Raw genomic sequence first — 57,671 nt, forward strand, 5'->3', positions numbered from 1 at the left:
GCTCCCGGCCCCTGGGACCAGGTCACATCATAGCCCAATCCTTGCAGCTTTTTCCGAAATTGTTCGTTCGGCGGGAACAATGCGTCTTCTGTCCCGCAGGCAAGGAAAAACCTCGGTTTTTCCGTGTTTCCCGCCACGTTTTCCGCCAATGCATCGTAGTCGTTCTCCGAACCGGAAAACGAGCGGATATCCTCCAGACCAAACATCGCCTGATATTCCGTCCTGCTGAATTTTCCGTCAGACGAAGGATTTGTTGAGGAAAGCACCCGCTGTTTGATCAGCGCCGAGGAGAGCCCGATCACCCCACCGAAGGTTTCGGGATGGCGCAGTCCGTTGGTAATGGCTCCGAAGCCTCCCATGGATAGTCCCCCGATGAAGGTATCCTCACGCCGCATCGAGAGAGGAAACGTCTTTCGGGTGAACGATACCAGTTCCTGGCTGACGAAGGTACCGTACCGGTTCCCGGTGATGGCACTGTCCGCATAGAACATGTTCTCCCCATTGGGAAGAAACAGGCAGATCCCTTTCTCCCGGGCATAGAACGCGACCCGGGAGTTGACCAGCCAGCTGGTCATGTCCCCGTGGAGTCCGTGGAGCAGATACAGGCTGCGCAGCGGCCCTTCCTTTCCCATATCCGTCGGCAGATACGCCACAAATCCGACATTCCGTTTCAGCGTCTCAGACGCGAAATCAACCAGCATGCAGGCCATAGGAACTCCTCGCTGGAATGGTAGCCGCTCTTTCCCCGTTGTGCAACGGCGGGAAATGACATACCCTTTGGTGGTGATGTCACTGAATTGGAAAGAATTTGGATTGCTGCTCTCCGAGTTGCCGCTGGAAGGATCCTCCATCCAGGCGGTGGTGCAGCATGATTTCCACTGCCTGAGCTGGCAGATGTACCGACCGGATGTCGGACGGTGGATCCTGTACACCGAAGTCGGGACCCCCAACGCACGCATGCACCTGCTCTCCAGTCCCATCGCCGCCACCCAAGGAATGAAAACGCTCAAGCTGCAACGGTTCGTCCAGTTCTGCCGGCGCCACGTGGAAGGCTCGCTGGTGAAGAGCGCCCATCAGGTGCCGTTCGACCGGATGATCATCCTGGATCTGGACAACCATGGGGTTCTGATGCACCTGTATTTCCGGTTTTACAGCGGCAGCCAGGCGAACATCATCGTCACCGACCAGGACAACATCATCTTGGACCTGCTGTTCCGTCGTCCGGGGCGGGATGAGATCAGCGGAAAGCCGTTGGTCCTTCCTCCGGTGAAGGAGGCTCCGGAAAAGGAGTTCACCATCCGTCCACGGACAGAGGGCTCGTTCAACCGCCAGATCGAACAGGAATATGGGGAAAAGAGCAACGAGGAATCCCTGGATAGCCTGACGCAACGGGTCATCCAACGACGGGACAGGGAACTGAAACGGCTCGAGACCACCGTCCAGAACCTTGCCGCAAAAGCCAGGGAAAACGCCCGCTACGGCACGTACAAACTGTATGGCGATCTCCTGTCCTGCAATAGTTCCATGATCACTCCCGGCTCCTCTTCCGTCACGGTGGATGACTACACCACCGGAAAACCCTGCACCATCGCGCTGGATCCCCGCCTCTCTTTCAACGGGAACATCCAGGCGTACTACGAACGGTACCAGAAAGCGAAAGGGACCTGGGAGAACAGCAAGGCCGAATATGAGAACGCCCAGGCAAAACTCCAGGCGGAGACGGAACGGTACAAGAAACTGCTGGAACCAACGGAGGACCCCAAGGTGATGATCCGCCGCCTGCAGAAGGAACTCTCCGAACTGACGGCGGACAAGCCGACGGAAAAGGAAATTCCCTGGCCTGCAGTTCAAAAGCGGTTCATTCTCCCTGATCGTCGGCCGGAGCGCCAAAGAAAATGATGAACTCCTCCGCCACTTTGTCAAAGGATACGATTGGTGGATGCATACCCGGGACTACCCCGGAGGCTACGTGTTCATCAAAGGAATGAAGGGAAAGAGCGTCCCCCTGGATGTCCTGCTGGACGCGGCGAACCTCGCCGTGGTGTTCAGCAAGGCGAAGGGACAGAAGCATGTCGACCTGTACTACACCCAGGTGAAGTACCTCCGCAGGGCCAAAGACGGCCCGTTGGGGCTGGTGCTTCCCACCCAGGAAAAAAACTTTCCCGTAACCGTGGACGATACCCGTCTGAAACGAGTACTTTCTACAGGAGAGGATGCGCATGCATGAGGGCAATTTTTCATTGATCTTCTATCCACAGACGTTGGAGGGACCTCGTCCTGATGACGGGAAACCGAGCTTCCCGATGGCGTTGCTCCTTCCCCATGCAGCCTATCAATGGGTCGGGAAGGAACTGGAAGAGGCGTACCACCGGGTTGGTGGCTCAAACCCCGACCGCGTCGTCATTTTGGCGCCCCTGCATCAGGACAGACGCCCGTCGATGCAGGACCATTGGCTGTTTGCCCCTTCCGATGTTGGCATCCGCATGGGGAGCATGACGGCTTCCTACGAAACTTCATTGATCCAATCGGTAATCTTCCCGCTTTCCCCAGACCATCCAGACGGATGATTCCGTCTTTCTGGAAGAACCGGGTTGGGAGCTGCACGCAGCACTCTCGGCATCCCACTTCCCTTCCGTCCCCTTGGTGCCGCTCCTTTGCGAAGGATCATTGGACTCCGCCCGAGTGCGGATATTGACCACGATCCTGGGAAATCTTGTCGGGCCACGGACCCTGTTGATCGTCACCAGCAACGCCTCGTCGCTCCTTGCGGCGAAACCGGCATGGGAACAGGCATCGGCGTTCGCCACCGCCCTGATCCAGGGCGAACCACTGTTGGACAAAGGGCACAAAGGCATCATCGGAGCGTGCGGCTACGCGTTGGTTGAGGCGGTCGGACGCCTGCCCTGGTTCACCGGACGATGGACCATCACCGGCGCATCGGTCAATGATGCGCGTTTTTCCGCGGTACCCCCCAGCGTGGTACCGTTTGAAGGGGATGGCGTATGGCATCTGTGCGCCGAAGCCCAGAGGATGCAAACATGAACCGTTTGGAGATTTTTTCCACCATCATCGAGGGAAAGCCCTCCACCTGCCTGGTGTTGGGCGGGAAGGATACGGAACTTCCCGGCTACCTGCTCCAGGGGGAGAAGGCGTATGGGTACGTCTACCGGGACGGACAGCTCCGTTCCTGGTTGTGGAGCGGGTTGACCATCGCGGAAGGAAAACGGTGCATTTATTTCGATCCGTTGCCGATCTTCTCCCTGTGGGATCTCGCAGGAAAACAGCGGAACGCGGCAAAACAGGTCATTCTGGATCTCTGCCGGGCGTTGCCGTTGGTGGATGACGCGTTCCTCGACCTGTCCAGCGGCATCATCCCGCTGTGGCGGATCTACGGCATCCAGGGAGGCGGCGTGTTGCTGCTTCCCCAGAGCCTTGGTGATTTGATCGCATCCTGCGCCGATGAAGAAGAACGGACACAGAACATCGCCACATGGGTGCACCATGACATCCATCCGGCGTTCAGCCTGTGTGACCAGATGGCACAGCTGTTGTACCTCGCCGTGGCGGGATTCCCGCCCTATCAGGATCCCGACACCAGGGAGGACGCATTCCGCGCCGTCCCGCTTTCCGGGATGCAAAGCTCTGTCCCGATGGAGACGTTGCGGTTCATCGACCAGACGCTTTCCCTGTCGTTGACCAAACAGCGGGACATCGCCGGAAACGGGCCTGCCCAGAAAATCGTGGGGACGTGGATGGCATCACGGGTCTCGCAGCTCGCATGGCCGGATGTGGTGACCACAAAGGTTGAGACTCCGGAGACAACAACGTTCCGCCAAGGGCAGAAAAAGCGGGCAGACCGGAAGGTGTTCTGGCGTAAGAAAGGGTGGATCGTCCTGTCCGTTGTCGCGGCCGTCGCCATCATCGGAGGCATCGTGGGAAGCCGGGTGAAACAGGCGCTCACCCCACCGTATACCTTTGGTATGAATGATGTGCAAATCCTCCAGGAGTACTTTGCCGGGCAATCCGAACTGAACATCGAGAAGATGGACGCGTCCTTGGCCAAACATGTGAAGAGCCCGGCGGAACTGGAAGTAACCAACCTGTACGTCAACCGGCAGACCCGCAAGGCGTATGAAGCCATTGACGCCATCATCGACGCGAGAGCGTGGATCGCGGACGGCAAGCCTGCCATCATGGAAGGAACCAACGTCTACGGAGTGACCAACATCGCCATCACCCAGACAGACACGGACGCCTACCGGGTGACCAGCGAGATATGGACCCCCTATCCGTACGCCGACGAGGACCAGACGGAAGCGCAAGCAAACCATGCCGTCGTCTACCATTACCAGCAGACGCAGGATTTCACCTTCACGACGAACAAGCGCGATTGGCGCTTGATCACCTCCATCACCAACGTGTCCTATACGTTCCTGGAAGCGGAACAGATCCCACTTACGCCAAATACGCGTTCAACAGCCGGACAAACCGTTCCCGCTCAGTAGGGGATATCCAGGAGACTTCGGCGAAACTTCGGAAGAAGGTCATCTGCCGCTTGGCGTACAACCGGCTGTCCCGGATGATCTTTCCTTTCAATGAAGAAAGTGAATCTTCCCCGGAGCGCATCGCGTCGAAGAATTCCCGGTATCCGATGCCCTGCATGCCAGGCCACTCGGCATTGGCTCCGTTTGCGGCCAGGGAGCGAACCTCTTCCAGCAATCCCTGGCGAAACATCTCATCCACTCGTTCGGTGATCCGCTGGTACAGCTCCTCATTGTCACGGCACAGTCCGATGCACAGGGGATGCATTCCGTACCGTGGGGTGCTGGACGGCTCGAAGGAAGAAAGCGGTTTCCCACTGACCTCCCACACTTCCAGGGCGCGGGTGATGCGATAGGAGTCATGTTCCTTGATCCGTGCCGCGCTCTTCGGGTCCACCTCGGAGAGGCGCCGATAGGCCCACTCCAGCCCTTTTTCCTCCACCTGACGGAACACACGCTCCCGCACCACCGGATCACTTGCCGGCGCCTGGGAGAGCCCATACAGGAAATGCTTGAAATAGAATGCCGTTCCGCCACAGATGACGGGGATTTTGCCTTGGGACGCGATGTCACGGCATGCCGCGTCGGCCAGCTGGATGAAACGGGCAACGGTGAACTGGTTCCACGGGTCCTCTACATCCACCAGATAATGGGGGATCCGCTGTCGTTCCTCCTCCGTTGCCTTTGCCGAGCCGATGTCCAATCCACGATACACTTGGATGGAATCGGCGTTCACCACGGAAAAACGGGAAGGATCCAGCGACAAAAGAAGACTCGTCTTCCCGACCCCGGTGGGGCCGAACAGAAAGACGAGTTTGGAAAACGGATTACTGCTGGTTGGATGGGGTGAAGGAGATTTCACCATTCATCGCTTTGGTAAGGACGACGGAGACGATCTTTTCATTCTTCTCTTCGATCTCCTTGCCGCCACATCCCGGTTCGGAAAGGATTTCGGCTTCCTTGATCGCCGCGCACGTAATCTGGTAAATGTTCCCTTGGTAATCCTCCAAGGCCTTCAATGGAATGCTCACGCTGCTCTCCTTGTACCCGAAGAGGTACCGTTGTGTAAGTATAGTGAAATCGAAAAAAGATGTACAGCCTATGCAGACATTGACGTGGCTTTTTCGATGATGATCTTGGCGACGTCCTCTGCGCTCTTGTCCGTCGTGTCGATCACCAGGTCGGCCACGGAGGTGTCATTGTTGTCAATGCCATACAACCGCTCGTAGCGGGCGCTGTCATGGGCGTCCCGCTGGGTGGTCTCGCGAAGCCGTTGCTCGAACGTCCCCCCTTCCCGTTTCTGCACCCGCCGGGCGCGCTCTTCGGTGGTCGCCGTAAGGTAGACCTTCAGGTCGGCTTCCTTCAGCATCCAGATGGCCAGACGGGAACCAAGAACGCAATCTTTCTGGCTGAGGGCCATGCGCACCTGCCGGCTGTCCACCTCACGGTCCGGTTCATCACTCTGTTCGGCCAGACGGCAGAAATCCCAGAACTCAATGCCCCGTTCCTTGCTGAGATTGCGGAAGGTAAAGTTGATCATCGGATAGCCCAACGCCTTGCTGACCAGCGTGGTCACCGTGGTGTTGCCGCATCCGCTCTTTCCACTGATGGCGATCCTCATTCGATGTTCCTTATCTGCTCACGGATGTTTTCCAATCCGTCCTTCATCCGCACCACCTGCAGGTTCATGTCGGCGATCTGGCTCTTGCTGCCGATCGTGTTGATCTCCCGGTTCATCTCCTGGCAGAGGAAATCCAACCGTTTGCCCACCGGCTCATCCAGTTCCAACAGATGGTCGTACGCCTTCAGATGGGTCTCAAGGCGCTTGACCTCCTCATTGACCGAGAAGCGGACCAGCATGACGGCCACTTCGGTGAGGATGCGGTTTTCGTCGTAGTTCTGATCCCCCAGCATCTCATGAATCCGCTGGATCAGATTCTGCTTGATCAACGCTTCCAGTTCGGCGGCATGCTGCTGGATGACGGCAAGGCCTTCCTTCACCTGGCCTCCCAGGCGGACCAAGTCCTTCTTGGTGCTCTCCCCTTCGCGGATCTTTGACGCGGAGAATTGCTCCAGCGCCGTCTGCAACGCCTGGAACAGGGGTTTGCGGTACCGTTCGCTGTCGTCCTCCCGAAGGTTGGTCACCACCCCTTCGGCGGAAAGATAATCGGCCAACGTCGGTTTCAACGCTTTTCCGCTGAACGTGGAGATCTGGCCGAACGCGTCGGTGTATCGCTGTACGGCGTCCTTGTCCACCATGATCTGCAAGTCGCTGCGGAGGTTCTTCACCCGGACGGTCACCTCGACATGACCCCGGGACGATACCTGTTCGATCGCCTTGTCCAGATCGATCTCAAACGGTGCCAGATAAAACGGCATGGTGTGTTCGATATCCAGATATCGGTTATTGTACGATTTCACTTCAACGGCCAACTGGAAGGATTCGGTGCTCACCGTCGCCTGTCCATAGCCTGTCATGCTTTTCATCCCTTTCTCCTTTGCTCCCGGATCCGCTCTGAGAGGAACCGGTTGTTTCCCGCCCCCATGGTAACGCACAGGTCGCCGTCAAGCAACCAGCCACTGGCCACATCCACCGCCTGGTCGTCGTTTTCCACGAAGATCACCGCCTGCAGGGGAATATGGTAGTGGGTCAGCATCCGTTCCTGCAGTGCCTTGGCCAGATCCTTTGCGCTGTCTCCTCCCCTGTCATCGGCATCGTTCCGCGCCGAGGCGTAGGTGTTCTGGACGATCACCTTGTCGGCAAGCGACAGGGACGCGACGAACGGGGAAAACAGCGCCTTGGTCCGGCTTGCCGTATGCGGCCGGAACACCACCAACACATGCCGTTTCGGATAGGTTTCCCTGAGGCTTTCCAGCACCATCCGGATCTGGGTGGGATGGTGGGCGTAGTCATCCAGGTACGTCACCCCGCCTTCCTCTCCGGTCACCTCCATTCTGCCAATCGTCCCGGGAAACGCGGAAAGATCGGAAAGCATGGAAGAAAATACCGAAGGGAACACCTCGTCGGTCAGCAAGGCATCGTCCGGCAGATACAACCGCACATCCTTCGCATCCAGCAGCATCGCGGTGGCAAGCAACGCGGCTCCGACCAGGTCATCCGCCCATGCGGGACCGGAGAGCGGCAGGTGAAACGGCGTGGGGATCAGATCAAGGGTGTACGTCCCTGGCTCCACCCCATTGCGGATACGGAACATCCCACGTTCGGAAAAACCGTATGGGATGACCCGTACGTCCGGCCGTTGTTCGGCAAGCAGCCCCGCCAGACGTCGGGTGTGTTTCCCATCCATGCAGAGGATGCAGAACCCTCCCGGCTGGATGGAAAGGACAAACTTCTGAAAACTCTCCTCCACCGCTTTTTCGTCCGGGAAATAATCCGGATGATCCCATTCCACCGTGGTGACCAACGCACCACGGGTACGATAGGTCAGGAAATGATCCCGGTACTCGCATCCTTCCAGCAGGAACGCGTCCGTTCCCTGGCACACCATTGTCTCCCGTCCGACCAGATTGGAACCGTACACGCTGAAGAAGGGATACGCCGTACGCCTTCCCCGAGAGAGCAGAAAACTCGTCGCGGCGGTCGTCGTGGTCTTGCCATGGGTGCCGGCGACCACGTAGCTGTCCCGCTCTCGAGTGAGATGAGCCAGAAATTCATTGTACGAGGCAACATACCTCCCCCGCCGCTGAGCTTCTGCAAGCACCGGGGTGCTCAGGGGATAGGCGCTGCTGTAGATGACACGCTGACAGTCGAGGGGAAGCAGGGATGCGTCAAAACCGACATCCACCGGGATGTGGTTTTTGGCAAGCAACGCATCGGTGGAAAACACCTCGGCGGTATCACACCCCCGTACCGCATCCCCCATTTCCGAGAGAAGAACGGCCAGGCTGGCCATGCCGGTGCCTTTGATGCCCACCAGATAATACGATGTCATGCCTCCCCCTTGGTACAAAAAGACCCTCTGTCGCCAGAGGGTTCTCGCCATTCGGAAATCAGCTTACTCGGCTGCAGGCGCAGGGGCGGCTGCCGGAGCAGCGGCTTTGGCTGCCTTGTTGGCTTTCGCCGCGACGTTCTTCATGTGGGCGTTGCAGACTTTGCAGATCTTCACCTTGTTGCCGTCGATGGTCTGTTCATACATCAGTTTGACCTCGGTGCGTTTGCAAACCGGGCAGGTGCCCCGTCCATGATTCGCTTCCTTGACGATTCCAGCCCCTCTATGTGCTTTGGACATACTTATCTCCTTACGTTTTCAAAATCCAACAAAACAGACTATACCGGATTGCTGTTTTGACTGTCAAGGTTCGCCCGCTCATTTCACATAGCCAAAGACCAGGGAGAATGGTATGGAAGAGACCTCCTCACCAAGGTACAAGGTGATGGGAATGTCCGTACTGAGGTTCAACCGGAAATCGCCCAACCGGACCCCCACTCCGAAACTGTTGTACGCTGTCTGGAGATTCAGGTTCTGGACCCCGTTTCCATCCTTGGTGTCATGATACCCGGTACGCAGGGATACCTGGTACTCGGGAAGCAACTGGAACGTGAGATCCAATCCTGCACGGGTTTGCGCCTCGTCGGGATCCCCCGCATTGAGCAGCTCCGCGGAGAAGGTCGCTTTGATCAAATGCAACTGGCTGTCCGGCGCATAGGTCGGGGTGGAGAGCGCGAAGCCCAGCCCCGAACGAGCGGTACAGATCCATGAAACTGAAGCTGATCGTCCCGTCGGTGGTAGCCAAGGCGAACTGGTTGCTGACGATTCCGATGGTCAGCCAGTCATTGTCGTAATACAGACCGAAGCCTGCCGTAAGGCTGGTCGCCCCGTACACCTGCTCATACCGTTCGAAGAACGCCTGGACGATATAGTCTGAGATCCGCTGTCCGTTGTTGATCGTCGCCGGCGACAGCTGCATCGATGTGGTGGTCTTGAATGACAGGCCGACGGAGAAACGGGAGAACGAATATCCCCAATCCAACTGGAGCCGGGTATACGCCGTCGCCTTGTACTGGTCTCCGTCACTGACCGTCTGCCGCTCATCCATCACATTGTGCATTTCCATGGTGAAGGCGAGGTTGTTGCCGCGGAACGACGCCAAGACGCTGGACGACGGTGTGTTGATCACCGTCCGCCCCGCTTCATAGCTGTCGTTGAATCGGCTCATCAGGGAAAAAGTACCGGCTCCTCCCGTTAATGTTGCGGGATTGGCGAACATGCCGCCATAGCCACCGCCCAGGGCGATGCCGCTGACCCCCATTCCCTGCAACTGGTCGTCCGTTCCATCGTACGCCGTGGCGTACAACAAGACGGGGAGAAGCAGGATGGAGAGCAGCAGGCGGCGTTTCACGAAAGGTGCCTCAACGCTTTTGAAAGTTGGTCAGGACAACTGGTGGGACGTCTGCCGCAGGTCGTTCCGTCCAGCAGGGTGGCCACTTCGTCCACCTTCCGGCCTTTGACCAGCCGTTCAATGCCGGCATGGTTGCCTTCGCAACCACCGTCAAAATGGACGTCGGCGATGGTGTCTCCGTCGACCGTTATGGTAATTTTCCTGGCACACACGCCATGGGGGGTATACGTTATGGTCTTCATGCCGCAAAGCATAGCAAAAAACGGCGGCAAATGGTAGCATAGCAGGCGTGAAACATCTTGTGGAACTGGTACAAGCGGCAGGACTTGCCACCTCTGGAATGGAAGATCGCTCCATCACCCAGCTGGACTATGATTCCCGCAGTTGCGTTGCGGGTTCGTTGTTCTTCGCCTTCCCCGGCCTGCACAGCCAGGGGGCTGACCACGCCCAGGACGCCATGGCGCACGGCGCGGTGGCCGTCGTCGCCGATCATCCGCTTGCCTGCATCCCGACGGTGGTATCCGGTGAGGTGCACAAAACGTACGCCTTGATGTGCGCTGCCTTTTTTGACCATCCAGAGAAACACCTCTCCTTGATCGGCGTGACCGGAACGGATGGAAAAAGCACCACCTGTGACGATGTGAAACAACTGTTGGAAGCCAAGGGAATCCGCTGTGGCATTCTGGGAACGGTATACATGGATGACGGCAGTGGCAAGAAGGACAGCCCGTACCGCCAAAGCACCCCGGAGGCATGGTATCTGTACCAGTTCCTGTCCCGATGTGTCCAAAACGGATGTTCGGTGGTGGCGTTGGAATGCACCAGCCATGCGCTCAGTGACCAGACGGCCAGGCTTCAGGGCATCCGGTACGCCATGGCCATCGTGACCAACGTTACCAGCGAACATTTGGAATTTCACAAGACCATCGCTTCCTACGTGGACGCAAAATGCAATCTGGTCCGCCGTCTGGTCCCCGGCGGGACGTTCGTCAGCACAACGGACAACGGACACCTTTCGGAATTCCTCGCCGTCCTCCCCTGTGGGTGCGACGCGGTGATCCTCCACCGGGATGTGGACATCAAGATCGACGGAGGTGATGGGGCAATCTACCAAGGCACGCGGTATCCTATCGCGTCGACGGGACTGCCGGTGCTTTGCTCAAACGCGCTCCTTGCCGCCGTTGCGTGCGGAAGGTACACCCATACCCCGATCGAACAGATTCTTCCTCTTCTGTCCCGGCTTACCCCGGTGGAAGGCAGAATGGAGGTGATCCCCAACCGGCTGGGCCTGAGGATCATCATCGATTTCGCCCACACGGCTGACGCGTACCACCAGGTGATGGGGTTCCTTTCCCAAAGCAAGGGGGAAGGACGGATGCTGGCATTGTTCGGAGCGGCGGGAGAACGGGACACCTCCAAGCGGGCGCCGATGGGTCGTGAGGCCAGCACGTACTGCGACGCGCTGTTCCTCACCGATGAGGATCCACGGATGGAGGCGAGCGCCGCCATCGACGAGGATATCGAGCGGGGCATGGTGCGTCCCATCCCGGTCTATCGCATCGACGACCGCAGGGAGGCGATCCGGGCCATGTTCTCCTACGCAGAGCGAGGGGACACCCTGCTGTTCCTTGGCAAAGGGCATGAGCACTCCCTGGAGAAGAAAGGGGTCAAATACCCATGGAACGAAAAGGAAACCGTCCTGGCCATGCTGAAGGAAGCGGAGGAAACATGAACGTCGCGTTATTGTATGGCGGTCCATCGGCTGAACACACCGTTTCCATCCACAGCGCCATGAACGTGGAGCGGATCCTGGACAAGCTGGGGCATACGCATCATCCCCATTGCCATTGACCTGAACGGGCATTGGTTGCTGCAGGATCGTCCGGTCCGGGAGGTGTTCGCTACGGATCGGGAGATCACCCTCCACCCCGGCGAAGGGGTGTTTGTCGGAGATCACAAGGCTGGAGATCGACGTTGCCTTCCCGGTGACCCACGGACACGGAGGTGAGGACGGGCAACTGCAGGGGCTCTGCGCCCTGTGCGGCATTCCGTTGGCATCCACCGACACGCTCTCCTCGGCGGTGATGATGTACAAGGCGGTTGCCCAGGATCTGTTCCGCCAGGCGGGAATCCCCACCATCCCGACGTACATCATCCAGGAAGAAACGGTGGCCGAATGCATCAGCGAGGATGACTGGCCCACCCTTCTGGACAAAGTCCGCACGGTCTGCGGGCCTTCGCTTCTGGTCAAGCCGGAGGACGGGGGCTCGTCCATCGGCGTCACCCCGCTTTCCCAGCCGGATCCTGCATCGTTCGCCGATGCCGTGCTGCTTGCCCGCCGCTATGGGGAACGGATTCTCGCCCAGCAGTTGATCACCCCGATGGAAGAGGTGGAATGCGCCCTGCTGGAAGATCCTTCTGGGGGCTTGTCGCCTCTCCTCCAGGGCTGGTCGTCGACCCGGGCAAAGACCAGGCGAAGTTCCTCACCTACCAAATCAAATACGCCAAAGCCGGCGGAGACCACCTGATCTGCCCCGCCCCGATGCCGGTTGAGGATTTGAACACCATCATGCGGTACGCCAAGACGGCGTTCGTCGCCGCCAAGTGCCACCTGTACGCACGGGCGGACTTCTTCTACCACGAAGGAACGATCTGGATCAATGAAGTGAACACGCTTCCCGGATTGACGGAGACCAGCCACTACCCGGTGTTGATCGCCCAGAACGGCTATACGATGGAGGACGTGGTCTCCATCCTTCTTGAAGACGCGCTGGATCGATACCGGAAGACGCTGGAGAAATGGTACGTACCGCCCACATGAGTCCGCTGTTCTTCCACGTTGACATGGATGCGTTCTTCGCCAATGTCGAGATCCGGGACAACCCGGAACTGAACGGGGCCTGCGTGCTGATCGGGCGCAAAGGAAAGCGGTGCGTCGTCGCCACGGCAAGCTATGAGGCAAGAAAATTCGGATGCCACTCGGCAATGCCGATGCAGGAAGCGCTGCGCAGGTGTCCCCAGGCAATTGTCATCCCGCCACGGTTCGACCGGTACAGCGAAGTGAGCAGACAAATCATGGGCATCTTCTCCCAGTATTCCGACCAGGTGACCCAGATTTCCATCGACGAAGCGTTTCTGGACATGCATGGCATGGAGCGGTTGTACCCCAGCGCCAAGGATGCCGCCATGAAACTCAAGCGGCAGGTCAAGGAGGAGACGGGACTTACCATCAGCGTCGGGATCGCCTCCAGCAGATACATCGCCAAGATGGCAAGCGACTACGACAAACCGGATGGACTGTGCCGGGTAGCTCCGGGAAATGAACTGAAGTTCGTCGATGCCGTCGGGCTGAAGAAGCTCTGGGGCGTGGGGAGCGTCACCCAAGCCCAGCTTGCACGCCATCACATCCTCACCACTTCCGATCTCCGTTGTTACACGGAAGAAAGCCTGAAGACATTGTTCGGCCGTTCGATGGGCTCGTTCCTGTACCTCGCCTGCCGTGGCATCGACCCGGGCATCTACCAAGGAGAGGCGAAAAGCCACAGCATCAGCACAGAGACGACGTTCATCGAGGATGTGACCACTTCCGATGTCCTGGAGCAGACGCTCCTTTCCATGAGCCACGAGGTGATGTTCCGCTGCCTCTCCGAGCATCAGATGGCGCGGACGGTCAGTCTGAAACTCCGCTGGCCCGATTTCTCCCTGCATGAAAGCCAAATGACCCCCACGGAAAACATCCTGAACGCCGAGCAGGTCTACGGCTACGCCCGGGAACTCCTCTCATCCCACTGGAAGGAAGGGACGCCGATCCGGTTGATCGGCCTCTGCCTGGGCAACCTGTACCAGGGGGAGAAGCCACTGCAACCGGAGCTGTTCTCCGACGGACAGGAAAAGAAGCGGAAACTGGAACTGACCATCCTGAAAATGCAGGAGAAAGGCCAGAAGGTGATCAAAGCCGCCACGTTGAAGGATGATCAAACGTGAGCGGTCGAGAGGAAAAAGGCAGTCACCACGATGGCCAGGACGATCCGGTACCAGCCAAAGACGGAAAAATCATGTGACCGCACGTAGGAGACCAGAAAGCGGAGGGCGAAGAGCGAGACGACGAACGCAGTCACCGTCCCGACGGCGACGATCCCCCACTCCTGCCCGCTCAAGCCAAAGCCCAGTTTGGTGAGTTTCAGAAGGGATGCCCCGAACATCGGAGGGATGGCCATGAAGAAGCTGAACTGGCTGGCCACGGGACGATCCATGCCAAGGACCATGCCTCCAAGGATGGTGGAGCCGCTGCGGCTGGTTCCCGGTACGATTGCCAGCGCCTGGAAACAACCGGTGAGGAACGCTGTTTTCCAGTTGATCTGTCCGATCGCCCCAATCCGGGCTTCCCTCTTCTGGTTGTACCGTTCCCAGACAATGTACAGCACGCCGTAGACGAAAAGCGCCACGACGATCACCTGCCAGCCGTGGAGATATTGGTCCACCGCTTCGTCAGCCAGGTATCCGATGACGGCCACCGGGATGGACGCTACGGCCACCTTGCCCCAGAGCAGCCAGGTTGCCTGTTTCTCCTGGTGGTTTTTCTTCGGGGAGAACGGATTGAGCGTATGCCAGTACAGGACGATCACGGCGAGGATCGAGCCCAGTTGGACGACGACGAGGAACAGGTTCCTGCAGGCGTCGGAGACCTTCATCGGAAGCAACGCGTCAACCAACAGCATATGTCCGGTGGAGCTCACCGGAAGCCATTCCGTGATCCCTTGGATCACCCCAAGGAGCAACGCTTTGAAGAATTCCATGCGGTGATCATACCACAGCGGAACACGTATACAAAGAGGGGCGAAACGACTACACTCTCCGTAAGGAGAAATCATGGGTCTGAACATCGTGCTGTTCCAACCGGAGATACCGCAGAATACGGGGAACATCGCCCGCACCTGCGCCGCCGTCGGAGCAACACTGCATCTGGTCGACCCCCTGGGTTTCTCCCTGTCCGACCGGTATCTGAAACGGGCCGGACTGGACTACTGGCCGCTGGTCGGGATCCGCGAATGGGAAAATGACGAAGCTTTCTTTGAAGAACACCAGGGAGACAACCTGTTTTTCTTCACCAAGAAGGCACATCTGTGCTACGCTTCCCTCACGTACCCTGAGGATGTGTATCTGATCTTCGGACGGGAGAGCGTCGGACTGGAGGATTCCCTTCTCCGCACCTGGAAGGATCGTTGCGTGCGTATCCCGATGCGCCGTGAAGCACGGTGCCTGAACCTGTCCAACAGCGTCGCCATCGTCACCTACGAATATATGCGCCAGCGGAATTTTCAAGGTCTTGCCGTCCAGGACGACACCTTTGATTGGGAGGAGCAGCAATGAACATCGGCATCATCGGATGCGGGAATATGGGTGGGGCCATCGCCACGGCGTTGGTCAAGGGAGGATTCTCCGTCATGGCGACGGACCATTCCCAAGAAAAAGTCACGAAAACCGGAGCTCAATTCGGGTCGGAAGACCAAGTGCTTGCTGGCTCGGATCTGATCATTCTTGCCGTCAAACCGCAAACCATGCCGACGCTCCTTCCCACATTGGAAGGTGCCAGCAAGAAGTGGATCAGCGTGGTGACCGGCTACAGCCTTGAGGTGCTCTCCCAGAAACTGGGAACCACCGAGGTGGTGCGGTACATGCCCAACATCGCCGCCAAGGCGGGAGCCAGCGTGACGGCAGTCTGTCCGCATCCCCAGTGCTCGGAGCGTCTCCGCCAGGAGGCGATGGACATCGCCGGCACGTTCGGTTCGGCGTTTCTGCTCTCTGAAGACAAGATGCCGGCGTTCATCGGACTGTCCGGCAGCGGCATCGCCTATGTGTTCCAGTTCCTCCACGCCATGGCGCTGGGTGGGACGAAGGAAGGGATTCCGTACCAGCGGTCGCTGGAGATCGCCCGGGACACGCTGCTTTCCGCGGCGGCGTTGCAGAAGGAAAGCGGGGCCAACCCGGTTGACCTGTTGACCGGCGTCTGCTCGGCGGGAGGAACGACCATCGAAGGGGTCGCGGCGCTGGCCGAACATCACTTTGACCACGCGGTGATCGAAGCAGTCGTCCAGGCGGCTGAAAAATCGAAACGTTTGTAAGGTGGGAGGAAAGATATGATTGACTTGAAGGAGCTGAAGAGCAGGCATGACGAGATCGCCGCCAACATCAAGGCGAGAAACATGCAGGTTGACTTGGATGCCATCATCGCGCTGGCGGACAAGAGGTCCGCCGTGATGAAGGAAGCGGATGACATGCGCCAGAAACGGAACGAGAACGCCCAGAAGATGAAGGGCAAACTCTCCTCTGAGGAGCGCGCTTCCCTGATCGAGGAAGGAAAGATTATCAAGGAACGGATCGCCGTCCTGGAGAAGGAAGCGGCCCAGCTGGATGCTGATTTCCAGATTCAGGCACGGACCATCCCCAACTACGCCAACCCCAAAGCCCCGATCGGCAAGGAAGACAAGGACAGCACGGCAATCAAATACGTCGGAGAGCCGCCCAAATTCACCTTCAAGCCGCTGGACCATGTGCAGATCGGCGAAAAGCTTGATCTGATCGACTTCGACACCGCCACGGCGGTGGCTGGTCCGAAGTTCTACTATCTGAAGAACCAGGCGGTGGTGCTGCAGATGGCCTTGGAGCGATATGCCATGGACATCGTGCTGAAGCATGGCTTCACCCCGTTCATCACCCCGGATGTCGCCAAGGAAGAGATTCTTGCCGGCATCGGATTCAATCCGCGGGGAGCGGAGAGCAACATCTACACGGTGGAAGGCACCGGCATGGCGTTGGTCGGCACGGCGGAGATTACGCTGGGCGGCTATTACGCCGGCAAGATTCTTGAGAAGAAGGATCTTCCCATCAAGATGACCGGGCTTTCCCACTGCTTCCGAAGGGAAGCCGGTGGCGCAGGGCAGTATTCCAAAGGTCTGTACCGTGTCCATCAGTTCTCCAAGCTGGAGATGTTCATCTACTGTCTGCCGGAAGAATCGGACAAGTGGCATGACTACCTGCTGTCGGTGGAGGAAGAGATCTACCAGGGACTGGGGCTGGCCTACCGGGTGGTGGACACCTGCACCGGGGATCTGGGAGCGCCTGCCTATCGGAAGTTCGACATCGAGGCGTGGATGCCCGGTCGCGGGGATGCCGGCGAGTACGGGGAAGTGACCTCCACCTCCAACTGCACCGACTATCAGGCACGCAGTCTGTCCATTCGCTATCGTGACGATGATGGGAAGCTGAAGTTCGTCCACATGCTCAACGGCACGGCAGTGGCCCTCTCCCGCACCATGGTGGCGGTTCTGGAGAACTACCAGCAGGAGGATGGCTCCATCGCCATCCCGAAGAACCTGGTCCCCTACGTCGGATTCGACAAGATTCCGGCGAAGGGCTGAGGGGGACGGAGGGATGCACGTCAGCGCGCTGGTCACCGATTACTATGAACTTTGCATGATGCAAGGGTATTTCGCCACCGGGCACAATCCTGACGTGGTGTTTGACATGTTCTATCGGAACAACCCGTTCAACGGAGGATACGCCGTCTTCACCGGACTGAACGAGTTGGTCGACAAGCTGGAGGATTTTTCCTTCAGCCAGGAGGACATCGGGTACCTGAGGAGTCTGGGGACGTTTACCGAACCATTCCTCTCTTATCTGTCCGACTGGCGGTTCACCGGTGATTTGTACGCCTTTCCCGAGGGATCGGTGGTCTTCCCCGGAGAACCGCTGGTGCGGGTCCACACCTCGTTGATCGAAGCGCAGTTGATCGAAGGCATTCTTCTTAACACGTTGAATTTCCAGACGTTGATCGCCACCAAGGCCGCACGGATGACGGAAGCAAGCGGCCGGGGGACGATCATGGAGTTCGGCCTCAGGCGGGCCCAGGGCGAAGACGGCGCGCTCTCCGCAAGCCGAGCGGCGTTCATCGGTGGCTGCAAGGTCACCAGCAACGTCCTTGCCGGGAAGCAGTACGACATCCCGGTCGCAGGGACGATGGCCCACAGCTGGATCATGAGTTTCGACAACGAACTGGACGCGTTCCGCTCGTTCGCCCAGCTGTATCCGGACAACGCAGTCCTGTTGATCGACACGTACGACACACTGCACTCCGGCATTGACAACGCCATCATCGTGGGGTTGGAGCAGAAAGCCAAGGGAAAGAAGATCGGCGTGCGGATCGACAGCGGAGACCTCTCCTACCTTCCCCGGGTGATCCGAGGGCGTCTGGACGACGCGGGACTTTCTGACGCGACGATCTGCGTCTCCAACGACCTGACGGAAGAGATCATCCAGACGCTGGTCACCGACCACGTGCCCATTGACACCTGGGGCATCGGAACCCACCTGGTCACCGGTGGAACGCAGAGTTCGCTGAACGGCGTATACAAACTGGCGGCGAAGAAGGAAAACGGCATCTACGTTCCGACGATGAAGATCTCCAATACGTTCGAGAAGACGACCAATCCGGGCATCAAGCAGGTGTATCGGTTCGCCGACGCTTCCGGAGGTTCCTTGGCCGATCTGATCACCCTCTCTGACGAGAAGGTGACCACCGGACGCTCCTATACGTTTTACCATCCGTTCGCTGAAGGAGACTTTTTCGTCATGAAGCCGGAGGGATATGCATCCTGCACCCCGATGCTCCATCGTTGCATGCAGGGGGGCAAACGGTGCGGGGAAAAACCGACGCTCCGGGAGCTTCAAAGCGAAGTGCAGAAAAATCTCGACCGGTTCCATCCGTCGTATCTCAGGCAGATCAACCCGCACATCTACAAAGTGAGTCTTTCCTCCCGACTGAAGAAACTGAAAATGCAACTGACGCTCCAGCAACGGAAATTGGGGATGGACGGACAAGAGGACTGAAGCGGAATGCACACATCCAAGGAAGTGTTCGAGGACCTGCCGGTCTGGCGGGCATTGCTTTCCCTATCCATCCCCACCATCATCAGCCAGCTGGTCACGTTGGTCTACAATCTTGCCGACACGTTCTTCATCGGACGGACGGGAAACCCGTACATGGTGGCTGGTTCCTCGCTGGTTCTGCCGGTGTACATGCTCTGCGTCGCCGTCTCCAACCTGGTGGGAACCGGTGGCGGCACCTTGATCTCCCGGCTTCTGGGAAGCGGCAGGGAGGATGAGGCGAAAAAGGTGGCCGCATACGGCGTGTACCTCGCCTTGGCGCTCGGCGCCTGCTACAGTCTGCTCTGCTTCCTGTTCCTCCATCCGTTGCTTACCGCGCTTGGGGCCAGCGACCACACCCGCTCCTATGCGGCTTCCTATGCGCTGTACATCATCATTCTGGGAGGGGTGCCCAACATCCTCTCGTTGACGCTGGCAAATTTTCTCCGCAGCGTCGGATGTGCCAAAGAGTCGGGATTCGGCGTCAGTATGGGAGGCGTGCTGAACATCGGGTTGGATCCGCTGTTCATGTTCGTTCTGCTTCCCGAAGGCATGGAGGTTACCGGAGCGGGAATGGCGACGCTCTTGTCCAATCTGGTCGTCCTCGCCTACTTCATCGTGGTGATCATCCGCTTTTCCGGACGTACCGTCCTTGGGTTCAGCCCCCGATTGGGCATGCCGCTCTCCACCTCACGCAAGGCGATCATCTCCGTCGGTGTTCCCGCCGCGTTGACGACGTTCCTGTACAACCTGGTCAATATTTTGATCAACCGGCTCTCCTCCCAGTACGGCGACATCGCCGTGGCTGCCATCGGCATTGTACTGAAGGCGGAACGGCTTCCGTTGAACGCCGGCCTGGGGCTCTGCCAGGGTATGATGCCCCTTGCCGCCTACGCGTTTGCCAAAGGTGATTTCGGACGGATGAGGCGTGCGCTCCGGGACACCCGGATCGCGGGATTGGCGTTCGCCGCGCTGTCCATCATCCTGTATGAGACCTTTGCGGGCCCGGTGATGCGCTTCTTTATTGATGACGCCCAGACCATTGCGCTCGGCACCCATTTCCTCCGTGCCCGCTGCATCGCGACCCCGTTCATGTTCCTCTGTTTCAGCTACGTGATGTTCTTCCAGGCCATCGGCATGGGTAACATGTCCCTTTCCCTGGCCATTCTCCGGCAAGTGGTGTGCAACATCCCCATTTTGCTGGTGCTTGACCACTTCTTCCAGATGAATGGCATTATCTGGACACAGTTCACCGCGGACGCCCTGACGGCGTTCCTCTCCTTCCTGGTGTTCCAATCATTGGTGAAAAAAGGGAAGATTCAGACAGCCAGCTGAAAGGCGATGCGGTCCGTTCCATCATCCAGCGTAATGATCCCACAAGGTGTGAAGCCAGCCTTCACCAAGAGACGGCGCATTGTCACGTTGTCCCGATGGGTGTCGGCGCGCAGGTTTGAGATTTGGGACAGGCAGAATTGGACACAGGATGCAAACACCCCGCTGACCGTCCCGTCACTCGCAAGCCGATGGATCGTCCCGTACGGAGCGTCATTCAACCATGCGCCTTCCCGAATCTCCCGGTAGGAAGGATCCAACCCGATGGAAAAAACGAAGGAAGCATGCACCACGCCATCATCCCCCAAACCGACATACAACCGGCCCAAGGAAATATCTTCCGTCAAAAGCTCCAGCGAGGGATACGTCGTTCCCCACTGGGTGGGATTGCCATGGCTTGCCATGAACGAACGCGCTTCTGCGTAGACGGCGAGCACCGCCTCCAAATCCTTTCCTACCGCTTTCCTGATGGTCATGATTCCTCCTGTGCGCACGCTTGGATGGCGGCGACGATGGCATTGGCCATCTCCTGCCGCCATGCGGGAGCGAGCAGATGCGTCGCGTCGTTCTTGTTGGAAATGAACCCTACCTCCACCAGGACGGCAGGCATTCGGGAGATGTTCAGCACCCGGACGTTCTGTTGTTTGATCCCCCGGCTTCGGGAAAGGGGCATGTGCTCGGAAATGGCCGTCTCAAACCGGGTCGCGACCTCTTTGTTCCGTTGGTTGAGCAGATCATTCAGTTCCATCTCGGTAAATGGAGCAAACAAGCTGATGTTTTCCTTTGGGGTCTGCTCATCAAGGAGGGTCACACGGAGGGACGGTATCTTGGTCAGGATCTCGAACCCTTCCGCCTCATCGTTCGTCGCGCTGTTCACATGGATGGAAACAAACAACGCGCTGGTCTTCCGGGGAATAACCGTCCGGTAGGCGATGGCTGCGCGGTCATCCAGCGCGATGAACGTGTCATCCGCACGGGTCATGACGATGTTCCATTGGGGTTGGGCCACGGCAAGCAAGTCTGCGACGCGCTTGGCGATGTCAAGAATAAAATCCTTTTCCTGGATGGTGCCTCCGGCGAAACTCCACGCAGAGGAAGCCCCCCCATCCTTTCCTCCATGACCGGCGTCCAGCACCACGGTACGAAGCGGATAGGAGAACGGATCCGTCCGGGCAAAACAGAAGGAGACGGCCACACAGAAAAGCACCGCCACAAGCAGGCAACGCTTCACTTCTTCGTCTCCCCTCCCGCCCAGCAGGTGACCAGGTGGGTGTAGTCCTGTTTGACCAGCCATACCAGGCGGGTCTTCACTTCATCGCGGAACGCGTCCTTGTCGTAATCCGTCTTTGGTTTACGGACGGTGTTTTTGCCCCGAAGGTCCTGCACCACGCCCAACGCCTTGGTGCAGCAACGCCGGTACCCCTCCATTTCGGTGATGTCTTCGATCACGGAAAGGCGGTCGGGGAACTGGATCAACAACGTCTGGGTCAGATACAAAGGATGTCCCAGCTCCCAGCAACGGATTCCCCAGTCCAACGCCTGCCAGTACTCGCTGTGGATCGCCTCGTCAAAACCCCTGAGCCGTTGGAACAGCGCCCGGTCGTACAAGCCCATCCCCATCACCGGGTACAGCGTATCCACCTTGGTGTCATCCAGCATGTTGGGGAAGTCACACCCATGGGAAAGCCGGCCATCGACAAGGGTGGGGATGCGGACCGTAGGGATGATCTCCTTCTGGGAATTGGCCAGCACCGGCACCACCATGGCGGGATGCTCTTTGGCTTCCATCATGGCGAACAGCTTTTCGCCGTCAAAACGGATCAACTCGGCGTCACTGCGGACGATCAGGAACGAGTTGGTCTTGCAGGTGGAGGCGAACGCGTTGATCTTCTCCCCGCTGAACCCACGGGAAGTGAAGACGATGAACGAGACGGAGGGGAACGTCTCCTGAAGTGTCTTGATGTCCCGCTGGTCATCCATCGTCAGCACATGGATGTCATAGTCCAGATTGGCCACGTACCAGGAAAGCGCCGATTCCAATTGCTCGGAAGAACCCACATCGAGAAGCCCGACGGCCAGGAGTGGGTTGTCATGTAACGAACGGATGCGGCTGCCCACATCCTGTTTGCTCTGGTAAATCCGATAGTCGTTCACGAGCCCCTCTCTTTGCACGCATTGTATCCCGCGGGAACCGTGTCTTCAAGCCACCGGCGTTTTTTCCTTGGGTTTGCGGACACTCTTTCGCGAGGAAGAGGCACGCGGCGTCGTCCTGCCACGGGTTCCTTTGGACGCATTCCGCTTGTCCCTGCGGTCCAGCCAACCGGCGATGTATTCCGGACTCCAGTACACCCGGTCTTTGGGAATGAGTCCCTTCTCCGGCCGGTAGCGCTCCACTCCCAGATAATCGGCAAGCGGTTTCACCCGTGCATCCATTTCGTGATACTGCTGGATGCCGAACGCCCAGTCCCGCCCCTGGGCCATGTCAATGACGGCCAACAGGTGCGACTTCCGCGCCGGTTTGCACTTGTAGTTGAAAAACGATCCATCCTGTTCCTGCACATTGCCCACCACCTCCACCGGAATGGTCAGTTCCATGTGGAATCCGTGTCCCTCCAGAAACGCGACGGCGTCCTGAAGGGAAACAAACAAGGTGTCATTGCAGGTGGTCAAAGCATGCGTGCCCATACCAAAACCTTCCCCTGTATTGTAGGGAAACGACGTCGGAGGCTCAACCCATTTATTCGACGGAAGAAAGGATTACCATGTCTTCCGGCCGGAAGATCACATCCTTGTGCCCTTTACCCAGGAATGAGTCGATCTCCGTGTTGGTATGCCCGGCCATGAACGCCACTTCGGTGCTGTTGTAGTAGGGAACAGCCTTGGCGAACGCCACGCCGGATCTATCCACCACCTGCACCACATCCCCTTCCCCGAAATCCCCTTGGACGGAGACGACCCCTTTGGGAAGCAGGCTCTTGTGGGACAGCAAGGCCGCCTTCGCGCCCTCATCCACCACGATGGCCCCTTGATGGGAGTTGTTCAGGATCCACCGCTCCTTTTGGGAGAGCCGTTTCTTCGGATGGATGAAGGAGCCTACATCCTCCCCATCCAGAATCCGGATCAACGCGTCCTTCCCATAGCCGGAAGCGATCACCGTCCCGCAACCGGCGATGGTGGCGATCTTCGCGGCAAGCAACTTGGTCTTCATCCCGCCGACGGCGAACGCGCTGCCCGCCCCTCCGGCGTAGGAGAAGGTCTGTTCATCCAGCGAGGGAATGTCGGTGAGCAACGTGGCCTCGGGATGTTTCTTGGGATCGGCGGTGTACAGACCTTCGATGTCGGAGAGGATCACCAAAAGGTCGGCGTCAATCTTCGATGCGACCATGGCGCTCATCCGGTCGTTATCCCCGAACGCAGAACCAATCTCCGCCGTACTGACCACGTCGTTCTCGTTGAACACCGGCACGACATCCAGATCCAACAACGTGAAGATGGAGTTGCGCAGGTTGACGTACGTCTTGCGGTTGTTCAAGTCACTGCGGGTCAACAGGATCTGGGAGCAGATCAAGCCATTCTCGGCGAACGCCTTGCGGTAACTGTCCATCAACATCGGTTGCCCGATGGACGCGCACGCCTGGCGCATCGTCACCTGTTTCACCGCTTCCTTCAGCTTCAGTTCCTTGGCACCCATCCCGACGGCGCCGGAGGAGACCAGGAGCATCTGCAACCCACACTTCTTCAGTGTGGATATCTGCCGGGCGATATCCTGGATACGGGAGATGTCAATGCCGTTGGGCGCGGAGAGCAGATTGGTGCCCACCTTCACCACGATGCGACGGATATGAGAAAAATCCCTCATACCAGTTCCTTGTGGGTGAACGGTTTGGCATGAGGCCCCATGTAGGTGGCAACCACCTGCCCCTGTCCGTCAAGCAACCATTTGGTCGTCATCAGGCCGGAGAGCCCCACCGGTCCCCGGGCATGGATCTTGCTGGTGGAAATACCCACTTCAGCTCCCAGTCCGTAGCGGTACCCGTCGGCAAAGCGGGTACTGCAGTTGACGAACACATCGGCGGAATCCACCCGATGCTGGAAATCCACGGCAGGGGATGCATCCTGCGTGATGATGGCGTCGGTGTGGTGGGAACCGTGGGTATTGATGAACGAAACCGCTTCCCCTTCATCGGCCACCACGTGGATGTTGATCTCCAAGGCAAGGTATTCCTTGTCCCAATCCCCTTCCTTGAACGGGACGCACCCTTGGGCAAGCGAACACACCTGGGGATCTCCATGGACAGTCACCCCAGCCGTCTGGAACGCCGCGACGATCCGCGGCACGAACGTCGGCGCGATGGCCTGGTGCACCAAGAGCGTCTCAATCGCGTTGCAGGCCGCCGGATAGTTGGTCTTGGCATCCAGGGCGCACGCTTCAGCCATCGTGAAATCGGCCGATTGGTCGATGAACATATGGCAGATCCCGCTGGCATGCCCCAGCACCGGAATGGTGGTGTGCTCCATGACGAACCGGACGAACTGGTTGGAGCCGCGGGGGATGATCAGATCAAGGTCATCTCGGCACGTCAGCATCAGGGAAACGTCCTCACGGGAGTGGAGCAACAGAAGCCAGCCATCCCCGATTTCCGTCTTCTTGGCGCTGTCAGAGATGGACTGGGCCAACGCGCGGTTGGTGTGGTCCGCTTCGCTTCCACCCTTGAGAATAATGCCGTTGCCGCTTTTGACGGCCAGAGAGACGATCTGGACCAACGCATCCGGCCGTGCCTCGAAGATCATGCCGACCACCCCCAGTGGGACGTTCACCTTCCGGAGGATCAAGTCATGGTCAAGTTCACGTTTCTCCAGCACCTTGCCGATGGGATCCGGCAATGCGGCCACTTCCTGTACGCCTTTGGTCACCGCGTCCAGCTTCTCCTTGCTCAGTGTCAGCCGTGAGATGACCGATGGAGCAAGGTCTTTGCCCAAAAGAAGATCCTCCTGGTTGGCCGCCTGGATGGCAGGCCAGTCCCGTTGGAGCCCTTCGGCGATGGCGGAAAGAAGCTCGACGCGACGGGCGTTGTCCGACGCTGCGAGCCTTGCGCTGTTCAGTTTCACCTGATGGATCTGTTCACGTGTCGTCATGCCCCATACGATATCCAGAATGGGGGCGACGGGCAAGCGGAACAGGGTGGTTTTCCGCTGGTTACTTCTCCAACGGGACCAATTGGAACGTCGTCACGTCAAACAGCCCCAGATCGGTGACCTTGTAGGCGGGAATGACGGGAAGCGCCATGAAGCAAAGCGTCATGAACGGCTCCACCGCGCGGCTCACGCCGAGTTCGGTGTAGGCGAGCTCATGCAACCTGCCCAACTGGTCATTCACTTCTGAGGCGGAAAGCGTGGTCATCAAGCCGGCGATGGGAAGCGCCAGGTGTCCGACGACCTTCCCGTCCCGGATGATCGTCATGCCGCCACCCATGGAAACCAGATCCTTCACCGCTTCTTCCATATCGGCGTCATTGTCTCCGGTGACGATGATGTTGTGGGAGTCATGGGCGATGGAAGTCGCGATGGCGCCGTGCTTCAGTCCATAGCCACGGATCAAGCCAAGACCGACATTTCCTGTCCCATGATGGCGTTCCACCACGGCGATCTTCAGGATGTCTTGGGCGGGATCGTGTTTCCACAGGCCCTGCTCCACCGTCACGTCCGCCTCCCCTTTGCCGGTAACCACGCTGCCCGGAATGATGTCGATCACCCGGACATGGGGGGAAGCGAGGTGCAGTTCCAGTTTCTTCTGGGAAAAATCCTTCACCTGCATCCGGCCACTGACGTTTTTGGCTTCCACCGGAGCGGAAGGAGCAAGAATTCTTCCGTCCTTGGCCACCAGCTTGCCCAGAACGTACACCTCTGAGGGGTTTGCCTGGCTGACATCGGGGACCAACAGGAAATCGGCACGACGGCCCGGGGCGATGGCGCCGCGGTCATCCAGACGGTAGCAGTCCGCCGCGTTGATCGTCGCGATGGCATAGGCGTCTTCCGCCGCCATGCCATGGGCGATGGCCATCCGTACGTTGTTGTTGATGTGTCCTTCTTCCAGAATGCTCTTCGGTTGCCGGTCATCCGTGCAGAACAAGCACCGGGTGATGTTGTGTTGGTTCACCCAGGGAAGCAGGTTGAGCAGATCCCTGCACGCCGAACCTTGGCGGAGCATCACGTACATGCCCCGGCGTATCCGGTCATGGAGCTCTTCCGGCGTTGCGCATTCATGATCCGTCTTGATTCCCGCCCCGGCATAGGCGTCCAGTCCGCTGCCTTTCACCGCCGGGCTGTGGCCGTCGATGGGAAGTCCCGCCAGTTTCGCCTCCCATATCTTGTCCAATACAAACGGAGTTCCGGAAACCACACCGGGGTAGTTCATCATCTCACCCAGCCCGAGAATCCGATCCTTTCCGAACATCTTCTTGATGTCCTTGGCCAGCAGGGTTGCGCCGGCGTGCTCGAAATCGGTGGCAGGCACGCAGGAGGGGACCATGAACTGGACGGACAGCGGCGTCTTCGCCGAGGAAGCCAGCATGTATCTCAGGCCATCCAGCCCGCAGACGTTGCAGATCTCATGGGGATCGGCGACGACGGTGGTCGTTCCGCAAGGTACGACCAGATTGGAAAACTCGCTGGGGGCCAGGTAGGAAGACTCGATGTGCTCATGGCCGTCGATCAGACCGGGGACCAGGTACAGGCCATGGGCGTCCACCATCTCCTTGCCCTTCCCTTTTCCCGGTTCGGCAAAGCCGGCGATATACCCTCCGCTGACCAACAGGTCACCGTCAAACCACTGTTTGTTGAATACATCCAGGATATGGGCTCCACTGACGCACAGGTCGGCGAGCTTTCTTCCATCCGCAACGGCGATGCCGTTTTCCCACGAACGACGCGATCTCATCGTTATCACCTCATTGCCAAGTGTACCATGATGCAAAATGTTTGCAACACTCCCTTCGTCATTTTGTCCGTCCGGAACACAGAATATCGCAAACGAGCAAAAAAAATTCTGAGGATTTCATCAAGCTTGCGTAATTCTTATAAATGGGTGATTGCAAACGAGTGGTGACAATCGGTGAGAAACCCGTATAATGTGATGCGAGAGTTTCCAAGGCAAGATGTAGCGAGCGTGGTGGCCCAATACGTTTTGCCAAGGAAACGCTCAATAGAGGCCACCACCTTGAAGAAGCATAATCACATGAAGTCCAGGAAGGCGACTCCCTGGGACGGGATGACGGACCTGACTCCCACAGAGGAATACATCAGGGACCATCATCAGGAACACTACCGGATTCATCACCAGACGTTGGGTGAGGACATGGAATCGTCGCTGTTGAACAGCCGGAAGCCGGAACGCTGCAGTTACTGCGGGTCCAAGGATTTCATCCGTTTCGGTCACAACGCAAGCGGTGTCCAAGTCTATCGTTGCCGTTCCTGCGGCCGCAGGTTCACGGTGCTGACGGGGACGATCTTCGACTCGCACAAGATTCCCATCAGCGAATGGATTGAGTTCCTCTACAACCTGTTCTCGTTCGTCAGCCTTACCGCCGACTCCTGGAACAACAAGAATGCTTTCACCACATCGAAATACTGGCTCGAGAAGGTGTTCCTCCTCGTCGGGGAGTACCAGAAGGGCATCAAGCTGAAGGGTGATGTGGTTCTGGACGAGACCTTCTATCCCGTAAGGTCAGAGGAAACCGTCTGGAAAGACGGGAAGAAGCTCAGGGGCCTTTCCGTCAACCAGATATGCATCGGCGTCGCCTGCGACAACGAGCATGTGTTCTGCGTCCTGGAGGGCAAAGGGAAGCCGTCACAGGGAAAGACGTGGTCGGCTTTCAAGGACCATATCGAGAATGGTTCCGTGCTCATCCACGACAAGGAAAACGCCCACAAGACGCTTGTTTCCGGCCTTGGTCTCACCAGCATGTCCTACGATGCGAGGGAGATCAAGAAACTTGACGACAGGGACAATCCTCTGGAACGGGTGAACAGGATACACTTTCTCCTGAAAAGGTTCTTCATGGCGCACTCGAGTTTCAAGAGGGAATACATCGGCGGGTTCATCGACCTGTTCCCTTTCGTGATGAATCCACCGTCGGAAAAGCTGGAAAAGGTCAAGGTTCTGCTCGATTTGGGATTGACCCACGCCCAAATACTCCGATTTCGTGATGATTTTCTTGAAATCAAGCATTCAGATTGAGTTTTTCACCACTCGTTTGCAAGTACCCATTGAATTCTTATCACAAACAGGCAAAAGAGTACCATCGATTTTTCTTGGATGTTCCCTTAATGAGTGATAGGATGTGGATAGTATTGTTCCCTAAGAGAAGGAGAGTCACGTATGGAAAAATTCTTTAAGGTCAAGGAGAAGGGAAGTTCCGTCAACACCGAGATTATGGCGGGCGTCACCACCTTCCTCACCATGGCGTACATTCTCGCCGTCACCCCGGGAATCCTTTCCGCAGCAGGAATGGATTTCTCCAAGGTGTTCGCGGCAACGGCCATTGCATCCGCCATCGCCACGCTGGTCATGGCGTTCTGTGCCAACCTGCCGTTCGCGTTGGCTCCAGGCATGGGATTGAACGCGTTCCTTACCTACACCGTTTGCATTGGCATGCAGAAGAGCTGGCAGTTCGCCCTCACCGCGGTGTTTGTGGAAGGTCTGATCTTCATCGCCCTGACGGCCTTCAACATCCGGGAAGCGATCGTCAACGCCATTCCTGCCAACCTGAAGAAGGCCATTGGAGCGGGTATCGGCCTGTTCATCGCCTTCATCGGCATGCAGAACGCCGGGATCATCTCCGGCTCTCAGGCGACACTGGTCGAGCTCTCGCCGACCTGGTACAAAGGCGCTCCGCTGCTGGCAATGATCGGCGTGCTGATCATCGCCATTCTGATGGCCCGCAAAGTCAGAGGCGCCATTCTGATCGGCATCATCGTCTGCACCATCATCGGCATCCCGATGGGACTGACCAAGTATGCCGGTGGCAGCTATGTCCCCCCCGCTCCGTACTTCTGGCCGTTTGACTTCCATGCCGTCGCCCAGGCTCCTGGTGAATTCATCTTCGTGATGTTCACCTTCCTGTTCGTCGATATGTTTGATACGGTCGGCACGTTGATCGGATGCGCCAACAAGACCAACATGATGGATAAGGATGGAAACATCGTCAATTGCAAGCAGGCGTTGTTTGCTGATGCCATCGGCACGACGGTCGGCGCGCTTCTGGGAACCTCCACCGTCACGACATTCGTCGAATCCTCTTCCGGCATCGCCGAAGGCGGACGCACCGGCATGACCAGCTTCGTGGTGGCCATCCTGTTCCTGCTCTCCCTGTTCCTCGAGCCGTTGTTCGGTTCCATCCCCAGCGCCGCCACGGCGCCTGCGTTGATCATCGTCGGCGTCTTGATGATGTCCCCGGTGAAAGACATGGATTGGGACGACATCACCGAAGCGGTCCCGGGTTTCCTCACCATGCTGTTCATGATCGTCGCCTACTCCATCGCGGACGGCATCATGATGGGTATCCTGTCCTTCGTGTTGATCAAGCTGATCAGCGGCAGACAGAAGGAAATCACCGCGATGACATGGGTATTGTTTGGATTGTTCATTTTCAAGATCGTGATGAAAGCGTTGGTGTGATCACCATACACGTCACACGGCAGGGTCGGGAAACCGGCCCTGTTTTTGTTTCCATTGCCGGCAAGCGTTTTTTGGACTATATTCGATGACGTACGGAGGTACAGCATATGGATGAAATCAACATCACCCAGAATCCCCAGCGGAGGGACAACAGCTCGCTCGTCGCGCTGGTGATGGGTATCCTTTCCATCGTCTGCAGTCTGACTGGGTTGATGCCGGTAGGCTTGGTGCTTGGCATCATTGGCATCGTCCAAGGAAACAAAAACCGGAAGATTGATTCGGAAGCCCATGCGGGATTCGTCTGCTCCATCATCGGAACAGCCCTTTCCGGAGTGTTCGTCCTGCTGGTCATCGTCTTCCTTATCGCCTTCGGCGCATTTTTCCATGCAGCGTGGATGCCGATGATGTTCTGGTAACGCTCCAGGATTGGGCAGAAAAAATGGGTCCAACTCTTGACGTAAATTGAAACTGTGATATCCTGATGAATACACCAGAAGGTAAAGACACACGGCATGAGTGCCTTTACGTTTCACGAACGATTCTCGGTACGTAATCTCCAATGGAACGAGGAATTGACTGGGGGAGGGCAGACAGTTTGTCTGCCCCCATTTTGTATCCCCTCACCCCTTCCGGATTCCCTCCAGGTAACGGGAGAGAACATCTGCGTAGATGGCGCGCTTCTCTTCCCGTGGCATCGTATTGGCGCTGCTGGGGGAAGGAAGGGCGTGGAACGCGATACCCTCGGGATAGTATCCGACCAACCGGTGGTAGAACGCCTCTGCCGTTTTCCCGGTGAAACAGACCGCCTTGAGCAACGGATGGCGGGAAATGAACGGAACCAAGTCATTGGGCTCGACCTTCCGATACCCGCTATCCAACGATCCTACCCGGTCGAACCGGGAAAGGACGTCCCACAGGGCGATATGATGGACAAGCAGCAACCGTTGCTTGTCCGCATAGGTCGAAGGCTGTTCGTTCCACAACGAAGCCATGATGGGCCAGAACCCGTTCATCCGGTTTCCGTAGTATTCCTTCCTCCGAAGCGACTCCAACGAAGGCCCCGTCCCAAGGATCAGGACACGGGCATCGACATCAGCGATCGGAGGAAACCCATCGGTCATCGCCCCAAGTATCTCCCCACGGCGTCCGCCACCGCCATGCCGTCAAGCGCGGAACTGACGATGCCGCCGGCGTATCCGGCACCTTCTCCACAGGGGAACAGGCCGTCATGGGAGACGTGCATCAGGCTTTGGGGATCACGCGGGATGCGCACCGGGGAACTGGTACGGGTCTCCGGAGCGATCAGCACCGCTTCACTGGAGAGGAACCCTTTCGCTTTGGCGCCGAACTGAGCCAGGGCCATCTGCAGGCGCTTGGAAATGAACGCGGGAAACACGGTGGAAAGATCCACACTTGCCAGCCCCGGTGCGTAACTCGTCTGGGGCAGGCTCTTGGAAAGCGTGCCGGAGAGAAAATCAGTCATCCGCTGGGCGGGGGCGACCAGGCGTCCGCCGCCAGCCTGCCAGCATCGGGATTCCAACGCCTCAAGCAGGTGCAGCATGCCCAGCTCCCCACCGAAGCGATCCTGGGGCAGATCTTCCGGATGGAGCTCCACCACCATGCCGCTGTTCGCCCACCGGCTGCTTCGCGTGGACGCGCTCATTCCGTTGACCACCAGGTGTCCGTCCTCCGTGCCTGCCGGGACGATCACTCCACCGGGACACATGCAGAACGAGTAGACGCCACGGCCCACCTGTTGGCTGACGAACGTATAGTCGGCGGGAGGAAGATACGGACCCCGCTTTCCTTTGGTATGGTACTGGATCCGGTCGATCAACTCCTGGGGATGCTCAAGGCGTACCCCGACGGCAAGCGCCTTGGCCTCCACCTCGAATCCGTTGTCAAACAGATACTGGTACATCTCCCGCGCCGAATGGCCCGTGGCAAGCACCACGGGTCCGTCATACGTATCACCCTTCTCCGTCTTCACGCCGACCACTTTGCCGGCATGGATCAGGAAGGAAGTGACCTTTTGGCCGAACTGCACGTCCCCGCCGCAGGCGATGATCGTCTTGCGCATTTCCGCCACCACCTGGGGCAACTTGTCCGAGCCGATGTGCGGCCGGGCTTCCCAAAGGATTGATTCGTCCGCTCCCATCTGACAGAACTGGGAGAGCACCTTGGAGACATCCCCCCGTTTGTCGCTGCGGGTGAACAGCTTTCCCGTCGGAGAACGCGCCGGCTCCCCCTTCCCCGAAACCATAGTTGGATTCCGGGTTGGTCCGGCCGGAACGTACCATCCGGGCGATGTCCAGCTTGCGTTGCTCGACATCATTGCCCCGTTCCAACACGATGGGACGGATGCCGATCTCCAGGAGCCGGAGGGCGCAGAACAGTCCGGCGGGACCGCTGCCGACGATGATCACCGGCTTCTTGTTCCCCACTGACTGGTAGACGGTCTTCTCCCACGCAGGAGAAGGTTCTTCGCCGGAAAACACCTGTATCTCCCGGTCAATGATGACATCCCGTCGACGCGCGTCGATGGATGAGCGGATGATCCGCATCCCTGATATATCCTGTTCGTTCACGCCCGCCGCTTTGGCGACAAGCTTTCTGAGCCGCTCATCATCCCCTGCATCCCGCGGGGAAAGACGAAGCCGTACGGTAGTATTCATGGCGACAGTGTACGCTGTGGCGTTCCTGTTGGTCAATGAAACCCCAACTACACATACTCTTCACCTAGATTCACACAACTTACAACATCAACACAGGGGAGTCTCCGTTTTGAATGTGGTATATTGGATGGCATCAGGAGCAACTATGACAAAAAGACATACAGTCATGTTATTATGTCTTGCATTGGTCCTCCCTCCCTTGTTCGGGTCAGAGCTCACCCTTGCGGATGCCATCTCAGCTGCGAAGGAAAACAACGGTACGGTCAAAGTGGCCACGTTGCAATTGCAGCAAAGCATCAGGAGTACGGAAACCAACGCGTATCTTCCTTCGTTGGAACTGGAAGCTGGCCTTTCCGCTTCCGGAAGCATCATCAACCAGAGCTTCTCATCCACCTATGCCATCGGAGGGGTCAGCTGGTCGCTGAGCACCTCTTCCCTTGCAACCTCCAAGCAAAGCAAGGAGATTACCAAACAGAAGGCCAACGTCACCTATCAGTCGACGCTGAACACCGTCACCAGCAACGTGACGACCGCCTATTGGAACGTCGTCGCGGCGAGTCTCTCCTTGGAGAGCGCGCAGAATACCCTGCAGTCAGCCCAACAGGCGCTTGAGACGGCCAAAACGAAATATGAGGCAGGAAAAGCGTCCACGCTTGCCGTCAGTCAGGCGGAAGTGACGGAAAGCGACGCGGAATACGCCGTTCTTGTCGCACAACAGACACTGGACAGCGCCCGTACGACGCTTTCCAACCTGATCGGCACCACCGGAGATTGGACGTATGAGGACATGCCGGATGCCATCACGTTGGCGACACTGGACAGTCTGCTTGCCAAACTTCCCCAGACCAACGCCATGAAAAGCTACCAGCTGGCCATTGACACTGCAAACCTGAGCAAGAAGACGACCACGGCAACCTACGTCAGCCCGAGCGTCAACGTCAGCGCCAGCACCAAGTTGGGTGGGACACTGTACAGCACCGCTTCCTCCAATCCTACCTTCGCAGACACCACCTCGGTCTCCGTCACCGTTTCCCTGCCGCTGGACCATTACCTCTCATCGTCCAGCGCCGCGGTTGCGTTGGACAATGCCGAGTATGAGGTGAAGATCGCCACACAGAACTACGCCAACGCCCTTTCGTCACTGCGCTCCTCAGTGACCAGCGCCTATGCGTCGCTCACCCAGGCGACGGCCAACCTGGACAAACTGGGAAAGCATCTGACCCTGGCCCAACAGCAGCTCGAACTGGTCAAAGCCAGTTATGAGGCGGGAAAATCAAGTTATTCGGATTATCAGAGCGCCATGCTCTCCGTGGAGAACGCCAAGCTCTCCATCCTGCAGCAGAAACTCAACTATACCATCGCTTTGTATGATCTCTCCTCGTTGCTGGAGAGTGACATCGCCGCGTTACAGGCGTAAAGGAATACGGAAATGGAAACCAAGAAATCATCTGTCGGAAGCAAAATCGTAACGATTATTCTGTTGGGCATCTGTGTCTACCTGGCAGCCATCATCGGCATGAAGTACACCAGCACCAAGAAAGATTCCCAACAAGGACAGGACATGAATGCCCAGAGTCAGGAGACCAAGACGGTCAATGTCAGTGTGGAGACGCTGCAACCAACCACATTCACCCGCACCTCCACCGTCGGAGCGGAGCTTTCCAGCAGCATGGATACGATTGACCTGTACTCCAGTGAAGTCGCCGGAAAGCTCACCGCACTGAACATCGCCGTCGGCGATGTGATCAAGGCGGGAGATGTGATCGCCACCGTCGATCCTTCCAGCCCGGGAGAACAGTACAAGCCCAGCAACGTCACCGCGCCCATCGGCGGGACGATTTACTCGGTGGACAGCTACGTCGGACAGACCATCACCACCTCCACCGTGCTGGGAACCATAGGATCGGCGGGAGACCTTCAGGTGGTCGTCAATCTCAGCGAGCGGTTCCTGTCCACCGTCAGCGTTGGAATGAAGGCGACATTCACCACCATGGCGTGGCCTGATGAGCCGTTTGACGCGACGATCACCTCGATCAGCCCGAAGATCAACGCCAGCAACCGCACATTCCAGGTGACGCTTTCCATCGACAAGCCGGATCAGCGGTTGAAGGAAGGCATGTACGTCAAACTCAAGTTGATCATCGAACAGGTGGACAACGCCATCGTCGTACCGACCAAGGCGATCAGCACGTACCTGGGCAACTCCGTCGTCTTCATCGCCGATGGCACCACAGCCAAGCGGGTCCAGGTGACACTCGGCTCGGCCAATGACTCGGAGACGGTCATCACCAGTGGCCTTGCCTCAGGCGACAGCCTGATCACCGCCGGTTCGGTGACGGACGGCAGCACCATTGCCGTCGTAGAGGGAGAGAACGAATGAAACTCAGTGAATTATCAGTACGGCGTCCCGTACTGATCACGATGGTGTACGTCATCATCATGGTCATCTGCGCCATGTTCATCTCCAACCTGCAGATATCACTCTATCCGTCGGTATCCATGCCGATCATCTCCGTGATGGTCGACTGCAACGAGGCGGGTCCGGAAGAGATCGAGCAACAGGTGGCCAAGGTGTTGGAAAACAACCTCGGTTCGTTGGAAAACCTCAATACCATATCTTCCACATCCTCGGAAGGCCAGGCGTTCGTCACGCTGGAATTCAACTACGGCACCGACCTGGATGACGCAGAGGACGATGTACAGTCGGAGATCAACACGCTGGTCGGCAGGGATTCGTTCCCCGATTGGGCGGATACGCCTACCATCTTCCGTTTTGACCGGATGAACAACTCGTCGTTCATGCGGCTGGTGATGAGCGGCTCCTCCGACCTTGACCAGTTGAAGGAAATCGCCGAAGACGACGTCTCACCGATGTTGCTTCGTGTCAGTGGGGTCTCCCAGGTGGAAGTCATGGGAACCGGAACGAAGAAGTACGAAGTGAAAGTCGATCCCATCAAGCTTGCCGCCTACGACTTGACGCTGACCAACGTCAAGACGGCGCTTGCCAACGCCAACATCAACGACACCCAAGGGACGATCACCCAGGATTCGATGAACTACACCATCAGCATGGATGAGCGGTTCATGAATCTGGATGACATCCGCCAGACGGTGGTCTCCACCATCGACGGGGCGGACATCACGGTGGATGACATCGCCACGGTGGAATCAGCCCACAGCACCGGCCAGGAACGGTACCTGGATGGGAACCAGGTGATCAACCTGTCCGTCTCCAACGACAGTGACGCCAACAGCACCACCGTCGCCAAGGCGGTCAGGGCAGCGCTCCCTGAGATCAACGCTTCCCTGCCTGACGGCGTGAAGGTGACGATCCAGCGGGATGAGACCACGTTGATCTCCTCCACGTTGAACGAGGTGTACGCCAACGCCATTCGAAGGTATTCTGCTTGCCGCCTTGTTCATCTTCCTGTTCCTTCGCAACATCAAGGCGACGCTGATCATCTCCCTTTCCATGCCGATCTCCATTCTGATCACCCTGATGGTCATGTCCATGGCGGACATCACCGTCAACAGCATGTCGATGAGCGGTTTGATCCTCGGCATCGGCATGATCGTCGACGCGTCCATCATCATTCTGGAGAACACGTACAACTACCGGGAACGGGGCAACAGCCCTGCCGCGTCGGCAATTCTCGGCTCGGAGAACATGACCACCGCCATCATGGCGTCCACGTTGACGACGATCTGTGTCTTCGTGCCGCTGATCATCTTCAAGAACAAACTGGAAATGATCGGCATCATGTTCCAGGATCTGATCTGGACGGTCATCATATCGCTGCTCGCCTCAATGTTCGTCGCCTTCACGCTGGTTCCGGCGTTAAGCGGCTCCATCCTGAAGCTGAACACCCGTGTGCAGAAACCATTGAAATTCCGCCTGCTCCGCTGGATGGATAATGTGGGCATCAAGATTGAGCAGAAGCTGGAAAACGGCTATGCCAACGTGCTGGACTACTTCCTCTCCCACCGGTTCCTGCTGATCATGCTGCTGGTGCTCCTGGTGTTGTTCAGCTTCACCTACGTCACCGGCATCGGCATGAACCTCACCCCGGCGATGAACACCGATGACTCGGTCAACATGTCGCTGACGCTACCTGCCGGCACCAACAACTCCGTCACCAAAACGGAACTGTTCGCCATGCAGACCAAGTTGACGGAAACGCTTCCGGAAGGCTCGTACACCCAGATCATGGTCAACGTTGGAACGAGCAACACGGGAAGTATCAGCATCTCGATGCCGGACATCGAGGAGCAGAAGTATACGGCCAATGATCTGAAGAAGCTGATCAGACCGCTGATGAGCGGTAACCCTGACGCTTCCTGGACGTTCAGCGGCGGTCGTGGACCGGGCAATTCCAGCCCGATCGACGTGACGGTAACCGGCAACGACCTGACCAAGATTGAGAGCGCCACCAAGGAAATCGCCGCGATCATCAACTCCTACGTGCCGGAAGCCACCGATGTGACCACCGACCTGGAGAACGGATCGCCGCGCATCACCATGACGATCGACAAGAAGGTGGCGAACGACCTGGGCGTTTCGATGAGCGCCATCAACACCACCGTCTCCTACGCGCTTACCGGTACGACGGCGACGACGATCTCCACGTTCAACAGCGACACCACCTACAGTCTGGTCGTCATGATGGATGATACCTCCATCACATCGATCAACGAACTGGGAGGCTTGCTTGTCGCCGGAACCAACGGTAACGTGCGGTTGGATACCTTGGCAAGCTTCTCCATCAGCAGCGGACCGTCCACCATCAGCCGTGAGAACAAGAAACGGGTGAACAACGTGACGGCGAAACTGGCTGACGGATATACTGCCAGTGAAGTCCAGGCCAAGGTGGAGAGCGCGCTTGCAGAGCACTTTACCGCCCCTGACGGCGTGGTGGTCGGAAACAATGGTGATATCCGGCAACTTTCCAACTACGGGCCGACGCTGGTGATGATCGTCCTTCTGGCCCTCCTTCTGGTCTTCGCCGTCATGGCAGGGTCAGTTCGAGAGCTTGGTCGATCCGTTCATCATCTTCGCCACTATTCCGCTTCTGTCCATCGGCGTCATCTTCATCCACGTGCTCATGAACCAGAGCTTCAGCCTGTTCTCCGTGGTGGGCATCGTCGCCTTGATCGGTGTGGTCGTCAACAACGGCATCGTGTTGGTCGATTCGATCAACCAGCGGGTGCGCAAGCACGAACCGGTCAGACAAGCCTGTCTGGAATCGGCACGGACTCGTCTCCGCCCGATTCTGATGACCACGCTGACCACCGTCGTCGGCATGATCCCGCTGGCGTTCTTCCCGGGCAGCGGCTCGGAGATGATGCAGCCGATCGCGCTGACGTTCGTCGGAGGATTGCTCACCGGCGCGTTCCTGACGCTGTTCCTCTCCCCGGTGCTGTATTCGATCATCAACACCCGGCGTGAGAAGAAGTACGACGATCCCAGGACACTGGCCAACCAGCTCGCCCTGTTCGACCAGCATCGCAACGATCCCCAGCCGGTCAAACCCGCTGACGAATCGCAGGATACGTGATCTCTTCCAAGCCCCCGCAGTTCGCGGGGGCTTGTTTTGTTTTCCGTTTCGCGCAAGAATCGCCGTATGTCTTCCCTTGTCATCGGCCATCTGTTCGCCCTGACCACCGCGTTCTGTTGGGCGGAGAACGCCCTGATCTGGGGATACTTGGGCAAACGGGTCGGTTCCACCGAGACGGCGCACATCCGGATGTGGATCGCCACTCCAGTGCTGTTCCTCCTCGCCAGGATGATCGACGGACCGGTCCATGCGGACATCCGCACCTGGCTGATCCTCCTTGCCAGCGGATGCTTGGGTTATTTCGTCACCGATGTGGCCGTCTTCCGGGCTTACGTACTGCTGGGAACACGGAAAACCGTCGCCATCCAGACACTCAGTCCGGTCTGCAGCGCCCTGCTCTCATTGGCGCTGTTTGGAGAGCGGCTCTCGTCCCAACAAATCATGGGACTCGCCATAGCCATCACCGGCGTCGCTCTGGTGATCATCCAACAGAAGAAAGAAACCGGGCCAGCGCAGAAATCTGGGATCCTGTTCGCCGTATTCGGTGCCGTCGTCCAAGCGCTTTCCCTGGTGCTCACCAAATACGCGCTCACCTCCTCCGGCGCTCTGACCACCAACATGATCCGTTGTCTTGGTGGGTTGATCAGCCTGTTTCTGTTTTCTCTCTTCCGGAAGAACCTGGTACACGACTTCTCCTCGTACCATTCAAGCGGTCTGTCTCTGTTCCTGCTTTTGGCGCTTGGCTCCCTGTTGGGCCCGATCATCGGCATGAGCAGTGAGATGCAGGCGTTCCGTTTCGCCCCCCTGGGACCGTCACGGCAATCTCCCAGTCAAGCCCGGTGATCCTCCTGATCCAGGAAGGTGTGCTGGGCAGAAAACGAGTGTCGTTCAAAGAAGCAATGTTCACTCTCTGGGCGGTAGGAGGAATCGCCTTGCTGTTCATCGCCGATTAGGATACAGTTGCCCGTATGAATATTCTTTCCGTCGAACGTCTTGCCAAAACCGTCAATGATGTCCCGCTGTTTCATGATGCCAGTTTCGGCTTGGACGAAGGGGAACATGTCGGTCTGGTCGGGCATAACGGAGCGGGGAAATCCACGCTGCTCTCCACGCTCGCCGGCGCCATTTCCCCGGACGAAGGGACCGTCTCCCTGAAGAAGGGAACCGATGTGGTGCTCCTCCCCCAACGGATCACATTCACGGAAGACGAAACGGTCGCTTCCTTCCTGTTCTCCGGAATGGGAAGACGGATCGAACTCCGCAAGGAATATCTCCACGCAGACACAAAAACGATGGCAACATTGGACGAAGAGATGCATGCGCTGGATGGCTGGAATCTGGAGCAGGACTACCAGGCGCTCCTCAGCCAGCTGGGGATGGAGGGCATGGATGACCGTCTTCTTTCCACGCTTTCCGGGGGACAGTTGAAAAAGGTCGCCATCGCACGGGTGCTGGCGGCAAAACCGAACCTGCTGATGCTGGATGAGCCGACCAACCATCTGGACATCGAGACGATCATCTGGTTGCAGGAGTACGTCCGTGCCTCACAGATGACCATCATCATCGTCACCCATGACCGATATTTCCTGGATGAAGTCGCAACCTCCATTTTGGAACTGGATGGGGGACGAGTATTTCTCCATCCCGGCTCATTCGCCGACTATCTGCAACGCCGTGAAGAACGGCTCTCCATGGAAGAGAAGGAGCAGGCGCGGATCAAAACGATCCTCCGCAGGGAATTGGAATGGCTGAAACATGGGCCAAAGGCCAGGACCGGCAAGGACAGCGGCAGGAAGGATCGCATCAAGGAGATGCAGGCGGAGCAACACTCCGTACGGCAGACCGGGCAGAAGGCGTTTGAAAGCATCGATCGACGGTTGGGTAAGAAAGTACTCCGTCTGGAGCACATCACCAAAGCGTACGGCGACCATCTGCTGTTCCGTGATTTCTCCTACGATTTCCTTGCCGGCGAGCGCATTGGGTTGATCGGTCCCAACGGCTGCGGGAAAAGCACGTTGCTTGACATCATCACCGGCGTGGTGAAGCCGGACAGCGGGACGGTGGACGTCGGCGTGAACACCGTGTTCGGTTACTATGACCAGCGGGGACGCAACCTCCCGGAAGCAAAAACCATTACGGAATACATCACCGACATCGCCGAGCGGATCCGGCTCTCCCAGGATGAAGTGGTCTCCCCTGCCCGCTTTCTGGAACTGTTCGGCTTCCCGGAGAAGATGCAGCGTCTTCCCATCGCGCGGCTTTCCGGAGGGGAACGCAGACGACTGTATTTGGTCTCCACGTTGATCACCAACCCCAATTTTCTGCTGTTGGACGAACCGACCAACGACCTGGACCTGGAAACGATGGAAAACCTGGAATCCTATATCCAGGATTTCTCCGGTTGTGCCCTGGTCGTCAGCCATGACCGGGCGTTCCTCGACCAGGCGTGTGACCACCAGTTCATTCTGGGAGACAAAGAGGGCAACGTAATCAACTGGCCGGGAAGCTACACTGACTGGCACGACCAGCAAACCCAATCACAACCAGAACAACCATCAACCACCCAATCGAAACAGCAGAAACGGGAACACCAGGAAAAGAAAGGCCTTTCCTACAAAGAGGCGGAGGAATACCAATCCCTCACCAAGAAGATTGACCAGTTGACCAAGGAACAGCAAACCTTGGAAGCCAGTTTCTCCACCCTCCAGCCCACCGAACTGGGCACCCTGCAGGAACGCACCAAGCGGTACGACCAGAACAAACAGCTTCTTTCCACCATGGAAGACCGTTGGTTGGAACTGGCGGAGAAAGCGGAAGAAACCTAATCTTCCCCAGAACATTTTCCCACGACATTTTCGGTACCAAATACGCGGTTACGAAAAAACCGTACCTTCCTTGCGGTTGGTACGGTTTTCGTGCAGTGAGAGATGGTTATTTGATCTCGTGGATCCACCCTTGTGGCGGTTCGATCCTTCCCATCTGAATTCCGGTGAGCGTGTCGTACAGTTTGGTGATGTACGGACCGGCATGATCCATTCCACTGGGAAGCAGAATGTCTCCGTCCTTGGTATGGACGCTGCCGATCGGGCAGATCACCGCGGCGGTACCGCAGACACCGGCTTCGGCGAAATCCTTCAGCTCGGTGAATTTGACCGGCCGTTCTTCCACCGGCATGTGCAGGTAGTGCTCTGCGACGTACTCGATGCTCCTTCGCGTTACGGACGGCAGGATCGACGGGCTCTTCGGAGTGACCAGTTTTCCATCCTTGGTGATGAACACGAAGTTTGCTCCACCGGTTTCCTCGATATAGGTCCGGGTTGCGGCATCAAGGAACATGTTTTCATTGAACCCAAGTTTGTGGGCCAACGTACCGGCGTACAGGCTCATCGCATAGTTCAATCCTGCTTTGATGTGTCCGGTGCCATGCGGCGCGGCACGATCGTAATCGGAGACCATCAGGCGGATCGGTTTCACACCGCCCTTGAAATACGGCCCGACCGGCGTGCAGAACATCCGGAATTGATACTCAGGAGCCGGAGCGACACCAATGACCGGACCGGAACCGAACATCACCGGGCGTACGTAGAGCGTCGCGCCGCTGCCATACGGAGGTACCCATGAGAGATTCGCTTTGACCACTTGGTCAAGCGCTTCCATGAAACGATCTTCCGGGAAGGTGGGGATCAACAGTCGGTTGCAGCTGTCCTGCAGCCGCTTGGCGTTGAGATCCGGACGGAACGTCACCGTTCTTCCATCCTCCGTGGTGTACGCCTTCAGCCCTTCAAAGCAGGACTGTGAGTACTGCAACACACCCGCGCATTCGTTGATCATGAAATCGGCATCCTTTGTCAGGCCGCCTTTGTCCCATGCCCCATCCTTCCAGTCAGAGACATAGCGATAGTCGGTCTTGATGTAGCTGAATCCTAAATTCGCCCAATCAATCGCTTTCTTTTCCATAGAAAAAACCTTCCTTGCAATGAACAATTCGATTGTAGCAACATGGGCATATTATTGCTAGTACATATGCAATCTTTTGTGTTTTTATGCAATTCTTATGAGGCGGAATCGACCAGGCGACGATAGTAGCCGGCCAACGCGGTTTCGTAGTACGGGAACACATAGATTCCGGCGATACCACAGGTGACCGCCACCAGCAACCACCAGGGCAGGAAGGAAAGCTGGAAGACGAAATACTCCCACTTGTGCCCCTGCATCAGGCGCCGGCTCTCCGTGATGGCGGCGCTTCCCCGCAGTTCCGGACGCTCGGCCATCAAGAAATAGGATTGGCTGTATGAGATGGCTTTGATGATCCCCGGCACCACACACAGGAGCGACCAGAGGATCAAATAGACGGACAGAAGCAGATTGAACCACACCACCCTTCCAAAATCCGAGAACCCATCGAACAAGGTACGCACTTTGATGGGTTGCCCCTGGTGGGTGTCCAGGTACACATAGGTAAGACCCAGCAATAAGGGTGGATTGAGCAACAGCATACCCACCAGATCAAGCGGGATGGCGGGAAACCACAGGAATGTGTCTTCCCATGGCGGAGTGTTCTGGCTGGTCAGAACCAGCCGGATGGCACCATACACCAGCGAAACAACAAACAATTTTCCGATATGCCCCTTGATTCGCATTCTGGCTTCCTGCTTAACAGCGCTGCGCCATCCTGTGTTTCCCATGGTTTCTCCTTTGAACAAGAAATCCCCCCGGAAACCCGGGGGGAACAACACTGCGAAGATTAGAACTGGTACGTAAGTCCGACAGAGACCGTACCACGTGTCTGCGCGAGACTGCTGCCAGCGAAGCCAAGCTTCACGCCCGCTTCGGCAAACACCCCAAGGTTGTCGGTGAAGTCATACTTCACACCGGCATATCCACCGAGGCTGAACAGGACGGAATTGGTTCCTTCCGGAACGAACTCAGCTCCGACGAGCAATCCGCCATACAGATACTTCCCAGCGTAACCGACCGTTGCTGCCAACGGGATGCTATTGGCGTTCCCGTTAAGTCCGAAGCCGTATCCGGTATCAAGCCCGAAATACAGACCACTGGAGAGTTTGTATCCCAGTCTCAGTCCCACACCGATCTGCGGGAATCCTTCGCTGCCATACACACCGTACCCGCCCAAGCCAATGACGAAATTCGATGTCGTGGCAGGAGTTTCCGCCTTCGGGGCTTCCGCGACCACCACAGGAGCGGCAACAGGAGCTTCCGCCTTCGGGGCTTCCGCGACCGGTTTGGGTTCTTCAGCCTTCGGAGCTGCGGCAACCGCAACCGGTTTGGTCACGTTGACGCCTTCCGGTCCGGCAGTGACAAGCGTGCCATCGCTGAAGGAGATCTTCCGCACACCATTCTCTTCGCTGTAGCCCGTAGCCGCGGCGGTGATCACCTGTCCATCGGCAACGAAGCCCTGCGGTCCGTATTCCAGACCATCAGCCAGCGTGAGGCGGGCAACCGATCCATCCTTCGCGATGACGGCTTTCATGCCATCGGCGTAGGCGATCGTCTTGCTTCCATCAGCAGCCAGCGAGAAACCGGTGATCGCAGAGGAACTCACATCCAATCCCTGATATCTGGTATGGACGCCGTTCTCATCCGCCGCAATCTCAGCGCCGGAAGCGAACATCACATCCACGATGGAGTCACCCTTGGTGTAGACCATCATGCCATCATCGAAGGAGAGCAACCGCTCATCACCCTGCGTCTGGAAACCGTTGACGGCAGCCTTGGTGACCACGATTCCACGATAGCTGGTTTCCCAACCATCCGGGGATGTCGCGATGGTGATGCCGTTGGGAGAAGCGATGTTCACCCAACCGGATTTCTGTACCGTCAGGACAACGCCATCCGCATACGTGACCTTCTGGGAACCATCAGACGCTTTGGCATATCCGACGATCGCGGATTCGCTGATCGCCGTATTGCCATAGAACGTTCCAACCCATGAGCCATCGGTGGCAAACACCAGACCGTTGGGAAGCGCATAGGCGAGATTCCCTTCCGGCATGACGATCAACACGGACTGATCACCGTACAGCAACGCCAGACTGCCATCCGCTTCACCCGCGAACTGCTGTACCGGCGTGTCGTTGACCACCACACCCGCGATGGAAGTCTGCATGTCATCCAGCGCGTTGATCTGCACCTTCAACGAATTGGGCAGGGAGACCGTCGTCACACCCGTAGCGGCGACATCAACCTTCATACCGTTTTCGTAGGCAAGATGTTTGGCGCCCGATGCATCGGCAGCGTATCCGGTGATCGCGACCGTCGAGACCACCTGTCCCGCGAACGAAGTTGCCATACCATCTTTGGTGAAGGCAACCGCCATTCCGTTGGGAAGCTCCACGTTGCCAAATCCAGCCTGGTCAACCGAAGCGACCATGCCATCAGCATAGGTGACGCTCTTCGTTCCGTTGCTCGCCGAGAACTTGGTGATCGGCTGGTCGGAAACAACCACCGATCCGTAGGTCGTCAGTGTTCCGGTCTTGGTGAACGCAACCTTCACCCCGTTGGGAAGCGCGATCGTCGCGTATCCCGCTTTGTCGACGGAAACAACAGTGCCATCCTTGTAGGTCAGCACACGCGTTCCATCCGCACCACTCTTGAATCCGAGAATCGGCTGGTCCGTCACTACAAAGCCGGCGAACGAGGTCTTCATGCTGCCGTTTTTGGCGACTGCCACCGTGATGCCGTTTGCCGCGGTATAGGTGGTCGTACCATCAGAAGCCGTCGTAACCTTGACATCATCCCCATAAGAGACCGCAGGTGCCTGGGCCTTGACAGGTGCTGGTGCCGGAGCCGGTTTCGGTGCCGGAGCGGTTACCGTCGCTGTGCCGGACGCATCCACAGAGAGCACCGTTCCATCGGCGAAGCCAACCTTCCGCACTCCGTTGGAACTGGCCGCGTACGCGCTGATCGGAGCGGTCGTTACCGTCTTGCCACCTTCGGTAGTGACCGTACCAGACTTGGTGAACGCGACGCTCACGCCGTTTTTCAGATTTACCGTAGCGAAGCCCTTGGCATCCACCACAACCGACGTTCCATCGGCATAGGAGACGGTCCGGGAACCATCAGATCCAAGCTGGTAGCCGGCGATGGCCGCAGTGGTCAGCGGTTGGCCAAGGAACGAGGTGACCTCGCCCTGTTTGGTGAACGCGACCGTCATGCCATTGCCCAGATCCACCGTACCAAAGCCATTGGCGTCAATGGCAACAGAGGTGCCATCCGCATACCCAATGGTACGGGAACCATCTTTCTTCACCGCATACAGCGTGATGCCCGCGTTGGTGATCGGAAGTCCTTCATACGAAGTGGTCATTCCGCTTGCCGTGAAGGCGACGCTGACGCCATTGCCCAAGCTCACCGTAGCGAACCCTTTGGGATCGACGACCACGGACGAACCATCAGCATAGGCGACTTTGCGGGAACCATCAGAAAGCGTCTCGTAGGACACGATTGCTGCTTTGCTCACCGGCTGGCCGAGATAGGACGTCACCATGCCATCTTGGGTGAACGCAACCGTCATACCGTTACCGACATCCACCGTGGCGAACCCTTTGGCGTCAACCGCAACGGAAGAACCATCGGCATATCCGATGCGCTTGGCACCGTCTTTACTGGAAGAGAAAGAAATGATATCAGCCGTGGAGACCACCTGGCCGCCATACAGCGTGTTCGTTCCCTTGGCGGTAAACGCCACACTCAGGCCATTGCCCAAGGCAATCGTGGCATATCCCGCTTTGTCCACGGAAACAACCGTACCATCCTGGTAGGTCAGCACTCGGGAGCCATCAGCGGCTTTGGAGAACGAAACAATCGTCTCATCCGTCAACGGGACTCCGGCGAACGAGGTCTTCATGCTGCCGTCTTTCGCCACCACAACCGTCAGCCCATTCTGGGCGGTATACGTCGTGGACCCATCCGATGCCGTGGCAACCGCCACATCCTCACCGTAGGGTTTCGGGGCTTCCACCGGAGCAGGAGCCGGGGTCTCTGCTTTTGCGGGTGCCGGAGCCGGAGCCTCAGCCTTTGCTGGCGCTGGCGCTGGTGCCGGTGTCTCTACCTTTGCCGGGGCAGGAGCTGGTTTCGCTTCTTCCGTCTTCGCAGGAGAGGTCACCACAACGGGTTGTTCCGCTACGGTCGGCACTTGCTTCTTCGAGCAGGAAGCCAAAATGATGATAATCAACACCACAACCGCGACAATGACCCAAATCAGCCATTTGGGGAATTTGCCCGATTTCTTACCGTCTCCCGTTCCTCCGCCTCCTGTAGCAGACGCTGCAGGAGCCTCCTGTTTCGCAACCGCCGGTTTCTGTGTTACTTCCGCCGGTTTCTTCTGCTCATCGTCCATTGGTACCTTCTTTCCTTCTGCCATTGTTTCCTTCTTTGCGGTCGGCGCCTTCAGCGTCTTGGCCGCACCCTTTTTATCAGACACCCTGGCCTGCCCTGCAGGTTCAGGAGTCTTATCCATGTGTACAGAGGAACCAGTCACCTTCGGTTCCGGTGCTGATTCAGGACGAGCCATACCGTCAATGGCGGTACGTTCCGTCGTGTAATACCCAGCTTTGGCGTTGACCAACGCTTTCAGTTCCGAGATGTTGTCATCAAGGTTCGGGTCAATATCGTTGAGACGGGGTTGCTTGCGGAATGCCGTGGGTTTGTCCAGCTTCCACGTAGCGACCGCCTCAAGCTCATCACAGACCCGTTCCAACGGAACAGCGGTCTGTGTGGTGATGGTCAGTTGCTTCTGGATGGCGTCACGCTCAGCTCGGAGCGCTTTTCGCTTCTCATTGTACTGGGCTTTCAGGGCATCATCGGCCCCAGATGGGGTTTTCGCCGCTTTGATCTCCCCAAGTTTCGCATCCAACGCCTGTTGCTGTGACTGGAGTTCAAGATAGCTCTTATCATACGCCTTGGCGCTTTGTCGGGCCTGATACAACAACTGCTGGACAGTGATGTGTTGGATCCGGTGATAGATTTCCCGGACGGATTCCGTCCCCATCGAAGCCTCATCCAGATCGGGCACGACTTCGGGTTCCGGAGCGATTTCCGGCCGTTCCATTTCCTCGGCAGCCTTTGCCTCGTCCTGTACAACCGGTTTCTCCACCGTATCCTCCACTTCAGGCCGTGCAAATGGCTGCTTCGGTTCCTGGGAAGGAGCTGGCTCGGTTGGCTTGATGCTGACGACGGACTTGCTCCGGGGAGAAGATGCAGCAGCCGCCTGTTTGTTCTTTTTTTCCGCAATCTCCGCCTTCAGCCGTGCCTCAAGCAAAGCCTTTGCTTTGGCGTCACTCATCACCTTCACAGGTGATTCTTTGGGCGCAAGGTTTGTCCGCCCTTGTACACCAGCATTCTTCTTCACTGGAGCCGTTCTCCGGACTGAACGACATTTGTACCGTTTGCTCGACATGCATCTCCTCCTGACTCTGGATACAGAACCCTTAGTTTGATGATGGAACTGCTTTCCCTCGTTGTCAAGGAAAAGAGCCCAAAAGCCACAAAATGGATGACGTATTGGCAGATTTTTCATCACTTCCTTTGTTTCTTGTGGTTCTTTTTCCCCTATGCTATAGTACTTTCTATGCAAGTCGTGATTTTGGGCGCAGGACGGCGTGGCATGCGTCTTGCCAGGCATCTCATCGAAGAAAAAAAAGATGTCACGTTTATTGACACCAATCCGGACCGATGCAACCAGGCTTCCGCCAAGTTGGATTGCCTTGCCGTCAACGGAAGCGGAACCAATCCCGATGTCCTTCGGGAAGCAGGCTGTGAAGTCGCTGACATCTTCATCGCGCTTACCGACAGCGATGAAGTAAACCTGGTCTCCTGCGCATTGGTTTCCAGCCAATTCAAGATTCCCCGCACCGTGGCGGCGATCCGCAGCATGAGTTATTCCGGCACGGAACTCACCGCTCCGCTTCTGGGGATCAACTACATCGTCAACCCGTTTGAGGAAGTTTCCAAACTGATCTCCGACATCGTCCAGAGCGGAGTGTTTCTGAACAGCTCCACCTTTCCCCATACCCCGTTTGTCCTCTGTTCCCTTCCGGTGACCAAGGGATCCCCTGCGGTAGGATTGATGCTCAGCCAGATTCGCACCAAGTTCCAAACGGAGTTCGTGCTTTCGGGAATCCAGCGGGGAAAGGAAACGTTTCTTCCTTCCGGCGGAACCACCATCCAGGAAGGGGATTCCCTTGCCGTGGTGACGTTCAAGGACAAAATGGCCGACTTGTTGGATGAATTTGACGCCACCATGCAACGACCCAAACACATCTGCATCGTGGGCGCAGGCCGGATATCCCGGTTCATGATGGACCGCTTCACGCCCTCCAGCCGCAAGCACATCACCGTCATCGACTACGACGAGGAGAAATGCGAACACTTTGCCCAGATGTTCCCCGAGGTGCTGGTGATCAAAGCGGACATCACTGAGGAATCCATCTGGGAAGACGAGCGCCTTTCTTCGTATGATCTGTTGATCGCCCTGACGGACAAGGATGAGCTGAACATCATCACCTCGACCTACGCCAAACGCATGGGGACCAGCCATTCCGTCGCGCTGGTCAAAACCAACCCCAACTACGCCATCCTGGCCCGTCACATGGACATCGACACCGTCGTCTCCACCTCAGAGGTCACCGTCGATACGTTGATGCGCTACATCCGGGGCGAGAACATCGCCAGCATCCACTCTTTGTTCGACGGGGCCATTGAAGTCTCCGAATACAAGCTTCTGGAAGGCAACGAGTTGCTGGGCAAGCAACTGAAGGACGTCTCCTTGAGCGGCAAGGTCATCGTCACCGGCGTGACGGACAAAGACGGGAAAAGCTTTTTGGCCAATGGTTCCTACACCTTTGCCGAAGGGGATTCCGTCCTGGTCGCCACGGAACACGGGCATGTGGATTTCGCCCAAAGGTTGTTCACGTGAATCTCAAGCAGGACTGCAAATTGTTGGCTGTCATCCAGCTGTTTTTGGGAATCCTGATGGGAATCCCCACCTATCTTGCATGGCGGTATGGAGAGACGGAAGCGCTTCAGGCGTTTCTCACCACGCTTGCCATCCAGGGGGCCGTCTCCATTGTGGTGCTTCTCCTTACCTGGAGAACCAAATCCACCTATATGGGCACCAATGACGGCCTGTTTTTCGTCACCTTCACCTGGGTCATCGGCACGGCATTCTCAGCTCTTCCGTTGTTCCTTTCCCACTGCTACCCTACCTATACCGATGCCTACTTCGAGACGATGAGCGGATTCACCACCACCGGAGCGACGGTGTTGACCTCCATTGAGGACAAACCGCTTTCCATCCTGTTCTGGCGCTCGATGACCAACTGGCTGGGAGGCATGGGCATCGTCGTTTTGTTCGTCGCGTTCCTTCCGATGCTGGGCGTCACCGGCACGATCCTGGTCAATTCGGAATCCGTCGGTCCGACCAAGGACAAACTGACACCGAAGATCGGACAGACCGCGTTGATCCTCTGGAGCCTGTACATCGGCCTGTCCGCCCTCGAAGTGGGCATTTTGCTCCTTACCGGCATCAGTCTGTACGACGCGGTGACCATCACGTTCTCGTCCATTTCCGCCGCGGGATTCAGCGTGAAGAACGCCAGCATCGGTGGATACGGCAAGACATCGGTGGAGATCATCGTGACGGTGTTCATGTTGATCGCCGGCACCAACTTCTCCCTGTACTACAAGGTGATCCGTGGCAAGTTCCGCCAAGTGCTTCATGATGGCGAACTGCAATGGTATCTGGGCATTTTCGCATTGGCCTCCTTGATTTCCGCGGGATTCCTCGTTGGAAACCATGTGTACGCAAATTTCTTCACCGCGCTCAAGTATTCCACGTTCCAGTCGGCATCCATCATGACGACGACGGGATTTTCCACCGCCAACTATCAGAACTGGCCTCAGGTCAGCCAGATGCTGCTGTTCCTGCTGTTCTTTGTCGGTGGCTGCGCGGGTTCGACCGGTGGCGGCATCAAAGTCATTCGGGTGCGGGCGCTTCTCACCCTGGGGAGAAACACCATCACCCGTCGGCTGCATCCCAATGCCGTCATCACCAACAAGGTGGGCGATGATGTCTTCACCGACCGCATCATGATGGAAATCGCTGGATTCGTCGGCATGTACATGGCCAGCGGTTTGATCGGAGCCGTCGTCCTTTCCATCTCTGGAGCCGATTTCGCAACCGCCATCTCCGGCAGTTTCCTCTGCTTGGGAAACATTGGCATCGGCTTTGGAACGGTGGGACCGACCGGCAACTTCTCCGCCTTCCCCGCAGTGACCAAATGGATTCTCGCGTTTCTGATGCTCGCAGGTCGTCTTGAGCTGTACACCGTATACGCATTGTTCTCCTCCGAATTCTGGCGCAACCGTTCCAGTTGGATCACCGGTTTGGAACGCAACGAAAAGCAAAAAGCACGAACACGAAAGAAGAGCGAAAGCAGACTTGCCTGAAGAAAACGGTTGCAACCCGGCTCCCGTTTTCGCATACTTGAGTCATGAACATCACACTCTCCATCACCAACGGCGAGACAATCCGCGCCGAACAATCCGGAACCGGAGAAATCTGGCTCGTCTCCCAAGAAGCCTACCAGCCTGGGGACGTCATTCGTTTCACTACCGACCAGGAAGGGTTCTATCTTCTCCGGCTGGAGGAAACGCTTGGGCCTGTTCTGGTCTATGCCCATGCGGGGGCGTTCACCCTTTCCGTCCCGTTTGACGAAAAGAAAATCTGCTACAATCCCACCGCATTCACCGGGGATATCCATTATCTGTCGGCCCGGCCAGCAGAACCGTGGGAGACAGAAGGCCTGCGTGATCTCTCGTACAATCCACTGGACTGCCATGAGAACCGCTCGCTGTTCCCCCACGCGTCGGCCAATGTGGAAACCCGAGGGGAATCGGTGTTCGCCGCTCGCAACGCCATCGATGGCGTGGTGGCCAACCACAGCCATGGGGCGTGGCCGTACGCCAGCTGGGGCATCAACCGGGATCCCGACGCTGCGTTGACGCTGGACTTCGGACGAACGGTGGAAATCCATCAGATCGTTCTGTACCTCCGCGCTGATTTTCCCCATGATGCCTGGTGGAAGGAAGCCAAGGTAACCTTTGATGAAACAACGACGCTCACCCTCCCGTTGGTGAAATCCGATCGGGCGCAGGAATTTCCCCTGCAGCCGACCGTGGCGAAAAAGCTCGTCCTGCATGACCTGGTCAAAGCGGACGACCCGTCCCCATTCCCTGCCCTTACCCAGATCCGGGTGATCGGAAGGGAAACCCACTGAGCGGATGAAGTTCTGGAAACGGCTGCGGAACGCGTTCCGCAAAGATACCCTGTTCACCGATGAGGGAAACCTGGACAAGACCCAGCTTTTGGTCAGCACCATCGTCCTCTCGTTGATCACCTTCGGCCTGATCGCCCTGGGCATCCGGCTGATGCGCACCACCAAGGTACAGCAATATCCGTTCATGCCCAAGCTGTACGAGGTGATGGGCTACCGCGGGGTTGCGCTGTTCGTCTATCTGGTGGATACGTTCATCGTTCCGCTGACGGTGGACGTCGTCTGGCCGTTCGTCGTCTCCTGGCCTGCGTGGAAAGCGATTTTGATCATGGGCATCCCATCGGCATTGGGCGGGTTTTCCGGCTACGGCATCGGCCGGTTGATCCACCTGATCCCCAACATCCGTTCCTGGACGGAGACACACATCCAAGGAAAGAACGGGAAATTGATCCAACAGTACGGGGCGTTCGGTGTCTTCCTTGGCGGGCTCACCCCGATCCCGTTCACCACCGTCTGCTGGCTTGCCGGCATTTTTCGCATTGACGCCAAGCGGGTGTTGGCCGCCTGTTTCGTCTCCCGGCTCCTGAGGATGGCGCTCTACTACATCTTCGTCATCCTGGCCACCTGAAGAACGGAAAAAATCTCTGGGGAGACTAGACACGTCTCTTGTTTTCCTTTATCATACCTCTTGCTGTTTCAAGCAATCGGGCGCGTAACTCAGTGGGAGAGTGTCACCTTGACATGGTGGAAGTCGTTGGTTCAACCCCAATCGCGCCCAACCAAGGCAACTTGTTTGCATCAAAGCAAAGAGGTTGCCTTTTTTGTATCCTCTGATACGGATAGGGACAAGGGTGTAACACGCCGTTCTGGCAAGCAACAGAAGCCACACCTTTGTCCCCTTTTGCCACAGAAAACACGATACCACGGGAACATCTCACGATTTCCCATCACAGGCCACCACACCTTATCGCTTCTTTGGATCCAATCCTCCTGATCGTTTTCTTTCCTCTTGCAGAAGGGATCCTTGTTCCTTCCTTGACTTTCTCACTAATTAGTGATATATTGCGTGCATGGAAACGGCGAAAGAAGCGATATGGGACAACCGACTTGCACTCTCCACCTTGGTGGCGTTCAGCCGCGCGGAACATGTGATCCACGAGCAGGAAATGAAAACCATCAAGGAGAGCGGATTGACCCTGATGCAGTTCGCCGTATTGGAGGCACTGTTCAACAAAGGACCATTGAAGATCTGCCAGGTCATCGACAAGCTGCTCACCACTTCGGGAAACATCACCGTGGTGGTGAAGAACCTGGAGCGGGATGGACTGATCCGCAAGGAGCAGGATCCAAACGACAAACGGGCGTGCAGGATTGCCCTGACCGATGCGGGACGAGTTCGGATGGAACGGGTACTCCCCGCCCATTACGAGCACATCGGACAAATCTTCAGCGTACTCTCCGACGAAGAGTTGGTGACGTTGAGGAACATCCTGAAGAAATTCAAGGAGTAAGCATATGGAACGAAAAATCATCAATCAGGTACGGGGGTTCAGAACGGAAGACGGAGCGGGCGTCAGCCTGGTCCGTGTATTGGGTGGCTCGACGGTCAAGTCGTATGACCCGATCTTGATGCTGGACTCATTCGACAGCACCAATCCGGATGACTATACGGCAGGTTTCCCCATGCATCCCCACCGTGGCATCGAGACGATCAGCTACGTGTATCGCGGCAAGATGGTCCACATCGACAGCCTGGGAAACAAGGACGCCATCAGTGACGGCGAGGTGCAGTGGATGACTGCGGGATCGGGCATTCTCCACGAAGAGCAGGTACCTGCCGCCGATCGGCTTCTCGGTGTACAGCTCTGGCTGAACCTTCCCAAGAAGGACAAGATGGTCCCTCCTGCCTACCACAGCATCAAAAAGGACGCCATCAAGGAGTTCCAGATCCCCGGCGGTTTCCTCCGGCTTCTTGCCGGCTCCTACCAAGGGGAACAAGGACATCAAGGAAAGTATCTCCCGCTGGACTACTATGACATCCACCTTCAGGCGAACGCGTCCCTCACGCTGAAGACGGACCACGACCGCTCGGTGATGGTCTTCTCCCTTCTGGGGAACCCCATCGTTGCGGGAGAAAAGGTTCGTGAGAAGACGGCGGTCAAGCTCTCTGACGGCGATGAACTGACCATCCAGAGCGGTGATGAGCCGGTACAGGTGCTGTTTATGAGTTCCGTACGGCTGAATGAGCCGGTCGTCTGGGGCGGCCCGATCGTGATGAACACCCGGGAGGAACTCAACGAGGCGTTCGATGACCTGAACCGCGGGACGTTCCTCCGCGACAAGATGGTGTACGACCAGGAATGACCTTCTCCCAGGTGTACGCCGTCGTACGTGGCATTCCGCGGGGCATGGTCGCCAGCTATGGGGATGTGGCCCTTCTTGGCCGGCACGCCCCACGGTGCCCACGCCGTCGGTTTCGCCATGCGTTGTTGCCATGACAAGACCGTCCCCTGCCACCGTGTGGTGAAAGGGGACGGTTCCCTTTCGGAGAGTTTCGACCTGTTTGGCGGCGCAGAAGCCCAGCGGGCATTGCTCAGATCGGAAGGGGTTTCCTTCCTACCCGATGGCAGGGTGGACATGGCTCGGTGCCGCTATCGGGGATGATTGCCCCTTTTCCTTCAAAGACGTATCTTCAGGATGGGAGGAGCACCATGGAAACCAAACGAACCATCTATCTGGCCGGCGGGTGTTTCTGGGGCATGGAGAAACTGATGCGGTCCCTGTATGGGGTGATCGATGTGACCAGCGGATACGCCAACGGAACCGGGGAAGCGGACGCTTCCTACCCCATCGTCTGCACCGGGACGACGGGATTCCGGGAAACGGTCCGCGTTACGTATGATCCCGCAAAAACCAACATCGACAACCTGCTTTCCGCCTTCTTCACCGTCATCGACCCCACGGCGGTCAACCGCCAAGGCAACGACCAGGGGACGCAGTACCAAAGTGGAATCTACTGGGCGGATGACGCAACCAAAGAAGAAGTGCTGAACATCTCCGAAAAATATCGGAAACAGATCCCCGGCTTCGCCGTGGAGATCAAACCGCTGTCCAACTTCTTTTCCGCCGAGGAATATCACCAGCACTATCTGGACAAGCATCCAGACGGCTACTGTCATATTCCCCGCAATCTGATCGCACGGCTTTCCGAAGAAAGCAGGAACCAAGCTACCAGCGCCCGAGATCCTGAATCCCTGAAGGAAACTCTTTCTCCGATGGCCTACCACGTCACCCAGGAGGAAGGCACGGAACCACCGTTCTCCAGTCCCCTGTGGGACGCGACGGAGCCGGGATTGTACGTGGATGTCACCACCGGAGTGCCGCTGTTCACCTCCCGTGACAAATACCACTCCTCCTGTGGTTGGCCGAGTTTCACCAAGCCGGTCCAACAGGACGCAGTGGTTGAGAAGGAGGACGACCGTTTTGGAATGATCCGCACCGAAGTGCGCAGCGCCAGGGGAAACGCCCATCTGGGGCATGTGTTCCAGGATGATCCCGAATCCCCCACCGGCGTACGCTACTGTATCAACGGCGCGGCGCTCCGCTTCATTCCGGTGGACAAGCTGGAAGAAAAAGGATACGGACGTTACCGCTCGCTGTTCTCCTGATGGACCCTGCCTTCGACGATGGACAACGTCCGGGTGCAGTAGCGGCGCACCTCTTCCGGATCGTGGGAGACGAACAACACGGGACCGGCGAAGTGTCGTAGCAGTCCGTTGAGGTGCTGGTCGATCTCCTGTTTTGATTCATGGTCCAACGCGGAAAACGGTTCATCCAGCATGAGAAGATCCGGCTGGCTGGCCAGCATGCGAGCCAGCGCCACCCGCTGTTGCTGGCCACCGGACAGCTCTCGAGGCAGACGACCACGGTAGGCATCAATCCCCATCAGGGACAACTTGTCCACCGCCTGTTGTTTCCGTGCGTGTTTGTCACGATCCTTGATGCCACACATCACATTCTCCAGCACTGTCATGGCGGGAAACAATGCGTAGGACTGAAAAAGAAGCCCGACGTTCCGCTCCCGTACCGGGAGGTTCACTCCCGCCTGGGAATCGAACAGCACGTGCTCCCCGATCCTGATGCTCCCCTCTTCCGGTGTGATGATGCCGGCGATGGTTCGGAGCGTCAGGCTTTTGCCGTTTCCGCTCCGACCAAGCAACCCAAGCACTTCTCCTTCACCGACATGGAACGACACATCCAGATGAAACGTCCCTACCGTCTCGGCAAAGCGGACCTCCAGATCGTTCATGCGTCCCCCTTGGAAAGACGGGACATCAGGGCAAGCGAGGCGGCGCTGACCAACGTGATGACCCCCACCCAGATCCACGCGGTACGCATATCCCCACCGACGGTGGAGAAATAGATGGCCATCGGGATGGTCTGCGTACGGCCCGGGATGTTGCCCGCCACCATCATCGTGGCGCCGAATTCCCCCAACGAGCGGGCGAACGCCAGGGCGGCTCCCGCCGCAATGCCTGGCCACGCTTCCGGCACAAGGATTTTCCACAGGATTCTTCGTTCACTGAAGCCCAGCGTCCGAGCCGCCCAGATGTGGTCGGGATCGACCTGCTTCATCGCGCCTTTCGCGGCCCGGTACATCAACGGGAAGGCAACCACCGTAGCGGAGAGCACCGTCGCCTGCCAGGAGAAAATCACCGTAGTGCCGGTCAGTTTCCCAATGGGACCGTTCCTGCCGAACAGCACCAAAAGGAAGAAACCGGTGACCGTAGGAGGCAGGACCATGGGAAGCGTCAGGATGGTGTCCAGAAGCCAGGCACGCTTTCCGGTAAGCCCCATCGCTTTGTGGGCGCAGAGCAACCCGGCGACGAACTCAATGGCCGTCGCCAGGAGCGAAGCACGCAGTGACACCCACAGCGGAGAGACGTCGAACATCAGATCACCGTAAAGCCGTACTTGGCGAATACTTCTTTGGACGACTCACTGAACAGGAACGAGAGGAAATCCTTCGCCACGTCAGGATGTTTGGAATCCTTCAGCACACCGACCGGGTAGATCACCTTCTTGTGGCTCCCCTCAGGCGCAACCGCCGTAATGGTCACGTTGGGGGAAATCTTGGCGTCCGTCTCATACACCAGACCGGCCTGTACGTTGCCCGTCTCCACCCAGGAAAGCACTTCCCGTACATCCTTGGCGTAGACCAGCTTGTCCTTCACCGCATCCAAAAGACCCAACGACCGGAACGCCTCATCGGCATACTGGCCGGCGGGAACCGATTTGGGATCCCCGACGGCGATCCGCTTCACACCGGCATTCGCGAGATCCTGGAGCGATGCGATCGGCGTTGTCCCTTTGGGGACGATCAACACCAGCTTGTTCTCCAGCAGGTCCTGGATGGTGGCGTCGTCCATCAACCCTTTGTCCTTCAACGCCTGCATCTGCTTGGCGCCGGCGGAAAAGAAGATATCCGCGGGAGCTCCCTGCTCGATCTGCTGCTGAAGCGCCCCGGATGAACCGTAGTTGGCCTTCACCGTCACCAGCGGATGCGCTGCCGTATACGCGCTTTTCAGCTCGTTCATGCAGTCCGTCAGGCTCGCTGCGGCGGAGATCAGAATCTCCACCGGCTCCCCCGCCGACTCCGTCTGCCCCTGGGCGGCAAGCGCCATACACAGGAAAATCGCCACCCCCACCATCACCATTTTTTTCATGTTTGACTCCTATAAAAAGTCAACAGTAAAGTTAGGAAACTGCTAACCTTTGTTTGTTTTACTATAGGAGCTGTCAAGTCAAGCCCCTATGACCTCCTCGACGGTGAACAGACACTTGTCCCTCACCATCAAGGCTGGATTGAACGGTTCCCTGTTGTGGAGCATGGCAAAGATGATTCTCGCCAATTTCCTGGTCGTTGCAATGATTGACTTGCCGGAACCCTTGCCCGTCTTCATTGCCCGGTAATCGGTCATCAGCCTCCATTCACCGGTTATCTTGGAGAGCCGTATCATGCCCATTGTGGCCTGCACGAGTGCTGTTCTCAGCTCCTGCGGGCCGTGCTTGGTTATCCTGCCCATGTGCACCGTCTCGTTGGAGTTGTGCACCGAGGGCACGATGCCCACGTACGAGGCGAACCGCTTGAAATCCCCGCAGAACCTCTTGTCCAGGTCCTTGGTGTAGGCGGCGATTGCGCTGGCCGTCAGGAACCCGACACCCGGGATGGTCATCAGCAGCTGCACATCCTCGTCGTCCCTGGTCATCTCCCGAAGGCGCTTCTCCAGGACCTTGATTTGCTCCTGCACACC

Annotated in this window: 55 protein-coding genes, 1 tRNA gene and 2 pseudogenes (2 of these 58 only partly in view); 30 read left to right on the forward strand and 28 right to left on the reverse strand. The window is 57.5% G+C overall.

What is annotated here, in order from left to right; translation table 11 throughout:
- Positions 1-710: the 5' portion of an esterase family protein gene (locus LKE28_01455; protein MCH3906936.1), read on the reverse strand. It extends 55 nt beyond the left edge of the window; the window shows 710 of its 765 coding nt (coding positions 1-710); its start codon is at positions 708-710; its stop codon lies beyond the left edge, outside the window.
- A gap of 76 nt (positions 711-786) precedes the next feature.
- Between LKE28_01455 and LKE28_01460 the strand changes: the two genes are divergently transcribed.
- The 5 genes from LKE28_01460 (at position 787) to LKE28_01480 (ending at position 4,505) form a co-directional block, all read left to right on the forward strand.
- Positions 787-1,899 carry an NFACT family protein gene (locus tag LKE28_01460; protein ID MCH3906937.1) on the forward strand — a complete coding sequence of 371 codons (1,113 nt, stop codon included), beginning with the start codon at positions 787-789 and terminating at the stop codon, positions 1,897-1,899.
- Positions 1,871-2,227, forward strand: coding sequence for an NFACT RNA binding domain-containing protein (locus LKE28_01465; GenBank protein MCH3906938.1), 357 nt, complete (start codon positions 1,871-1,873; stop codon positions 2,225-2,227). Before LKE28_01460 ends, LKE28_01465 begins: the two co-directional genes overlap by 29 nt.
- The gene (amrB, locus tag LKE28_01470) at positions 2,214-2,567 is read left to right on the forward strand and encodes an AmmeMemoRadiSam system protein B (GenBank protein MCH3906939.1); all 354 of its coding nucleotides are present in this window, start codon (positions 2,214-2,216) and stop codon (positions 2,565-2,567) included. Before LKE28_01465 ends, amrB begins: the two co-directional genes overlap by 14 nt.
- Before the next feature lie 100 nt (positions 2,568-2,667).
- Complete coding sequence (locus tag LKE28_01475) at positions 2,668-3,042, forward strand: hypothetical protein (protein ID MCH3906940.1); 375 nt, start codon at positions 2,668-2,670, stop codon at positions 3,040-3,042.
- On the forward strand, positions 3,039-4,505 hold the full coding sequence (locus tag LKE28_01480; protein MCH3906941.1) for a hypothetical protein: 1,467 nt from the start codon (positions 3,039-3,041) through the stop codon (positions 4,503-4,505). Before LKE28_01475 ends, LKE28_01480 begins: the two co-directional genes overlap by 4 nt.
- Here the strand turns inward: LKE28_01480 and miaA are convergent.
- The 9 genes from miaA to LKE28_01525 all read right to left on the reverse strand — a co-directional run bounded on the left by miaA (position 4,456) and on the right by LKE28_01525 (position 10,144).
- Complete coding sequence (gene miaA, locus LKE28_01485) at positions 4,456-5,406, reverse strand: tRNA (adenosine(37)-N6)-dimethylallyltransferase MiaA (GenBank protein MCH3906942.1); 951 nt, start codon at positions 5,404-5,406, stop codon at positions 4,456-4,458. The genes LKE28_01480 and miaA overlap by 50 nt on opposite strands.
- Entirely contained in the window at positions 5,369-5,572 is a 204-nt protein-coding gene (locus LKE28_01490; protein ID MCH3906943.1) for a hypothetical protein, read from the reverse strand. The genes miaA and LKE28_01490 overlap by 38 nt, the downstream gene beginning before the upstream one ends.
- Before the next feature lie 68 nt (positions 5,573-5,640).
- On the reverse strand, positions 5,641-6,162 hold the full coding sequence (locus LKE28_01495; GenBank protein ID MCH3906944.1) for an AAA family ATPase: 522 nt from the start codon (positions 6,160-6,162) through the stop codon (positions 5,641-5,643).
- Positions 6,159-7,028, reverse strand: a complete 870-nt coding sequence (locus LKE28_01500; GenBank protein ID MCH3906945.1) for a YicC family protein — start codon at positions 7,026-7,028, stop codon at positions 6,159-6,161. Before LKE28_01500 ends, LKE28_01495 begins: the two co-directional genes overlap by 4 nt.
- Positions 7,025-8,494 (reverse strand): Mur ligase domain-containing protein, encoded by a 1,470-nt coding sequence (locus tag LKE28_01505; GenBank protein MCH3906946.1) that lies wholly within the window; start codon positions 8,492-8,494, stop codon positions 7,025-7,027. Before LKE28_01505 ends, LKE28_01500 begins: the two co-directional genes overlap by 4 nt.
- Positions 8,495-8,557: 63 nt before the next feature.
- On the reverse strand, positions 8,558-8,791 hold the full coding sequence (locus tag LKE28_01510; protein MCH3906947.1) for a hypothetical protein: 234 nt from the start codon (positions 8,789-8,791) through the stop codon (positions 8,558-8,560).
- 78 nt (positions 8,792-8,869) lie between these two features.
- Entirely contained in the window at positions 8,870-9,112 is a 243-nt protein-coding gene (locus tag LKE28_01515) for a hypothetical protein (GenBank protein MCH3906948.1), read from the reverse strand.
- Positions 9,051-9,902, reverse strand: a complete 852-nt coding sequence (locus LKE28_01520; GenBank protein ID MCH3906949.1) for a hypothetical protein — start codon at positions 9,900-9,902, stop codon at positions 9,051-9,053. Before LKE28_01520 ends, LKE28_01515 begins: the two co-directional genes overlap by 62 nt.
- Positions 9,899-10,144 carry a TIGR03905 family TSCPD domain-containing protein gene (locus tag LKE28_01525; protein ID MCH3906950.1) on the reverse strand — a complete coding sequence of 82 codons (246 nt, stop codon included), beginning with the start codon at positions 10,142-10,144 and terminating at the stop codon, positions 9,899-9,901. Before LKE28_01525 ends, LKE28_01520 begins: the two co-directional genes overlap by 4 nt.
- Before the next feature lie 47 nt (positions 10,145-10,191).
- Between LKE28_01525 and LKE28_01530 the strand changes: the two genes are divergently transcribed.
- The 3 genes and pseudogenes from LKE28_01530 (at position 10,192) to dinB (ending at position 13,886) form a co-directional block, all read left to right on the forward strand.
- A complete protein-coding gene (locus LKE28_01530) occupies positions 10,192-11,634 on the forward strand; it encodes a Mur ligase domain-containing protein (GenBank protein ID MCH3906951.1) in 1,443 nt (480 codons plus the stop codon).
- A 355-nt stretch (positions 11,635-11,989) separates the two neighbouring features.
- Positions 11,990-12,723, forward strand: a pseudogene (locus LKE28_01535) (hypothetical protein).
- Positions 12,702-13,886 carry a DNA polymerase IV gene (gene dinB / locus LKE28_01540; protein MCH3906952.1) on the forward strand — a complete coding sequence of 395 codons (1,185 nt, stop codon included), beginning with the start codon at positions 12,702-12,704 and terminating at the stop codon, positions 13,884-13,886. The pseudogene LKE28_01535 and the gene dinB overlap by 22 nt, the downstream one beginning before the upstream one ends.
- On the opposite strand, the gene LKE28_01545 is transcribed toward dinB, so the two are convergent.
- A complete protein-coding gene (locus LKE28_01545; GenBank protein ID MCH3906953.1) occupies positions 13,877-14,698 on the reverse strand; it encodes an undecaprenyl-diphosphate phosphatase in 822 nt (273 codons plus the stop codon). The genes dinB and LKE28_01545 overlap by 10 nt on opposite strands.
- A 73-nt stretch (positions 14,699-14,771) precedes the next feature.
- On the opposite strand from LKE28_01545, the gene LKE28_01550 reads away from it, so the two are divergent.
- Genes LKE28_01550 through LKE28_01570 form a run of 5 tightly spaced genes read left to right on the forward strand, consistent with a single transcriptional unit; the run spans position 14,772 to position 20,159 of the window.
- Entirely contained in the window at positions 14,772-15,272 is a 501-nt protein-coding gene (locus LKE28_01550) for a tRNA (cytidine(34)-2'-O)-methyltransferase (GenBank protein ID MCH3906954.1), read from the forward strand.
- Positions 15,269-16,024, forward strand: coding sequence for a pyrroline-5-carboxylate reductase (proC, locus tag LKE28_01555; protein ID MCH3906955.1), 756 nt, complete (start codon positions 15,269-15,271; stop codon positions 16,022-16,024). The genes LKE28_01550 and proC overlap by 4 nt, the downstream gene beginning before the upstream one ends.
- 15 nt (positions 16,025-16,039) lie before the next feature.
- Positions 16,040-17,320, forward strand: coding sequence for a serine--tRNA ligase (serS, locus tag LKE28_01560; protein MCH3906956.1), 1,281 nt, complete (start codon positions 16,040-16,042; stop codon positions 17,318-17,320).
- A gap of 13 nt (positions 17,321-17,333) precedes the next feature.
- On the forward strand, positions 17,334-18,788 hold the full coding sequence (locus LKE28_01565; protein ID MCH3906957.1) for a nicotinate phosphoribosyltransferase: 1,455 nt from the start codon (positions 17,334-17,336) through the stop codon (positions 18,786-18,788).
- 6 nt (positions 18,789-18,794) lie between these two features.
- Positions 18,795-20,159 carry an MATE family efflux transporter gene (locus LKE28_01570; GenBank protein MCH3906958.1) on the forward strand — a complete coding sequence of 455 codons (1,365 nt, stop codon included), beginning with the start codon at positions 18,795-18,797 and terminating at the stop codon, positions 20,157-20,159.
- Here the strand turns inward: LKE28_01570 and LKE28_01575 are convergent.
- From LKE28_01575 to ade, 7 genes are all read right to left on the reverse strand, one after another.
- Positions 20,144-20,632 carry an N-acetyltransferase gene (locus LKE28_01575; GenBank protein ID MCH3906959.1) on the reverse strand — a complete coding sequence of 163 codons (489 nt, stop codon included), beginning with the start codon at positions 20,630-20,632 and terminating at the stop codon, positions 20,144-20,146. The two genes, LKE28_01570 and LKE28_01575, sit on opposite strands and share 16 nt — an antisense overlap.
- On the reverse strand, positions 20,629-21,387 hold the full coding sequence (locus tag LKE28_01580; GenBank protein ID MCH3906960.1) for an N-acetylmuramoyl-L-alanine amidase: 759 nt from the start codon (positions 21,385-21,387) through the stop codon (positions 20,629-20,631). The genes LKE28_01575 and LKE28_01580 overlap by 4 nt, the downstream gene beginning before the upstream one ends.
- The gene (locus LKE28_01585) at positions 21,384-22,310 is read right to left on the reverse strand and encodes a hypothetical protein (protein MCH3906961.1); all 927 of its coding nucleotides are present in this window, start codon (positions 22,308-22,310) and stop codon (positions 21,384-21,386) included. The genes LKE28_01580 and LKE28_01585 overlap by 4 nt, the downstream gene beginning before the upstream one ends.
- A gap of 45 nt (positions 22,311-22,355) precedes the next feature.
- Complete coding sequence (locus tag LKE28_01590; GenBank protein MCH3906962.1) at positions 22,356-22,841, reverse strand: hypothetical protein; 486 nt, start codon at positions 22,839-22,841, stop codon at positions 22,356-22,358.
- A 52-nt stretch (positions 22,842-22,893) separates the two neighbouring features.
- A complete protein-coding gene (gene proB / locus LKE28_01595; GenBank protein MCH3906963.1) occupies positions 22,894-24,015 on the reverse strand; it encodes a glutamate 5-kinase in 1,122 nt (373 codons plus the stop codon).
- Positions 24,012-25,292 carry a glutamate-5-semialdehyde dehydrogenase gene (locus LKE28_01600; protein ID MCH3906964.1) on the reverse strand — a complete coding sequence of 427 codons (1,281 nt, stop codon included), beginning with the start codon at positions 25,290-25,292 and terminating at the stop codon, positions 24,012-24,014. Before LKE28_01600 ends, proB begins: the two co-directional genes overlap by 4 nt.
- Before the next feature lie 61 nt (positions 25,293-25,353).
- Positions 25,354-27,093 (reverse strand): adenine deaminase, encoded by a 1,740-nt coding sequence (ade, locus tag LKE28_01605; GenBank protein MCH3906965.1) that lies wholly within the window; start codon positions 27,091-27,093, stop codon positions 25,354-25,356.
- 297 nt (positions 27,094-27,390) lie between these two features.
- Between ade and LKE28_01610 the strand changes: the two genes are divergently transcribed.
- From LKE28_01610 to LKE28_01620, 3 genes are all read left to right on the forward strand, one after another.
- Complete coding sequence (locus LKE28_01610; protein ID MCH3906966.1) at positions 27,391-28,392, forward strand: hypothetical protein; 1,002 nt, start codon at positions 27,391-27,393, stop codon at positions 28,390-28,392.
- A 141-nt stretch (positions 28,393-28,533) separates the two neighbouring features.
- Positions 28,534-29,832 carry an NCS2 family permease gene (locus LKE28_01615; protein ID MCH3906967.1) on the forward strand — a complete coding sequence of 433 codons (1,299 nt, stop codon included), beginning with the start codon at positions 28,534-28,536 and terminating at the stop codon, positions 29,830-29,832.
- A 107-nt stretch (positions 29,833-29,939) separates the two neighbouring features.
- Complete coding sequence (locus LKE28_01620; GenBank protein MCH3906968.1) at positions 29,940-30,248, forward strand: hypothetical protein; 309 nt, start codon at positions 29,940-29,942, stop codon at positions 30,246-30,248.
- 204 nt (positions 30,249-30,452) lie between these two features.
- On the opposite strand, the gene LKE28_01625 is transcribed toward LKE28_01620, so the two are convergent.
- The 3 genes from LKE28_01625 to LKE28_01635 are packed head-to-tail and all read right to left on the reverse strand — an operon-like array spanning position 30,453 to position 32,507.
- Positions 30,453-30,953: a DNA-deoxyinosine glycosylase gene (locus LKE28_01625; GenBank protein MCH3906969.1), complete on the reverse strand. Its 501-nt coding sequence runs from the start codon at positions 30,951-30,953 to the stop codon at positions 30,453-30,455.
- Positions 30,950-31,912 carry a hypothetical protein gene (locus LKE28_01630; protein MCH3906970.1) on the reverse strand — a complete coding sequence of 321 codons (963 nt, stop codon included), beginning with the start codon at positions 31,910-31,912 and terminating at the stop codon, positions 30,950-30,952. Before LKE28_01630 ends, LKE28_01625 begins: the two co-directional genes overlap by 4 nt.
- Positions 31,803-32,507 (reverse strand): FAD-dependent monooxygenase, encoded by a 705-nt coding sequence (locus tag LKE28_01635; GenBank protein MCH3906971.1) that lies wholly within the window; start codon positions 32,505-32,507, stop codon positions 31,803-31,805. The genes LKE28_01630 and LKE28_01635 overlap by 110 nt, the downstream gene beginning before the upstream one ends.
- Before the next feature lie 145 nt (positions 32,508-32,652).
- On the opposite strand from LKE28_01635, the gene LKE28_01640 reads away from it, so the two are divergent.
- The 5 genes and pseudogenes from LKE28_01640 (at position 32,653) to LKE28_01660 (ending at position 40,887) form a co-directional block, all read left to right on the forward strand.
- Complete coding sequence (locus LKE28_01640) at positions 32,653-33,924, forward strand: TolC family protein (GenBank protein ID MCH3906972.1); 1,272 nt, start codon at positions 32,653-32,655, stop codon at positions 33,922-33,924.
- A 12-nt stretch (positions 33,925-33,936) separates the two neighbouring features.
- Positions 33,937-34,887, forward strand: coding sequence for an efflux RND transporter periplasmic adaptor subunit (locus tag LKE28_01645; protein MCH3906973.1), 951 nt, complete (start codon positions 33,937-33,939; stop codon positions 34,885-34,887).
- 59 nt (positions 34,888-34,946) lie between these two features.
- Positions 34,947-38,062, forward strand: a pseudogene (locus LKE28_01650) (efflux RND transporter permease subunit).
- A 66-nt stretch (positions 38,063-38,128) separates the two neighbouring features.
- Complete coding sequence (locus LKE28_01655; protein ID MCH3906974.1) at positions 38,129-38,905, forward strand: DMT family transporter; 777 nt, start codon at positions 38,129-38,131, stop codon at positions 38,903-38,905.
- A 125-nt stretch (positions 38,906-39,030) separates the two neighbouring features.
- Positions 39,031-40,887 carry an ABC-F family ATP-binding cassette domain-containing protein gene (locus tag LKE28_01660; GenBank protein MCH3906975.1) on the forward strand — a complete coding sequence of 619 codons (1,857 nt, stop codon included), beginning with the start codon at positions 39,031-39,033 and terminating at the stop codon, positions 40,885-40,887.
- Between the two features lie 106 nt (positions 40,888-40,993).
- On the opposite strand, the gene LKE28_01665 is transcribed toward LKE28_01660, so the two are convergent.
- From LKE28_01665 to LKE28_01675, 3 genes are all read right to left on the reverse strand, one after another.
- Positions 40,994-42,019, reverse strand: coding sequence for a branched-chain amino acid aminotransferase (locus LKE28_01665; protein MCH3906976.1), 1,026 nt, complete (start codon positions 42,017-42,019; stop codon positions 40,994-40,996).
- Between the two features lie 95 nt (positions 42,020-42,114).
- Positions 42,115-42,747 carry a DUF975 family protein gene (locus LKE28_01670; GenBank protein MCH3906977.1) on the reverse strand — a complete coding sequence of 211 codons (633 nt, stop codon included), beginning with the start codon at positions 42,745-42,747 and terminating at the stop codon, positions 42,115-42,117.
- A gap of 59 nt (positions 42,748-42,806) precedes the next feature.
- Entirely contained in the window at positions 42,807-47,366 is a 4,560-nt protein-coding gene (locus LKE28_01675) for a hypothetical protein (protein MCH3906978.1), read from the reverse strand.
- Between the two features lie 285 nt (positions 47,367-47,651).
- On the opposite strand from LKE28_01675, the gene trkA reads away from it, so the two are divergent.
- The 9 genes from trkA to msrB all read left to right on the forward strand — a co-directional run bounded on the left by trkA (position 47,652) and on the right by msrB (position 55,025).
- Positions 47,652-48,998, forward strand: a complete 1,347-nt coding sequence (gene trkA, locus LKE28_01680) for a Trk system potassium transporter TrkA (GenBank protein ID MCH3906979.1) — start codon at positions 47,652-47,654, stop codon at positions 48,996-48,998.
- On the forward strand, positions 48,995-50,530 hold the full coding sequence (locus LKE28_01685; protein MCH3906980.1) for a TrkH family potassium uptake protein: 1,536 nt from the start codon (positions 48,995-48,997) through the stop codon (positions 50,528-50,530). The genes trkA and LKE28_01685 overlap by 4 nt, the downstream gene beginning before the upstream one ends.
- 44 nt (positions 50,531-50,574) lie before the next feature.
- The gene (locus tag LKE28_01690; GenBank protein ID MCH3906981.1) at positions 50,575-51,360 is read left to right on the forward strand and encodes a carbohydrate-binding protein; all 786 of its coding nucleotides are present in this window, start codon (positions 50,575-50,577) and stop codon (positions 51,358-51,360) included.
- Between the two features lie 4 nt (positions 51,361-51,364).
- On the forward strand, positions 51,365-51,985 hold the full coding sequence (locus LKE28_01695; protein MCH3906982.1) for a VTT domain-containing protein: 621 nt from the start codon (positions 51,365-51,367) through the stop codon (positions 51,983-51,985).
- A gap of 78 nt (positions 51,986-52,063) precedes the next feature.
- Positions 52,064-52,135, forward strand: a tRNA-Val gene (locus LKE28_01700).
- Between the two features lie 292 nt (positions 52,136-52,427).
- Positions 52,428-52,868 carry a MarR family transcriptional regulator gene (locus LKE28_01705; protein MCH3906983.1) on the forward strand — a complete coding sequence of 147 codons (441 nt, stop codon included), beginning with the start codon at positions 52,428-52,430 and terminating at the stop codon, positions 52,866-52,868.
- 4 nt (positions 52,869-52,872) lie between these two features.
- A complete protein-coding gene (locus LKE28_01710) occupies positions 52,873-53,721 on the forward strand; it encodes a pirin family protein (GenBank protein MCH3906984.1) in 849 nt (282 codons plus the stop codon).
- 57 nt (positions 53,722-53,778) lie between these two features.
- Positions 53,779-54,021 carry an MGMT family protein gene (locus LKE28_01715; protein ID MCH3906985.1) on the forward strand — a complete coding sequence of 81 codons (243 nt, stop codon included), beginning with the start codon at positions 53,779-53,781 and terminating at the stop codon, positions 54,019-54,021.
- 47 nt (positions 54,022-54,068) lie between these two features.
- Complete coding sequence (gene msrB, locus LKE28_01720) at positions 54,069-55,025, forward strand: peptide-methionine (R)-S-oxide reductase MsrB (GenBank protein MCH3906986.1); 957 nt, start codon at positions 54,069-54,071, stop codon at positions 55,023-55,025.
- Here msrB and LKE28_01725 read toward each other — a convergent pair.
- From LKE28_01725 to LKE28_01740, 4 genes are all read right to left on the reverse strand, one after another.
- Positions 55,004-55,666, reverse strand: a complete 663-nt coding sequence (locus LKE28_01725) for an ATP-binding cassette domain-containing protein (protein MCH3906987.1) — start codon at positions 55,664-55,666, stop codon at positions 55,004-55,006. The genes msrB and LKE28_01725 overlap by 22 nt on opposite strands.
- Positions 55,663-56,310: a molybdate ABC transporter permease subunit gene (gene modB, locus LKE28_01730; GenBank protein ID MCH3906988.1), complete on the reverse strand. Its 648-nt coding sequence runs from the start codon at positions 56,308-56,310 to the stop codon at positions 55,663-55,665. Before modB ends, LKE28_01725 begins: the two co-directional genes overlap by 4 nt.
- Positions 56,310-57,083, reverse strand: a complete 774-nt coding sequence (modA, locus tag LKE28_01735) for a molybdate ABC transporter substrate-binding protein (GenBank protein MCH3906989.1) — start codon at positions 57,081-57,083, stop codon at positions 56,310-56,312. Before modA ends, modB begins: the two co-directional genes overlap by 1 nt.
- Before the next feature lie 78 nt (positions 57,084-57,161).
- On the reverse strand, positions 57,162-57,671 hold the final stretch of the coding sequence (locus tag LKE28_01740; GenBank protein MCH3906990.1) for an IS110 family transposase. Its footprint extends 624 nt past the window's final position; only the last 510 of its 1,134 coding nucleotides appear in the window; its start codon lies beyond the right edge, outside the window; its stop codon occupies positions 57,162-57,164.

It is taken from the genome of Sphaerochaeta sp., assembly GCA_022482495.1.
GTDB lineage: Bacteria > Spirochaetota > Spirochaetia > Sphaerochaetales > Sphaerochaetaceae > RUG023.

Coding starts and splice junctions, on each gene's coding strand:
- LKE28_01480 (MCH3906941.1), top strand. CDS start 3,039: ATGAACCGTTTGGAGATTTTTTCCACCATCATCGAGGGAAAGCCCTCC.
- LKE28_01630 (MCH3906970.1), bottom strand. CDS start 31,912: ATGCGCAAGACGATCATCGCCTGCGGCGGGGACGTGCAGTTCGGCCAA.
- proB (MCH3906963.1), bottom strand. CDS start 24,015: ATGAGGGATTTTTCTCATATCCGTCGCATCGTGGTGAAGGTGGGCACC.
- amrB (MCH3906939.1), top strand. CDS start 2,214: ATGCGCATGCATGAGGGCAATTTTTCATTGATCTTCTATCCACAGACG.
- LKE28_01645 (MCH3906973.1), top strand. CDS start 33,937: ATGGAAACCAAGAAATCATCTGTCGGAAGCAAAATCGTAACGATTATT.
- LKE28_01500 (MCH3906945.1), bottom strand. CDS start 7,028: ATGAAAAGCATGACAGGCTATGGACAGGCGACGGTGAGCACCGAATCC.
- LKE28_01615 (MCH3906967.1), top strand. CDS start 28,534: ATGGAAAAATTCTTTAAGGTCAAGGAGAAGGGAAGTTCCGTCAACACC.
- LKE28_01635 (MCH3906971.1), bottom strand. CDS start 32,507: ATGAATACTACCGTACGGCTTCGTCTTTCCCCGCGGGATGCAGGGGAT.
- LKE28_01495 (MCH3906944.1), bottom strand. CDS start 6,162: ATGAGGATCGCCATCAGTGGAAAGAGCGGATGCGGCAACACCACGGTG.
- LKE28_01710 (MCH3906984.1), top strand. CDS start 52,873: ATGGAACGAAAAATCATCAATCAGGTACGGGGGTTCAGAACGGAAGAC.
- proC (MCH3906955.1), top strand. CDS start 15,269: ATGAACATCGGCATCATCGGATGCGGGAATATGGGTGGGGCCATCGCC.
- LKE28_01525 (MCH3906950.1), bottom strand. CDS start 10,144: ATGAAGACCATAACGTATACCCCCCATGGCGTGTGTGCCAGGAAAATT.
- modA (MCH3906989.1), bottom strand. CDS start 57,083: ATGAAAAAAATGGTGATGGTGGGGGTGGCGATTTTCCTGTGTATGGCG.
- LKE28_01510 (MCH3906947.1), bottom strand. CDS start 8,791: ATGTCCAAAGCACATAGAGGGGCTGGAATCGTCAAGGAAGCGAATCAT.
- modB (MCH3906988.1), bottom strand. CDS start 56,310: ATGTTCGACGTCTCTCCGCTGTGGGTGTCACTGCGTGCTTCGCTCCTG.
- msrB (MCH3906986.1), top strand. CDS start 54,069: ATGGAAACCAAACGAACCATCTATCTGGCCGGCGGGTGTTTCTGGGGC.
- LKE28_01610 (MCH3906966.1), top strand. CDS start 27,391: ATGAAGTCCAGGAAGGCGACTCCCTGGGACGGGATGACGGACCTGACT.
- LKE28_01545 (MCH3906953.1), bottom strand. CDS start 14,698: ATGGAATTCTTCAAAGCGTTGCTCCTTGGGGTGATCCAAGGGATCACG.
- LKE28_01625 (MCH3906969.1), bottom strand. CDS start 30,953: ATGACCGATGGGTTTCCTCCGATCGCTGATGTCGATGCCCGTGTCCTG.
- LKE28_01550 (MCH3906954.1), top strand. CDS start 14,772: ATGGGTCTGAACATCGTGCTGTTCCAACCGGAGATACCGCAGAATACG.
- LKE28_01575 (MCH3906959.1), bottom strand. CDS start 20,632: ATGACCATCAGGAAAGCGGTAGGAAAGGATTTGGAGGCGGTGCTCGCC.
- LKE28_01460 (MCH3906937.1), top strand. CDS start 787: ATGTCACTGAATTGGAAAGAATTTGGATTGCTGCTCTCCGAGTTGCCG.
- LKE28_01620 (MCH3906968.1), top strand. CDS start 29,940: ATGGATGAAATCAACATCACCCAGAATCCCCAGCGGAGGGACAACAGC.
- LKE28_01505 (MCH3906946.1), bottom strand. CDS start 8,494: ATGACATCGTATTATCTGGTGGGCATCAAAGGCACCGGCATGGCCAGC.
- LKE28_01715 (MCH3906985.1), top strand. CDS start 53,779: ATGGGGATGTGGCCCTTCTTGGCCGGCACGCCCCACGGTGCCCACGCC.
- LKE28_01670 (MCH3906977.1), bottom strand. CDS start 42,747: ATGGGAAACACAGGATGGCGCAGCGCTGTTAAGCAGGAAGCCAGAATG.
- miaA (MCH3906942.1), bottom strand. CDS start 5,406: ATGGTGAAATCTCCTTCACCCCATCCAACCAGCAGTAATCCGTTTTCC.
- LKE28_01695 (MCH3906982.1), top strand. CDS start 51,365: ATGAAGTTCTGGAAACGGCTGCGGAACGCGTTCCGCAAAGATACCCTG.
- LKE28_01590 (MCH3906962.1), bottom strand. CDS start 22,841: ATGGGCACGCATGCTTTGACCACCTGCAATGACACCTTGTTTGTTTCC.
- serS (MCH3906956.1), top strand. CDS start 16,040: ATGATTGACTTGAAGGAGCTGAAGAGCAGGCATGACGAGATCGCCGCC.
- LKE28_01600 (MCH3906964.1), bottom strand. CDS start 25,292: ATGACGACACGTGAACAGATCCATCAGGTGAAACTGAACAGCGCAAGG.
- ade (MCH3906965.1), bottom strand. CDS start 27,093: ATGAGATCGCGTCGTTCGTGGGAAAACGGCATCGCCGTTGCGGATGGA.
- trkA (MCH3906979.1), top strand. CDS start 47,652: ATGCAAGTCGTGATTTTGGGCGCAGGACGGCGTGGCATGCGTCTTGCC.
- LKE28_01705 (MCH3906983.1), top strand. CDS start 52,428: ATGGAAACGGCGAAAGAAGCGATATGGGACAACCGACTTGCACTCTCC.
- LKE28_01565 (MCH3906957.1), top strand. CDS start 17,334: ATGCACGTCAGCGCGCTGGTCACCGATTACTATGAACTTTGCATGATG.
- LKE28_01655 (MCH3906974.1), top strand. CDS start 38,129: ATGTCTTCCCTTGTCATCGGCCATCTGTTCGCCCTGACCACCGCGTTC.
- LKE28_01690 (MCH3906981.1), top strand. CDS start 50,575: ATGAACATCACACTCTCCATCACCAACGGCGAGACAATCCGCGCCGAA.
- LKE28_01640 (MCH3906972.1), top strand. CDS start 32,653: ATGACAAAAAGACATACAGTCATGTTATTATGTCTTGCATTGGTCCTC.
- LKE28_01665 (MCH3906976.1), bottom strand. CDS start 42,019: ATGGAAAAGAAAGCGATTGATTGGGCGAATTTAGGATTCAGCTACATC.
- LKE28_01660 (MCH3906975.1), top strand. CDS start 39,031: ATGAATATTCTTTCCGTCGAACGTCTTGCCAAAACCGTCAATGATGTC.
- LKE28_01675 (MCH3906978.1), bottom strand. CDS start 47,366: ATGAGTGACGCCAAAGCAAAGGCTTTGCTTGAGGCACGGCTGAAGGCG.
- dinB (MCH3906952.1), top strand. CDS start 12,702: ATGGTACGTACCGCCCACATGAGTCCGCTGTTCTTCCACGTTGACATG.
- LKE28_01570 (MCH3906958.1), top strand. CDS start 18,795: ATGCACACATCCAAGGAAGTGTTCGAGGACCTGCCGGTCTGGCGGGCA.
- LKE28_01725 (MCH3906987.1), bottom strand. CDS start 55,666: ATGAACGATCTGGAGGTCCGCTTTGCCGAGACGGTAGGGACGTTTCAT.